52 protein-coding genes and 1 pseudogene (2 of these 53 cut by a window edge) are annotated in these 55,832 nt (G+C 69.1%); 37 read left to right on the top strand and 16 right to left on the bottom strand.

All coding sequences use genetic code 11. The features are described 5' to 3' along the window. From H6900_16605 to lpdA, 5 genes and pseudogenes are all read left to right on the top strand, one after another. Positions 1-2,313, top strand: partial view of a 2-oxoglutarate dehydrogenase E1 component gene (locus tag H6900_16605; GenBank protein ID MCC0074900.1) — the 3' portion only. The gene continues 660 nt to the left of window position 1, outside the view; only the last 2,313 of its 2,973 coding nucleotides appear in the window; its start codon lies beyond the left edge, outside the window; it ends in the stop codon at positions 2,311-2,313. A gap of 9 nt (positions 2,314-2,322) precedes the next feature. After that, a pseudogene (odhB, locus tag H6900_16600) lies at positions 2,323-3,528 on the top strand (2-oxoglutarate dehydrogenase complex dihydrolipoyllysine-residue succinyltransferase). Positions 3,529-3,577: 49 nt separating this feature from the next. Beyond that, positions 3,578-4,441 carry a sulfotransferase family 2 domain-containing protein gene (locus H6900_16595; protein MCC0074899.1) on the top strand — a complete coding sequence of 288 codons (864 nt, stop codon included), beginning with the start codon at positions 3,578-3,580 and terminating at the stop codon, positions 4,439-4,441. Further along, a complete protein-coding gene (locus H6900_16590) occupies positions 4,431-4,820 on the top strand; it encodes an MAPEG family protein (GenBank protein ID MCC0074898.1) in 390 nt (129 codons plus the stop codon). The genes H6900_16595 and H6900_16590 overlap by 11 nt, the downstream gene beginning before the upstream one ends. An 83-nt stretch (positions 4,821-4,903) precedes the next feature. Beyond that, positions 4,904-6,292, top strand: a complete 1,389-nt coding sequence (lpdA, locus tag H6900_16585) for a dihydrolipoyl dehydrogenase (GenBank protein MCC0074897.1) — start codon at positions 4,904-4,906, stop codon at positions 6,290-6,292. A gap of 112 nt (positions 6,293-6,404) precedes the next feature. Here lpdA and H6900_16580 read toward each other — a convergent pair whose 3' ends face one another. Further along, entirely contained in the window at positions 6,405-7,355 is a 951-nt protein-coding gene (locus H6900_16580; protein MCC0074896.1) for an ABC transporter ATP-binding protein, read from the bottom strand. Between the two features lie 80 nt (positions 7,356-7,435). Between H6900_16580 and H6900_16575 the strand changes: the two genes are divergently transcribed. The 5 genes from H6900_16575 (at position 7,436) to H6900_16555 (ending at position 13,530) form a co-directional block, all read left to right on the top strand. Next, positions 7,436-7,630, top strand: coding sequence for a zinc-finger domain-containing protein (locus H6900_16575; GenBank protein MCC0074895.1), 195 nt, complete (start codon positions 7,436-7,438; stop codon positions 7,628-7,630). Between the two features lie 92 nt (positions 7,631-7,722). Then, positions 7,723-8,625 carry a pirin family protein gene (locus tag H6900_16570; GenBank protein ID MCC0074894.1) on the top strand — a complete coding sequence of 301 codons (903 nt, stop codon included), beginning with the start codon at positions 7,723-7,725 and terminating at the stop codon, positions 8,623-8,625. Between the two features lie 527 nt (positions 8,626-9,152). Then, entirely contained in the window at positions 9,153-11,996 is a 2,844-nt protein-coding gene (gene polA / locus H6900_16565; GenBank protein MCC0074893.1) for a DNA polymerase I, read from the top strand. Further along, positions 11,996-12,883, top strand: a complete 888-nt coding sequence (locus tag H6900_16560; GenBank protein MCC0074892.1) for an alpha/beta hydrolase — start codon at positions 11,996-11,998, stop codon at positions 12,881-12,883. The genes polA and H6900_16560 overlap by 1 nt, the downstream gene beginning before the upstream one ends. A 74-nt stretch (positions 12,884-12,957) precedes the next feature. Then, positions 12,958-13,530, top strand: coding sequence for a pseudouridine synthase (locus H6900_16555; GenBank protein ID MCC0074891.1), 573 nt, complete (start codon positions 12,958-12,960; stop codon positions 13,528-13,530). Positions 13,531-13,600: 70 nt separating this feature from the next. Here H6900_16555 and mtaB read toward each other — a convergent pair whose 3' ends face one another. Together mtaB and H6900_16545 are read right to left on the bottom strand one after the other, a co-directional pair. Then, the gene (gene mtaB / locus H6900_16550) at positions 13,601-14,857 is read right to left on the bottom strand and encodes a tRNA (N(6)-L-threonylcarbamoyladenosine(37)-C(2))-methylthiotransferase MtaB (protein ID MCC0074890.1); all 1,257 of its coding nucleotides are present in this window, start codon (positions 14,855-14,857) and stop codon (positions 13,601-13,603) included. Continuing rightward, positions 14,854-15,717 carry a diaminopimelate epimerase gene (locus H6900_16545; protein ID MCC0074889.1) on the bottom strand — a complete coding sequence of 288 codons (864 nt, stop codon included), beginning with the start codon at positions 15,715-15,717 and terminating at the stop codon, positions 14,854-14,856. The genes mtaB and H6900_16545 overlap by 4 nt, the downstream gene beginning before the upstream one ends. A 55-nt stretch (positions 15,718-15,772) precedes the next feature. Between H6900_16545 and H6900_16540 the strand changes: the two genes are divergently transcribed. Then, a complete protein-coding gene (locus H6900_16540) occupies positions 15,773-16,771 on the top strand; it encodes a 2-dehydropantoate 2-reductase (GenBank protein MCC0074888.1) in 999 nt (332 codons plus the stop codon). Here H6900_16540 and H6900_16535 read toward each other — a convergent pair. Next, positions 16,734-17,675: a threonylcarbamoyl-AMP synthase gene (locus tag H6900_16535; protein MCC0074887.1), complete on the bottom strand. Its 942-nt coding sequence runs from the start codon at positions 17,673-17,675 to the stop codon at positions 16,734-16,736. The two genes, H6900_16540 and H6900_16535, sit on opposite strands and share 38 nt — an antisense overlap. 116 nt (positions 17,676-17,791) lie before the next feature. On the opposite strand from H6900_16535, the gene H6900_16530 reads away from it, so the two are divergent. From H6900_16530 to H6900_16515, 4 genes are all read left to right on the top strand, one after another. Beyond that, positions 17,792-19,501: an acyl-CoA dehydrogenase gene (locus H6900_16530; protein ID MCC0074886.1), complete on the top strand. Its 1,710-nt coding sequence runs from the start codon at positions 17,792-17,794 to the stop codon at positions 19,499-19,501. Continuing rightward, a complete protein-coding gene (locus H6900_16525) occupies positions 19,498-20,577 on the top strand; it encodes an MBL fold metallo-hydrolase (GenBank protein MCC0074885.1) in 1,080 nt (359 codons plus the stop codon). The genes H6900_16530 and H6900_16525 overlap by 4 nt, the downstream gene beginning before the upstream one ends. Before the next feature lie 64 nt (positions 20,578-20,641). Then, positions 20,642-20,809, top strand: coding sequence for an aa3-type cytochrome c oxidase subunit IV (locus H6900_16520; protein MCC0074884.1), 168 nt, complete (start codon positions 20,642-20,644; stop codon positions 20,807-20,809). A gap of 77 nt (positions 20,810-20,886) precedes the next feature. Then, a complete protein-coding gene (locus tag H6900_16515; GenBank protein ID MCC0074883.1) occupies positions 20,887-21,483 on the top strand; it encodes a hypothetical protein in 597 nt (198 codons plus the stop codon). Between the two features lie 31 nt (positions 21,484-21,514). Here the strand turns inward: H6900_16515 and H6900_16510 are convergent, their stop codons facing one another. From H6900_16510 to greA, 4 genes are read right to left on the bottom strand one after another with little or no spacing between them, the layout of a single operon-like run. After that, positions 21,515-21,856, bottom strand: a complete 342-nt coding sequence (locus tag H6900_16510) for an AzlD domain-containing protein (protein ID MCC0074882.1) — start codon at positions 21,854-21,856, stop codon at positions 21,515-21,517. Beyond that, complete coding sequence (locus H6900_16505; protein ID MCC0074881.1) at positions 21,853-22,575, bottom strand: AzlC family ABC transporter permease; 723 nt, start codon at positions 22,573-22,575, stop codon at positions 21,853-21,855. The genes H6900_16510 and H6900_16505 overlap by 4 nt, the downstream gene beginning before the upstream one ends. A 4-nt stretch (positions 22,576-22,579) precedes the next feature. After that, on the bottom strand, positions 22,580-23,560 hold the full coding sequence (locus H6900_16500) for a hypothetical protein (GenBank protein MCC0074880.1): 981 nt from the start codon (positions 23,558-23,560) through the stop codon (positions 22,580-22,582). Then, the gene (gene greA / locus H6900_16495) at positions 23,560-24,030 is read right to left on the bottom strand and encodes a transcription elongation factor GreA (GenBank protein MCC0074879.1); all 471 of its coding nucleotides are present in this window, start codon (positions 24,028-24,030) and stop codon (positions 23,560-23,562) included. The genes H6900_16500 and greA overlap by 1 nt, the downstream gene beginning before the upstream one ends. A gap of 293 nt (positions 24,031-24,323) precedes the next feature. On the opposite strand from greA, the gene H6900_16490 reads away from it, so the two are divergent. The 3 genes from H6900_16490 (at position 24,324) to H6900_16480 (ending at position 28,651) form a co-directional block, all read left to right on the top strand. Beyond that, entirely contained in the window at positions 24,324-25,967 is a 1,644-nt protein-coding gene (locus H6900_16490; protein MCC0074878.1) for an electron transfer flavoprotein-ubiquinone oxidoreductase, read from the top strand. A 141-nt stretch (positions 25,968-26,108) separates the two neighbouring features. After that, complete coding sequence (locus tag H6900_16485) at positions 26,109-27,824, top strand: tetratricopeptide repeat protein (protein ID MCC0074877.1); 1,716 nt, start codon at positions 26,109-26,111, stop codon at positions 27,822-27,824. Beyond that, positions 27,824-28,651: a 4-(cytidine 5'-diphospho)-2-C-methyl-D-erythritol kinase gene (locus H6900_16480; GenBank protein ID MCC0074876.1), complete on the top strand. Its 828-nt coding sequence runs from the start codon at positions 27,824-27,826 to the stop codon at positions 28,649-28,651. Before H6900_16485 ends, H6900_16480 begins: the two co-directional genes overlap by 1 nt. A gap of 18 nt (positions 28,652-28,669) precedes the next feature. Here the strand turns inward: H6900_16480 and H6900_16475 are convergent, their stop codons facing one another. Continuing rightward, positions 28,670-29,818, bottom strand: coding sequence for a polyprenyl synthetase family protein (locus H6900_16475; GenBank protein ID MCC0074875.1), 1,149 nt, complete (start codon positions 29,816-29,818; stop codon positions 28,670-28,672). On the opposite strand from H6900_16475, the gene H6900_16470 reads away from it, so the two are divergent. From H6900_16470 to H6900_16460, 3 genes are all read left to right on the top strand, one after another. Then, positions 29,720-29,923, top strand: a complete 204-nt coding sequence (locus tag H6900_16470) for a DUF2007 domain-containing protein (GenBank protein ID MCC0074874.1) — start codon at positions 29,720-29,722, stop codon at positions 29,921-29,923. The two genes, H6900_16475 and H6900_16470, sit on opposite strands and share 99 nt — an antisense overlap. Further along, entirely contained in the window at positions 29,916-30,662 is a 747-nt protein-coding gene (locus H6900_16465; protein MCC0074873.1) for a methyltransferase, read from the top strand. The genes H6900_16470 and H6900_16465 overlap by 8 nt, the downstream gene beginning before the upstream one ends. 118 nt (positions 30,663-30,780) lie before the next feature. Beyond that, positions 30,781-30,948, top strand: a complete 168-nt coding sequence (locus H6900_16460) for a DUF465 domain-containing protein (GenBank protein MCC0074872.1) — start codon at positions 30,781-30,783, stop codon at positions 30,946-30,948. Here H6900_16460 and H6900_16455 read toward each other — a convergent pair. From H6900_16455 to H6900_16440, 4 genes are all read right to left on the bottom strand, one after another. Then, positions 30,926-31,804: a DMT family transporter gene (locus H6900_16455; GenBank protein ID MCC0074871.1), complete on the bottom strand. Its 879-nt coding sequence runs from the start codon at positions 31,802-31,804 to the stop codon at positions 30,926-30,928. The two genes, H6900_16460 and H6900_16455, sit on opposite strands and share 23 nt — an antisense overlap. Positions 31,805-31,888: 84 nt before the next feature. After that, positions 31,889-32,611 (bottom strand): acetoacetyl-CoA reductase, encoded by a 723-nt coding sequence (gene phbB, locus H6900_16450; protein ID MCC0074870.1) that lies wholly within the window; start codon positions 32,609-32,611, stop codon positions 31,889-31,891. Positions 32,612-32,730: 119 nt separating this feature from the next. After that, a complete protein-coding gene (locus H6900_16445) occupies positions 32,731-33,903 on the bottom strand; it encodes an acetyl-CoA C-acetyltransferase (GenBank protein MCC0074869.1) in 1,173 nt (390 codons plus the stop codon). 146 nt (positions 33,904-34,049) lie between these two features. Then, the gene (locus tag H6900_16440; protein ID MCC0074868.1) at positions 34,050-34,859 is read right to left on the bottom strand and encodes an EAL domain-containing protein; all 810 of its coding nucleotides are present in this window, start codon (positions 34,857-34,859) and stop codon (positions 34,050-34,052) included. Positions 34,860-35,007: 148 nt separating this feature from the next. Between H6900_16440 and argH the strand changes: the two genes are divergently transcribed. The 4 genes from argH to H6900_16420 all read left to right on the top strand — a co-directional run bounded on the left by argH (position 35,008) and on the right by H6900_16420 (position 40,645). Next, on the top strand, positions 35,008-36,396 hold the full coding sequence (argH, locus tag H6900_16435; protein MCC0074867.1) for an argininosuccinate lyase: 1,389 nt from the start codon (positions 35,008-35,010) through the stop codon (positions 36,394-36,396). Positions 36,397-36,511: 115 nt separating this feature from the next. Further along, the gene (locus tag H6900_16430; protein MCC0074866.1) at positions 36,512-36,817 is read left to right on the top strand and encodes a DUF2834 domain-containing protein; all 306 of its coding nucleotides are present in this window, start codon (positions 36,512-36,514) and stop codon (positions 36,815-36,817) included. Between the two features lie 55 nt (positions 36,818-36,872). Beyond that, positions 36,873-38,138, top strand: a complete 1,266-nt coding sequence (gene lysA, locus H6900_16425; GenBank protein ID MCC0074865.1) for a diaminopimelate decarboxylase — start codon at positions 36,873-36,875, stop codon at positions 38,136-38,138. Positions 38,139-38,164: 26 nt separating this feature from the next. Continuing rightward, complete coding sequence (locus H6900_16420; protein ID MCC0074864.1) at positions 38,165-40,645, top strand: DUF4175 domain-containing protein; 2,481 nt, start codon at positions 38,165-38,167, stop codon at positions 40,643-40,645. 14 nt (positions 40,646-40,659) lie between these two features. Here the strand turns inward: H6900_16420 and H6900_16415 are convergent, their stop codons facing one another. After that, a complete protein-coding gene (locus tag H6900_16415; GenBank protein ID MCC0074863.1) occupies positions 40,660-41,655 on the bottom strand; it encodes a LacI family DNA-binding transcriptional regulator in 996 nt (331 codons plus the stop codon). Between the two features lie 199 nt (positions 41,656-41,854). On the opposite strand from H6900_16415, the gene H6900_16410 reads away from it, so the two are divergent. The 3 genes from H6900_16410 to H6900_16400 are packed head-to-tail and all read left to right on the top strand — an operon-like array spanning position 41,855 to position 45,302. Then, entirely contained in the window at positions 41,855-43,204 is a 1,350-nt protein-coding gene (locus H6900_16410) for a uracil-xanthine permease (protein ID MCC0074862.1), read from the top strand. After that, entirely contained in the window at positions 43,201-44,598 is a 1,398-nt protein-coding gene (locus tag H6900_16405) for an amidohydrolase family protein (GenBank protein MCC0074861.1), read from the top strand. Before H6900_16410 ends, H6900_16405 begins: the two co-directional genes overlap by 4 nt. After that, positions 44,595-45,302, top strand: coding sequence for a sulfite exporter TauE/SafE family protein (locus H6900_16400; protein ID MCC0074860.1), 708 nt, complete (start codon positions 44,595-44,597; stop codon positions 45,300-45,302). Before H6900_16405 ends, H6900_16400 begins: the two co-directional genes overlap by 4 nt. Here H6900_16400 and H6900_16395 read toward each other — a convergent pair. Further along, a complete protein-coding gene (locus H6900_16395; GenBank protein ID MCC0074859.1) occupies positions 45,299-45,628 on the bottom strand; it encodes an iron-sulfur cluster assembly accessory protein in 330 nt (109 codons plus the stop codon). The two genes, H6900_16400 and H6900_16395, sit on opposite strands and share 4 nt — an antisense overlap. Before the next feature lie 84 nt (positions 45,629-45,712). Here H6900_16395 and H6900_16390 point away from each other — a divergent pair, with 84 nt between their 5' ends. The 8 genes from H6900_16390 (at position 45,713) to H6900_16355 (ending at position 54,461) form a co-directional block, all read left to right on the top strand. Then, the gene (locus H6900_16390; GenBank protein MCC0074858.1) at positions 45,713-46,915 is read left to right on the top strand and encodes a deoxyguanosinetriphosphate triphosphohydrolase; all 1,203 of its coding nucleotides are present in this window, start codon (positions 45,713-45,715) and stop codon (positions 46,913-46,915) included. After that, positions 46,888-48,735: a cation:proton antiporter gene (locus H6900_16385; protein ID MCC0074857.1), complete on the top strand. Its 1,848-nt coding sequence runs from the start codon at positions 46,888-46,890 to the stop codon at positions 48,733-48,735. The genes H6900_16390 and H6900_16385 overlap by 28 nt, the downstream gene beginning before the upstream one ends. Positions 48,736-48,782: 47 nt before the next feature. Then, positions 48,783-50,525, top strand: a complete 1,743-nt coding sequence (locus H6900_16380) for an arginine--tRNA ligase (GenBank protein ID MCC0074856.1) — start codon at positions 48,783-48,785, stop codon at positions 50,523-50,525. Between the two features lie 101 nt (positions 50,526-50,626). Further along, positions 50,627-51,595: an SPOR domain-containing protein gene (locus H6900_16375; protein ID MCC0074855.1), complete on the top strand. Its 969-nt coding sequence runs from the start codon at positions 50,627-50,629 to the stop codon at positions 51,593-51,595. A gap of 7 nt (positions 51,596-51,602) precedes the next feature. Beyond that, complete coding sequence (locus tag H6900_16370) at positions 51,603-52,580, top strand: glycoside hydrolase family 3 protein (protein ID MCC0074854.1); 978 nt, start codon at positions 51,603-51,605, stop codon at positions 52,578-52,580. A 6-nt stretch (positions 52,581-52,586) separates the two neighbouring features. Continuing rightward, entirely contained in the window at positions 52,587-53,378 is a 792-nt protein-coding gene (locus H6900_16365; protein MCC0074853.1) for a segregation/condensation protein A, read from the top strand. Then, positions 53,375-54,046, top strand: coding sequence for an SMC-Scp complex subunit ScpB (scpB, locus tag H6900_16360; GenBank protein ID MCC0074852.1), 672 nt, complete (start codon positions 53,375-53,377; stop codon positions 54,044-54,046). Before H6900_16365 ends, scpB begins: the two co-directional genes overlap by 4 nt. 145 nt (positions 54,047-54,191) lie before the next feature. Beyond that, entirely contained in the window at positions 54,192-54,461 is a 270-nt protein-coding gene (locus H6900_16355) for a glucose-6-phosphate isomerase (protein MCC0074851.1), read from the top strand. A gap of 48 nt (positions 54,462-54,509) precedes the next feature. Here H6900_16355 and H6900_16350 read toward each other — a convergent pair whose 3' ends face one another. Continuing rightward, positions 54,510-55,598, bottom strand: coding sequence for a PA0069 family radical SAM protein (locus H6900_16350; GenBank protein MCC0074850.1), 1,089 nt, complete (start codon positions 55,596-55,598; stop codon positions 54,510-54,512). A 158-nt stretch (positions 55,599-55,756) separates the two neighbouring features. Here H6900_16350 and H6900_16345 point away from each other — a divergent pair, with 158 nt between their 5' ends. Then, positions 55,757-55,832 carry the start of a cobalamin B12-binding domain-containing protein gene (locus tag H6900_16345; GenBank protein MCC0074849.1) on the top strand. Its footprint extends 629 nt past the window's final position, so 76 of the gene's 705 nt are visible here — the first part of the coding sequence; its start codon is at positions 55,757-55,759; its stop codon lies off the right edge, out of view.

The following is a 55,832-nucleotide window of genomic DNA, read 5'->3' as shown; positions in this document are numbered from 1 at the left end:
CGGATCGAAGGGTATGGCAAGGAGATCACCTTTACCAAGATGGGCCGCCGCGCCATCCTGAACAAGCTGGTCGAGGCCGAGGGGTTCGAGAAGTTCTGCCATGTGAAATTCATGGGCACCAAGCGGTTCGGCCTGGACGGGGCCGAGGCCCTGATCCCGGCGATGGAACAGATCATCAAGCGCGGCGGCGCGCTGGGTGTGAAAGAGATCGTCATGGGGATGCCGCACCGTGGGCGCCTGTCCGTTCTGGCCAACGTGCTGTCGAAACCCTATCGCGCGATCTTCAACGAATTTCAGGGCGGTAGTTTCAAACCGGACGAAGTCGATGGGTCGGGGGATGTGAAATACCACCTCGGTGCCTCGTCCGACCGCGAGTTCGACGGAAATCTCGTGCACCTCAGCCTGACTGCGAACCCGTCGCACCTCGAGGCGGTGAACCCCGTTGTCCTGGGCAAGGTCCGGGCCAAGCAGGATCAGCTCAACGATACCGAACGCCGCGCGGTTCTGCCGATCCTGCTGCACGGGGACGCGGCCTTTGCGGGGCAGGGAATCGTCGCCGAATGCCTGCAACTTTCGGGCATCAAGGGGCACCGGACGGGCGGCACGATCCATATCATCGTGAACAACCAGATCGGCTTTACCACGGCGCCCCATTTCAGCCGGACCTCGCCCTATCCGACCGACATCGCGCTGATGGTCGAGGCGCCGATCTTCCACGTCAACGGCGATGACCCCGAGGCCGTGGTGCACGCCGCCAGGGTCGCGACCGAGTTCCGCCAGCAGTTCGGCAAGGACGTGGTCATCGACATGTTCTGCTATCGCCGCTTTGGTCACAACGAGGGCGACGAGCCCATGTTCACCAACCCGGCGATGTACAACCGCATCAAGCGGCACAAGACCACGCTGCAACTTTATACCGAGCGTCTGGTCGCCGACGGGCTGATCCCCGAGGGCGAGATCGACGACATGAAGGCTGCCTTCCAGTCGCATTTGAACAACGAGTTCGAGATCGCCAAGGAATACCGCCCGAACAAGGCCGACTGGCTGGACGGGCGCTGGAAGCAGTTGAAGGCCAAGGACCTCATCAACTATCAGGCCGGCCAGACGGCCGTCAGCTCGGCGCTGTTCGCCCAGGTCGGCACGGCGATTTCGTCGTATCCCGCGGATTTCGACATTCACCGCACCGTTGCGCGCCAGCTCGACGCCAAGGCGAAGATGTTCGAAACCGGCGAGGGGTTCGACTGGGCCACGGCCGAGGCCCTGGCCTTTGGCACGCTTCTGACCGAGGGGTATCCCGTGCGCCTGGCCGGTCAGGACTGCACGCGCGGCACCTTCTCGCAGCGGCATTCGGGCTTCATCGACCAGACGACCGAGGAACGCTACTATCCGCTGAACCACATCAAGGCCGGGCAGGCGCGGTACGAAGTCATCGATTCGATGCTGTCGGAATACGCGGTGCTGGGCTTCGAATATGGCTTTTCGCTGGCCGAACCCAACGCGCTGACCCTGTGGGAGGCGCAGTTCGGCGACTTTGCCAACGGCGCGCAGATCATGTTCGACCAGTTCATCAACTCGGGTGAATCCAAGTGGTTGCGCATGTCGGGGCTGGTGGTGCTGCTGCCGCACGGCTTCGAAGGGCAGGGCCCCGAGCATTCCTCGGCCCGTCTGGAACGCTATTTGCAGAACTCGGCCGAGGATAACTGGATCGTCGCCAACTGTTCGACCCCGGCGAACTATTTCCACATCCTGCGCCGCCAGTTGCACCGCGACTTCCGCAAGCCGCTGATCCTGATGACGCCCAAGTCGCTGCTGCGTCATCCGATGTGCACCTCGAAAGCCGAGGATTTCACCGAGGGCTCGACCTTCCACCGGCTGCTGTGGGACGACGCCGAGCGCGGCGGTCATTCGACCATCACGCTGAAGCCCGACGCCGAGATCAAGCGCGTGGTGATGTGCTCGGGCAAGGTCTACTACGACCTGCTCGCGGAACGCGACGCGCGCGGGCTGGATGACGTGTATCTGCTGCGGGTGGAACAGCTCTATCCGACGCCGACGCAGTCGCTGCGCCGGGAATTGCAACGCTTCAATCAGGCCGAGATGATCTGGTGCCAGGAAGAGCCCAAGAACCAGGGCGCGTGGTCCTTCATCGAACCCAATCTGGAATGGGTGCTGACCCAGGTCGGCGCCAAACATACCCGTGCGCGCTATGCCGGCCGCCCGGCCTCGGCCTCGCCGGCCACGGGCCTGGCCAGCAAGCACAAGGCTCAACAAGAGGCGCTGGTGAACGAAGCGCTGTCGTCTGAAGGAAACTGATCCATGAGCATCGAAGTCCGTGTTCCCACCCTGGGCGAAAGCGTCTCCGAGGCGACCATCGCCACCTGGTTCAAAAAGCCCGGCGATGCCGTGCAGGCCGATGAAATGCTGTGCGAACTGGAAACCGACAAGGTGACAGTCGAGGTTCCGGCCCCCGCCGCGGGCGTTCTCAGCGAGATCATCGCCAAGGAGGGCGAGACCGTCGGCGTCAACGCGCTGCTGGCGATGATCGGCGAAGGTTCGGGCGCCGCCCCGGCCCCCAAGGCCGAAGCCGCGCCGGCCCCCGCCGCTGCCGCCCCCGCCGCCGCGCCCGCCAAATCGGTCGAGGACGCGCCCTCTGCGAAAAAGGCGATGGCCGAGGCCGGCCTCTCGTCCGAGCAGGTGCAGGGCACCGGCCGCGACGGCCGCGTGATGAAGGACGACGTGCAGCGCGCCGTGGCCGCCGCCGCCGTCGCCCCGGCCGCGGCCGAGGCGCCGGTATCGGTGCCGCGCGGCCCGGTGCACGCCGACGACGCTTCGCGCGAGGAACGGGTGCGCATGACGCGCCTGCGCGCGACGATCGCCCGGCGCCTGAAGGACGCGCAGAACACCGCCGCGATGCTGACCACCTACAACGAGGTGGACATGTCCGGCATCATGGCGCTGCGCGACGAATACAAGACCCAGTTCGAAAAGAAGCATGGCGTCAAGCTGGGCTTCATGTCGTTCTTCGTGAAGGCCTGCTGCCACGCCCTGAAGGAAGTGCCCGAGGTCAACGCCGAGATCGACGGCCAGGACATCATCTACAAAAACTATGTCCACATGGGCGTGGCGGTGGGCACCCCCAGCGGGCTGGTGGTGCCGGTGGTGCGCGACGCCGACCAGATGGGCTTTGCCGCGATCGAGAAAAAGATCGGCGAACTGGGCCTGCGCGCCCGAGACGGCAAGCTCAGCATGGCCGAAATGGCGGGCGGGTCCTTCACCATCTCGAACGGTGGGGTCTATGGCTCGCTGATGTCCTCGCCGATCCTGAACCCGCCGCAGTCGGGGATCCTGGGGATGCACAAGATCCAGGACCGCCCGGTGGTGGTGAACGGTCAGATCGTCATCCGGCCGATGATGTATCTGGCGCTCAGCTATGACCACCGGATCGTGGACGGCAAGGGCGCCGTGACCTTCCTGGTGCGCGTGAAAGAGGCGCTGGAAGATCCCCGCCGGCTGCTGATGGATCTGTGACGCACGCGGGCGCGGGCCTCGGCCCGCGCCGGCCTGTGCAGGGTGAAGCATGGCCTCGGTGTTCCTCAGCAAGCCGGCGACCTGGCAGCAATCGAAGCGCCTGCTCGATGCCTCGTGGACGGCCGAGGGCGCGCGGTTCGGCAGTCGCGCGCGCCACGATGCGTTCTACACCTATCTGCTGACACCGCACAGCGGGCGCTGGGCCTATGTCTCGTCGGGCAAGACGGGCACGACCTCGACCCTGGCCTTGCTGTTCCGGCTGGAGTTCGGCCACGAGAATACCGCGCTTGTGGACGACCCGTCGGACATGAACCGCGACGCGGCCATGCACCGGGCGGTGGACGCCGGCGTGTTCCGCAGCGTGCACGCGCGCGACGATATCGACAGCCTGTCGGGCTTTCTGGCGCGGACGCTGCGCATCGCCACCGTGCGCCACCCCACGCCGCGCGCCTGGTCGGCGTTTCGCTATCTGTGCCGGTCGCAGGACCTGCGGCACAGGCAGTTCGCCGCCGCGCGGATCCGTCTGTGCGCGCTGACCGGGTTCGACTGGACCCGGCACGCCCGCACCCGCGCCGGGTTCGAGCGGTTCCTCGATTTCATCGCCATCGAGATGGGCGAGGACAGTGCGCTGCTGCCGGACAATCACTGGCGGCCGCAATGGCTGGACATCCGGCCGGACGTGTTTCGCCCGGATGTTCTGGGCCGGCTGGAAACCCCCGATGCGCTGACCGAGGCCCTGATCGCGCGGCTGGGGCGGGCGCCGGGCGACCAGGCCCCGTTGCGGCGCGGCGATCTGAACCACGACGCAACCACGGCGCCGGATCTTCCGGCGTGGATCACCGCGCCTTCGGTCCGCCAGCGTCTGGCGCAGGTCTACGGCGCCGATTACGAGGCTTTCGACTATGACCTCTGAACTGATGGCCCTGACCCTGGCCGCCCTGTTGCAAGGCCTGCAATTCGCCCTGTATTCGGTCCTGGCACAGAGGCAGGTGGGCACCCGCTACGCTGCCAGCCCGCGCGACGTGGCCCGTCAGCTCACCGGACAGGCCGGCCGGGCGCAGCGCGCGCTGGCCAACCATTTCGAAGGCTTGATCCTGTTCACCATCGCCGTTCTGGTGGTCACCCTGGCCGACCAGTCCGGCCCCGTCACCCGATACGCCGCCTGGACCTATCTCGGCGCGCGTGTCCTTTACATTCCCGGCTACCTGCTGGGCTGGGCGCCCGGGCGCTCGCTCATCTGGTTTGTCGGGTTCGGTGCCACGATGACGATGCTCGTCGCGGCGCTGATCTGATCGTGCAAACGCCTGTCCGGGGTGCCCGGGGCGCGACATCCGCGACGCGGCCGCCCCGACCCCGACCCTGAAAGGAGACCCCCATGGCTGACTTCGACCTCATCGTCATCGGCGCCGGACCCGGCGGCTATGTCTGCGCCATCCGCGCCGCGCAACTGGGCCTGAAGGTGGCCTGCGTCGAAGGGCGCGAGACGCTGGGCGGCACCTGCCTGAACGTGGGCTGCATCCCCTCGAAGGCGCTGCTCAACGCGACGCATCAGCTGCACGAGGTGCACGAGAATTTCGAGACCATGGGCCTGATGGGCGCCAAGCCCAAGGTCGATTGGGACCGGATGAAGGGCTACAAGCAGGACGTGGTCAACGGCAACACCAAGGGCATCGAGTTCCTGTTCAAGAAGAACAAGGTGACCTGGCTCAAGGGCTGGGCCTCGATCCCGCAGGCGGGTCAGGTCAAGGTCGGCGACGAGGTGCACGGCGCGCGGGCCATTGTCATCGCCTCGGGCTCGGTTCCGACCTCGCTGCCCGGCGTCACCGTTGACGAAGAGGCGATCGTCACCTCGACCGGGGCGCTGAGCCTGCCGAAGATCCCCAAATCGATGGTGGTCATCGGCGCGGGCGTGATCGGGCTGGAGATGGGCTCGGTCTATGCGCGGCTCGGAACCGAGGTGACGGTGGTCGAATACCTCGATGCGATCACCCCCGGCATGGACGGCGAAGTCGCCAAGCTGTTGCAGCGGATCCTGAAGAAGCAGGGGCTGAACTTCATCCTGGGCGCCGCCGTGCAAAAAGCCGAACGCACGAAGAAGGGCGTCACGCTGGGCTATGCGCTGCGCAAGGACGACAGCGCGCACGAGATCGAAGCCGAGGTGGTGCTGGTCGCCACCGGCCGCAAGCCGTTCACCGACGGGTTGGGGCTGGAGGCCCTGGGGGTCGAGATGCTGCCGCGCGGCCAGATCAGGACCGACGCCCATTGGGCGACCTCGGTCAAGGGGATCTACGCGATCGGGGACGCGGTGACGGGCCCGATGCTGGCCCACAAGGCCGAAGACGAGGGCATGGCCGTGGCCGAGGTCATCGCCGGCAAGCACGGGCACGTCAATTACGACGTCATCCCCGGCGTGATCTACACCACGCCCGAGGTCGCCTCGGTCGGCAAGACCGAGGAACAGCTGAAAGAGGCGGGCGTGGCCTACAAGGTCGGCAAGTTCCCCTTCATGGGCAACGCGCGCGCCAAGGCGGTGTTCCAGGCGGACGGGTTCGTGAAGCTGCTGGCCGACAAGACGACCGACCGCATCCTGGGCTGCCATATCGTCGGGCCTGGCGCGGGCGATCTGATCCACGAGGTGTGCGTTGCGATGGAATTCGGGGCGGCGGCCCAGGACTTGGCGCTGACCTGTCACGCGCATCCGACCTATTCGGAGGCGGTGCGCGAGGCGGCGCTGGCCTGCGGCGACGGCGCGATTCACGCCTGAGCGGGCGCCAGGGGCTGGACGGGCGTTCGGGGGGCGGCCGCCCCCCGCCCCCCCCGCTTCAAGGGGGGCACGCCCCCCTTGAAAATCCCCGTGCGTATTTCGGACAAGATGATCAGCGCGCGGGGTCTTCGGCGCGGGCCTGGCGGGTGAGGGCGAGGAAGGCATCCTCGAGGTCGGGTTCGGCGGTGGACAGATCGCGGATCTCGGCCCCGGCATCGCCAAGCGCGTGCAGGACCGCGCCCGCGTTGACCCGGCTTTGCGGGTAGGACAGGGCCAGCCAGCCATCGGCGCGATCCTCGCGCGTGACGCCCGCGGGCAGGGTCAGCGGGCCGACCGGGGCGGTCGTGCGCACCAGCAGCGTCTTGGCGTCGATGCGCCCGACGATCGCCTGGGTGGTGTCGCGCACGATCAGGCGGCCCTTGTCGATGATGGCGATTTCGTCGCACATCTGCTGCGCCTCTTCGAGGTAGTGGGTGGTCAGGATGATGGTCATGCCCTGGCGGTTCAGCATCCGCACATTGGCCCACAGCATCTGGCGCAGTTCGATATCGACGCCGGCCGTGGGTTCGTCGAGCACCAGCACCTGCGGCGCGTGGACCAGCGCCTTGCCCAGCAGCAGCCGTCGGCGCATCCCGCCTGACAGGGTGCGGGCATAGGCGTCGGCCTTGTCCGTCAGGCCGATCAGGCCCAGGATCTCGTCGGTGCGGCGCTGGCGGGCCGGCACGCCGTAGAGGCCGGCCTGCACCTCGAGCGCCTCGCGCGGGGAAAAGAACGGGTCCACGTTCAGTTCCTGCGGCATCACGCCGATCGCGGCGCGCGACTGGCGCGGGTTCTGATCCTGGTCGAACCCCCAGATGCGCACGCGCCCCTCGGTCTTTCGCACCAGGCCCGCCAGGATGTTGATCAGCGTCGATTTGCCTGCGCCATTGGGGCCCAGGAGGCCAAAGACGGAACCCTGGGGGATCGTCAGGTCGATGCCGGCCAGGGCCTCCTTGGTGGCGGATTTTCCGCTGGCGGCGTAGACCTTGCGCAGGCCTTCGATCTGGATTGCGTGTTCGGTCATCTTGCTCCTGCCGGGAAACGGGGTATTGTCGGGGCCCATCACGCATAGGCCGTTCCGACCGCCGAGACAAGGAAGCCCCGATGTCAGCCAGCCCCGCGCACGACGCCCCCGCCACCCATGTCGTCAACGCCCGCCGCTTTTCGTGCGATGGCGGCGAGGGCGCGCTGGGCCATCCGCGCGTGTGGCTGACGATCCCGCACGAGACCGGCTTCATCGACTGCCCCTATTGCGACGCGCGCTATACCCTGGCCGAGGGGGCCGGCGACGCGCACTGAACAGGACCTGTGCGCCGGCGCGCAGCCGGCGGGCTGGAACAGGGGCCGGGCGCACGCCATATCGGGGGCAACCTGAACCACAGGAGGCTCTCATGACGTTCCGACCCGTGACCGCGACCCGTCTGGCGCAACCGACGCTGGAAGGGGCAGGGGTGCACCTGCACCGTGTCTTCGGCTTTGGCGACCCGGCCGAGGCCGATCCGTTCCTGCTGCTCGACGATTTCCGCAACGACGATCCGGCGCTGTATCGCAAGGGGTTTCCCTGGCACCCGCACCGCGGGATCGAGACGATCACCTATGTGCTGGAAGGCTCGGTCGAGCACAGCGATTCGCTGGGCAACAAGGGGCGCTTGGGGCCCGGGTCCGTGCAGTGGATGACGGCGGGCTCGGGCATCCTGCATCAGGAGATGCCGCTGGGCAACGCGCGGGGGCAGATGCACGGGTTCCAGCTGTGGGCCAATCTGCCACGCGACCTGAAAATGACCGCGCCGCGGTATCAGGACGTGCAGGCCGGCGACATCGAGACGGTGGTCGATGACGACGGCACGGCGGTGCGCATCATCACCGGCCGGTTCTGGGGCCGGCGGGGGCCGGTGGACGGTATCGCGGCCGACCCGCTCTATCTGGACGTGTCGGTGCCGCCGAACACCCGCAAGGTGCTGCCGGTCGATACCCATGCGAACACCTTTGCCTATATCTTTGCGGGTGCGGGCACGTTCCGGGATGCGTCTGGCCCGCAAGGGGTGCGGGTGGAAAAGGAATTCGCGGGGCAGGAGCTGGCGATCCGCGACCTCAGCGGCAACCGCACGCTGGTGCGCTTCGGCACCGGCGACGAGATCGTGGTGACGGCCGGGCCCGAGGGGGTGCGCTTCCTGCTGGTGTCCGGCCAGCCGATCCAGGAGCCGGTCGCCTGGCACGGGCCGATCGTCATGAACACCCGCGAGGAATTGCGCCGGGCGTTTCAGGAGTTGAACAACGGCACCTTCATCCGCTGACCGGGCGGCTGGCGGCAGTTCTGACGGAAAGGGCGGGGATCAACCCCGCCCTTCTTGCATTGCGCGGCGCCGTCTCAGGCGGTCCGTTTCGCGCGGTAGGCCAGTTCGCGTTGCAGCGCCCTGGCGGCTTGCGTCATGCCCGCCTTGCTCAATTCCTCGATGCGCTCAAGCAGTTCGTCGTTGCTCAGATCGTTCGACATGTCATCTCCTTCACGTCTGGGCCCAAAGCCGAAAACCGGCCCGTCCCGGCGCTTGGCGGGAGCAGGTCAGGCAAAGCCCGGGCGGGACTGCTTCCGGGGGGAATGCGCCGAACGCGCCGGGTCACGGGGACCCACATGGCCATCACAGGCCGACCGGAAGACGCCCCCTATATGGCAAGGCCGCCGGCAAAGATCAACCTGGGGCGCGTGCCAGGGCAGGACGGTCGAAAGCGTCCGGCCCCCGGCGCACCGGGTTCGGCTGGACGGCCCGGCCCGGGGCGGCTACCAAGGTCGGGCAAGGAACGGGGCGCGAACGGAGGCGGCAGCATGGCATTCGGCAAGGATTCTCACCTGCATCTGATCGACGGATCGGCCTATATCTTTCGCGCCTATCACGCCCTGCCGCCACTCACCCGCAAATCCGACGGCCTGCCGGTGGGCGCCGTCGCGGGCTTTTGCAACCTGATCTGGAACGAGGTTGCCAACGGGTCGGCCAACAAGGCCCGCGCCACCCACATCGCGGTGATCTTCGATGCGTCCTCGCGCACCTTCCGCAACGAGATCTACCCCGAATACAAGGCCAACCGCCCGGACCTGCCCGAGGACCTGCGCCCGCAGTTCCCCTTTACCCGCGAGGCCACGCGCGCCTTCAACATCGCCTGCATCGAGATGGAGGGATTCGAGGCCGACGACATCATCGCCACGCTTGCGCGGCAGGCCGCCGAGGCGGGGGGCTCGTGCACCATCATTTCCTCGGACAAGGATCTGATGCAACTGGTCGGGCCCGGCATCGACATGTTCGATCCGATGAAAAACAAGACCATCGGCCCGGCCGAGGTGTTCGAAAAGTTCGGTGTCGGCCCGGAACGGGTGGTGGACGTGCAGTCGCTGGCTGGCGATCCCACCGACAACGTGCCCGGCGCGCCCGGGATCGGTCTGAAGACCGCGGCCCTGCTCATCAACGAATTCGGCGATCTGGACACGCTGCTGTCGCGCGCCGCCGAGATCAAGCAACCCAAGCGGCGCGAGACGCTGCTGGAAAAGGCCGACCAGATCCGCATCTCGCGCGAACTGGTCACGCTCAAGCGCGACACGCCGGTCGCGGTCGGGCTGGATACGCTGGCGGTGACCGCCCCCGATCCCGCGACCTTGCTGGATTTCCTTGGCCGGATGGAATTCCGCACCCTGACGCGGCGCATCGCCGACAAGCTGGGCGTGGCCCCGCCGGCGGTGTCCGAGGCCCCCGGATCGAAACCCGCGGACCCGTCTGCGCAGGACGCGTCCGCCCTGTCCGGCGCCACCACCCCGGTTCCGACCCCGCCCGCGCAGGCGTTCGACGCCGATGCCTATGTGTGCGTGCGCGATCTCGATACGCTGAACGACTGGGTCGCGCGCATCCGCGAGCAGGGTTATGTCGCGGTGGACACCGAGACCACCTCGCTCGATGAAATGCGCGCCGAGCTGGTCGGCGTCTCGCTGGCGCTGGCGCCCGGCGAGGCCTGCTACATCCCGCTCACGCACACCGAGGGCGCCGATGACCTCTTTGGTTCGGCCACGCGCCTGCCCGGCCAGATCGACCCCGAGGCCGCGCTGGCCGCGCTGAAACCCGTGCTCGAGGATCCCGCCATCCTGAAGATCGGGCAGAACATCAAGTATGACGCCAAGATCCTTGCCCGCCGGGGGATCGCCGTCGCGCCCTTCGACGACACCATGCTGATGAGCTACGCGCTGTTTTCCGGCCTGCACAATCACGGCATGGACGTGCTGTCGGAAACCTATCTGAACCATGTGCCGATCCCGATCAAACCTCTGCTCGGATCGGGCAAGTCCCAGCGCACCTTTGACAAGGTCGGGATCGACGAGGCGACGAAATACGCCGCCGAGGATGCCGATATCACGCTGCGCCTGTGGCAGACCCTGCGCCCGCGCCTGCACGTCGCCCAGGTCACGACGGTCTACGAAACGCTCGAACGACCGCTGGTTCCCGTCCTGGCCGAAATGGAGATGCACGGCATCACCGTCGATCGCGATACCCTGAGCCGCATGTCCAACGCCTTTGCCCAGTCGATGGCCGGGCTCGAGGCCGAGATCCACGAGATGGCCGGCGCGCCCTTCAATGTCGGCTCGCCCAAGCAACTGGGCGAGGTGCTGTTCGACAAGCTGGGCCTGCCCGGCGGGCAAAAGGGCCGCAACGGCGCCTATTCGACCGGCGCCGACATTCTGGAAGACCTGGCAACCGAACACGAACTGCCCGGAAAGGTGCTGGACTGGCGGCAGCTGTCGAAACTGAAATCGACCTATACCGATGCGCTGCAAAATCACATCAACCCGGAAACCGGGCGTGTGCACACCTCGTATGCGCAGACCGGGGCGAACACCGGGCGGCTGGCCTCGACCGATCCCAACCTGCAAAACATCCCCGTCCGCACCGAGGAAGGCCGCCGCATTCGCGAGGCCTTTGTCGCCGGGCCGGGGATGAAACTGGTCAGCCTGGACTACAGCCAGATCGAGCTGCGCATCCTGGCCCACACCGCCGACATCCCGGCGCTGAAACAGGCGTTCCATGACGGGTTGGACATTCACGCGATGACCGCCAGCCAGATGTTCAATGTGCCGCTAGACGAGATGACGCCCGAGATCCGCCGCCGCGCCAAGGCGATCAACTTCGGCGTGATCTACGGCATCTCGGGCTTTGGCCTGGCGCGCAACCTGCGCATCCCCCGGGCCGAGGCGCAGGACTTCATCGACACGTATTTCCAGCGTTTCCCGGGCATCCGGGACTATATGGACGCCACCATCGCCTTCGCGCGCGAGCATCTCTACGTGGAAACCCTGTTCGGCCGGCGCATCCACACGCCCGAGATCAACGCCAAGGGCCCGGCCGCCGGTTTTGCCCGGCGCGGGGCCATCAACGCGCCGATCCAGGGCACGGCCGCCGACATCATCCGCCGCGCGATGATCCGCATCCCCCAGGCGATTCGCGATCTGCCGGCCAAGATGCTGCTGCAAGTCCACGACGAACTGGTGTTCGAGGTCGAGGACGCCGCCGTGGACGAGACCATCGCCCGCGTCAAGGCGATCATGGAAGGCGCCGCCGCCCCGGCCGTGGACATCGCCGTGCCGCTGATCGTGGACGCGGGCGTCGGCCAGAACTGGGCGCAGGCGCATTGATGTTCCAGGGGTTTTCCAGCGCGCGGGTCGATCTGGACGAGGTCTCGCTACACGTCCGCCGGGGCGGGCGGGGCGTGCCGCTGATCCTGTTGCACGGCTTTCCGCAAAACCATCGCGCCTGGGGGCCGGTCGCGCAGGGGTTCGCGCGGCATTTCGACGTGATCGTGCCGGATCTGCGCGGCTATGGCGCCTCGGACGCGCCGGCTGACGACGCCGGGCATACGGTCTATTCCAAACGCCGCATGGCGCGCGACATCGTGGCCTTGATGGACCACCACGGGTTGGAAAAGGCCCATGTCCTCGGCCACGATCGGGGCGCGCGGGTGGCCTATCGCCTGGCGCTGGACCACCCGGGCCGCGTGGATCGGTTGGGGGTGATCGAAATCCTGCCCACCGCCGATTACTGGCGGGCGATGGATGCGGGTCTTGCCATGGCGATCTGGCACTGGCCCTTCCTGGCCCAGCCTGCGCCGCTGCCCGAAACGCTGATCGGCGCCCGCCCCGGCTGGTTCATCGAGACGCTGATGACCTCGTGGACGCGCGCGAAATCGCTGGCCGGCTTCGATCCGCAGGCGCTGGACAGCTACCGTGCCCAGGCCGCCGATCCCGCGCATCTGGCGGCCATGTGCGCCGATTACCGCGCCGGCGCCTCCACCGACCGCGACCATGACGAAGCCGACCGCGCGGCTGGCCGCCGCCTGTCGGCGCCCCTGCATGTCCTGTGGGCGCGCGGGGGCTTTCCGGCCCGCGCCGGCACCCCCCGCGCAGCCTGGAGCGCCTGGGCCGAGCAGGTGACCGACAGCCCCTGCGACAGCGGCCATTTCGTGATGGAGGAAGCGCCCGCCGCCGTGCTCGATGCCTTTTTGCCGCATTTTCGCGCCGGGTGACGCGACCCGGCGCGCCGCGATGTCCGATCCGATCCGGCCCGCCCGACCCTCCCTCCACCGCAAGGTGCCGATTGATGAGCCGCCCGCGCCCCCGCGCCCGTTCCACCGAACAGCCCCGCCTCGTCGCCTTCAACAAGCCGGCCGGCGTGCTCAGCCAGTGGACCGACGATCCCCACTGGCCCGGCCTCGCGCGGCTCCTGGCGCTGCCGGGCCTGGTGCCCGCGGGGCGGCTCGACGCCGACAGCGAGGGGCTGCTGCTGCTCACTAACGACGGCGCGTTGCAGGCCCGACTGACCGGGGGCGGCACAGAAAAGACCTATGCGGTTCTTGTCGCGGGCACCCCCTCGGCGCCGACGCTCGACCGGCTGCGCGCGGGGGTCTTGCTGGGTGACGGCCCAACCCGGCCGGCCCGGGTCACGGTCATCGCGCGTCCCTCGTGGCTGTGGCCACGCGAGCGGCCCGACCCGCCCGGAACCTGGCTCGACATCACCCTGACCGAGGGCCGCAATCGCCAGATCCGCCGCATGGCCAACGCCGTCGGCCACCCGGTCCTGCGACTCGTGCGGCACCGTGTCGGCGACAATGGTCTGGACGGCCTCGCGCCGGGGGCCTGGCAGGACCGGCCCCTTGCGTTCTTTGTGCCGTAAATATCCTCGGGGGTTTCCCAAGGGGGCAGACAGCCCCCTTGGGCGGGGGGTGCGGGGGGCTGGCCCCCCGCTACGCCCGCAACTGGCGCCCGTCCTGACCCTGGATGCGCGCCGCCACGATCTGCCCCACCGGCTGGTCCGCGGCAAAGCGCACCTCGGTGAACTGCTCGGTCCGGCCCATGCGCGGGCTCTCCATCAACACGCGATGGTCGCGCCCGACCTGCGCGGCCAGATGTTCGGCCGCCAGCACCGCGCCCAGGTCCCGCAACCGCGCCGCGCGGGCCCTGACCTCGGCCACGGGAACCTGCGGCATCCGCGCCGCGGGCGTGCCCTGGCGGGGCGAATAGGGAAAGACGTGCAGCCAGGTCAGCCCGCATTCGCGCGCCAGGGCCAGCGAGTTCTCGAACATCGCCTCGGTTTCCGTGGGAAAGCCTGCGATGATATCCGCGCCGTAGACAAGGTCGGGTCGCGCCGCGCGCATCGCGTGGCAAAAGCGGATGGCGTCGTCGCGCAGGTGGCGCCGCTTCATCCGTTTCAGGATCATGTCGTCGCCCGCCTGCAACGACAGGTGCAAATGCGGCATCAGGCGCGGTTCGCCGGCGATGGCGTCGATCAGGGCCGGGTCGGCCTCGATCGAATCGATGGACGAGATGCGCAGCCGTGCCAGATCGGGCACCAGCCGCAGGATCTTCTGCACCAGGTCGCCCAGCGCCGGCTGGCCGGGCAGGTCGGGCCCCCACGAGGTCAGATCGACCCCGGTCAGCACCACCTCGTGATAGCCCGCGCCGACCAGCCGCTTGATCTGTTCCACCACCACGCCCGCCGGCACCGAGCGCGAATTGCCCCGGCCGTAAGGAATGATGCAGAAGGTGCAGCGGTGGTCGCAGCCGTTTTGCACCTGCACATAGGCCCGCGCGCGGCTGCCGAACCCGTCGATCAGATGCCCCGCCGTTTCGCGCACGCTCAGGATGTCGTCCACCTGCACGCGTTCGGTCCGGCCGATCAGATCGGGCGTCAGCGCCGCCCAGGTCCCGGGCAGCATCTTTTCGTGATTGCCGATGACGCGCGTCACCTCGGGCATCGCGGCAAAGGTTTCGGGTTCGGTCTGCGCTGCGCAGCCGGTGACGATGATCGTCGCGCCGGGGGTTTCGCGGGCGATCCGGCGGATTTCCTGGCGGGCCTTGCGCACCGCCTCGGCGGTGACCGCGCAGGTGTTCACGACATGCGCGCCGCTGACCCCGGCCTCGCGGGCCAGGTCCTTCATCGCCTCGGTCTCATAGGCATTGAGCCGGCAGCCGAGCGTGGTGAACACGGGCGGCGCGCTCATGGTGTGGCCAGGGCCTCGGCGCTGAGCGTGCCGGTAAAGACCTCGGCCACGGGGCCGGTCAGCCAGACGCCATCGTCGCGCCAGTCGGCTTCCAGCGTGCCGCCGTCCAGGTCCATCACGACGCGCCGCCCGGTCAGGCCGCGCTGGGCCGTCGCCACCGCCACCGCGCAGGCGCCCGAGCCGCAGGCCAGCGTCACCCCCGCACCGCGTTCCCAGACCCGCATCCTGAGCCGGTCCTGCCCGGTCAGGCTGACGAATTCCACATTCGTGCGCTGGGGGAACAGCGGGTCGTGTTCGTAGCGCGGCCCCAGTGTGTCCAGCGCCACGGCCTCGGCATCCGCGACGATGAAGACGCAATGCGGGTTGCCCATGCCGACGGCGACGGGATCGCCGGGCAGGGGCAGGTGCTGGCTGTCCCCGGGACCGGCCAGAGGGATCGCCTGCCAGTCCAGCAGCGGCGCGCCCATGTTCACCCAGACCCGCCCGTCCTGCCGCACCGCCGTCAGCAGGCCGCGTTCGGTGCGGATGGTCAGTCGGTCGCGCCCGGTTTCGCGCATCACCAGCCAGGCGACGCAGCGGGTGGCGTTGCCGCAGGCCCCGGCCATGCTGCCGTCGGCGTTCCAGAAATCCAGCGCCAGGTCGGCGGCGTCGGCGTCGTCGTCGGCGGCATCGTCGCGCATCTCGGCCAGTTGGTCGAACCCCACGCCCCGGTGGCGGTCCCCCAACGCGCGCGCCAGCTCGGGCGTCGTCCGTGCCCCCAGTCCCCGCGCGGTTTGCCCGCGCGAGTCGAGGATCACGAAATCGTTGCCCGCTCCGTGCATCTTGCGGAAGGTCAGGCTCTGGGGGACGATGGTGCTCATACGCGCGGATATAGGCCAAAGCGCGCGCCGCCGCCAGTGTCAGGAGGGTTCAGGGATGCGCATCGCGATCTTCGGCGCCGGCGCAGTCGGCTGCTATCTCGGGGGGCGGCTTGCGGCGGCGGGGGGCGACGTGGTCCTGATCGGCCGCGCCCGGGTCGGCGCCGAGGTCGCGCGTGGGCTGGTGCTGACGGATTACCGGGGCGGGCGGGTCGAGACGGCGCCCCTGCCGTTCACCGAAGGGCCCGAGGGCGCGCGGGACGCCGCTCTGGTGCTGGTCTGCGTGAAAAGCGCCGCCAGCGCCGAGGCTGCCCGCGCGCTGCGCCCGCATCTGGCGCCCGATGCGGTTGTGGTCAGCTTTCAGAACGGGCTCGACAACGCGCAGGTGCTGGCCGAGGGGCTGGGTCGCCCGGTCCTGCGCGGGATGGTCGGCTTCAACGTTGCGGCGCAGGGGGCGGGCGGGTTCCACCAGGGCACGCAGGGCGGCTTGCATGTCGCCGATGACCCGCGCCTGCCGGTGGCCTTGTTCCGGCGCGCCGGGTTGGCCTTGACGCGGCACGCCGACATGGCGCCGGTGCTGCGCGCGAAGCTGATGCTGAACCTCAACAACGCGGTCAACGCGCTGTCCGGACTGCCCCTGCGCGCGGAACTGTCGCAGCGCGATTTCCGCCGCTGCCTGGCGCTGGCGCAAGAGGAATGGCTGGGCCTGTGTGCCCGGGCGGGGATGCCGCTGGCCCGGCTCACGCCCTTGCCCGCGCGGATGCTGCCCGGCGTGCTGCGCCTGCCCGATCCGCTGTTCCGCGCGCTGGCGGGCGGGATGCTCAGGATCGACCCGCTGGCGCGCTCGTCCATGGCCGACGACCTGGCGCAGGGCCGCGCGACGGAAATCGACTGGATCAACGGCGAGGTTCTGCGCCTGGCCCGCGCGCAGTCGCTCGAGGCCCCGGTAAACCGCCGCCTGGTCGCCCTGATCGGCGCGGGGCGTCGCGACTGGAGCGCGCCGGCGCTGCTGGGCGAACTCAGCGCGGCGCTGCGGCGCGGGACAGACGGTCGTTGATGGCGCGACCCAGCCCGCTGTGCGGAACGGGGGCAAAGGCGATGCGGCCCCCGGCGCCGGCCAGCGCGTCGGCCTCGTGCAATATGTGGAACAGGCGGGCGGCGGCCTCGGTCGTGTCGCCGGATTCGCTGAGGGTCAGCGCCGCGCCGGGGCAGGGGCCAAAGCCGACCCAGACCTCGCCCGGCTGCGGTGTCCCGGCCTCCAGCCGCACCCGCCCGCGCGGCGCATAATGCGAGGCCAACTGCCCGGGCGCGGTGATCGCGCCGCCCCGGGGCCGGCCGACGGTGAGGCCCAGCGCCTCGATCGCCTCGACCGCCAGACCGCCCGCGCGCAGCAGCGCGGGCTGGTGCCCGGTCGCATCCAGGATCGTCGATTCCAGCCCGACCGCGCAGGGCCCCGCGTCCACCACCGCGTCGATCCGCCCGTCCAGCCCCGCCAGCACATGCGCCGCGCTGACCGGGCTGATCCGCCCCGAGGGATTGGCCGAAGGCGCGGCCAACGGCCCGCCAAAGGCGGCCAGCAGCGCGCGCGCCACGGGATGCGCCGGCAGCCGGATCGCAACGGTATCGAGCCCGGCGGTGACCAGCGGCGACAGCCCGCCCTTGAGCGGCAGCACCAGCGTCAGCGGCCCGGGCCAGAACGCCGTCGCCAGCCGCCGCGCCAGCGGTGTCATCCGGGCGAAGACCTCGACCTGGGCCAGGTCGGCCAGATGCACGATCAGCGGGTTGAACCGGGGTCGGCCCTTGGCGGCAAAGATCGCCGCGACGGCGCGGTCGTTCGTGGCGTCGGCGGCCAGCCCGTAGACCGTTTCCGTCGGCATCGCCACCAGCCCGCCCGCGCGCAGCATCGCGGCGGCACGGCGCAGGTCGTCGGGCGCGGGGGAAAGGCGGCGCGTGTCGGGCATCGGGCGGTGACGTTGCGTTCTGGTTTCTCGGGGTGTCGGCTTGTGCGATCTTGCGGCAATACAGCCGTCAGCCGGGCTTGCCAAGCGGCTCGCCCTTTCGTTTCCGGAGCTCTGCCATGTCCTTCACCGCGCCCGTTGCCGATATCCGTTTCCTGCTGGACCAGGTGCTGGGGTATGATCGGCTGTCCGAAACCGAGACCTTCGCCGAGGCCGGCGCCGACGTGACCGAGGCCATCCTGGGCGAGTTGGGGCGGCTGTGCGACGGTGTGCTGGCGCCGCTCAATCGCCACGGCGACCTGACGCCGGCCAAGCTGGAAAACGGCGTGGTGCGCACCTCGCCCGGGTTCAAGGACGGCTACAAGGCGATTGCCGAGGGCGGCTGGCTGGGCATTGCCGCGACGCCCGAGTTCGGCGGAATGGGCCTGCCGCAGACCCTGAACACCGCCATGAACGAGATGATGTCGGGCGCGTGCCTGGCGCTGCAACTCTGCCCGCTGCTGAGCCAGGGCCAGATCGAGGCGCTGGAACACCACGCCAGCGACACGCTCAAGGACCTGTATCTGCCCAAACTCATCAGCGGCGAGTGGACCGGCACGATGAACCTGACCGAACCGCAGGCCGGCTCGGACGTGGGCGCGCTGCGCACCAGGGCGGTGGACAATGGCGACGGCACCTATGCCATCACCGGGCAGAAGATCTTCATCACCTGGGGCGATCACGATGTCGCCGAGAACGTCTGCCACCTGGTGCTGGCGCGTCTGCCCGACGGCGCGCCGGGCACCCGCGGCATCAGCCTGTTCATGGTGCCCAAGCTGATCCCCGACGCCGCCGGCAATCCCGGCGCGCGCAACGCCCTGCGCGTGGTCTCGCTTGAACACAAGCTGGGCATTCACGGCTCGCCGACCTGCGTGATGGCCTTCGAAGGGGCGACCGGCTGGCTGGTCGGCAAGCCGAACGGCGGTATGGCCGCGATGTTCACCATGATGAACAACGCCCGGCTGGGCGTCGGTGCGCAGGGCATCGGCGTGGCCGAGGCCGCCTATCAGCACGCGCTGGCCTATGCGCAGGACCGCAAGCAGGGGCGCACGCCCCTGGGCGAGGGCGCGATCATCGACCACGCCGACGTGCGCCGGATGCTGGCCGTGATGAAGGCCGAGATCTTCGCCGCCCGCGCCATCGCGCTGGATTGCGGTCTGGCGATCGACATGGGCAAGGCCACGGGCAAGGAAAGCTGGAAAGCCCGCGCCGCGCTGCTCACCCCGATCGCCAAGGCCCACGGCACGGACATCGGCTGCGAGGTGTCGTCGATGGGCGTGCAGATTCACGGCGGCATGGGGTTCATCGAGGAAACCGGCGCCGCGCAATATTTCCGCGATGCGCGCATCACACCGATCTACGAGGGGACCAACGGCATCCAGGCCATGGACCTTGTCGGGCGCAAGCTGATGGACGGCGGCGAGGCCGCCTGCCGCCTGCTGCAAGAGATCGAGGATACCGCCGAAGCGGCCCGGGGCCGGATGCCCGAACTGGCCGAAAAGGTCTGGAGCGCCGCGGAAACCCTGCGCGAGGCAACCGAATGGATGGTCGCGCAAGAGGCCAACGACCGCAACGCCGGCGCCGTGGCCTATCTGCGGGCCTTTGCCCGGGTTCTGGGCGGCGCCTACCACCTGAAGGCGGCGCTGGCCGATCCGCAGGGGCCGCGCTGTCGGCTTGCACATGTGTTCATGGATCGTATTCTGCCCGAGCACGAATCGCTGCTGGTGCAGGCCCGCGCCGGGGCTGCGCAGCTTTACGCCCTCTCGGCCGAGGACCTGATCTCCGCATGACCTCTCCCTCTACCGCGCGCCCCCCGTCGCGCCCCGCCGACCCCGGTATCCGGTATCCGTTCGAGGAACCGCCGGGGCCGGGCCAGGCGATCCAGGTCGCCCCGGGCGTGTTGTGGATGCGGCTGCCGCTGCCGATGGCGCTGGACCATGTGAATGTCTACGCGCTGGACGACGGCGCGCGGGGCTGGACGGTTATCGACACCGGCTTTGCCAGCCGATCCGCCCGCGCGGCGTGGCAGGATCTGATGGCCGGCCCCCTGAACGGCCGGCCGGTGCACCGCGTGGTGGTCACGCATCACCACCCCGACCACATCGGCCTGGCCGGCTGGTTCCAGGCGCAGCACGGCGCCGATCTGGTCACCACCCGCACCGCCTGGCTGTTCGCACGGATGCTGCTGCTGGACCGCCAGGACCAACCCGTCGCGGAAACCGTCGCGTATTGGCGCGGCGCCGGCGTGGACGAGGCCGAGATCGCCCGCCGGATGGGCGAGCGCCCCTTCAACTTCGCCGATGTGGTCGATCCCCTGCCGCTGGGTTTCACCCGCGTGGCCGAGGGCGACGAGATCGAGATCGGCGGCCGTCGCTGGCGGGTGCGCGTGGGACATGGCCACGCCCCCGAACACGCGACCTTCTGGAGCCTCGACGATGACCTGGTGATCGGCGGCGACCAGTTGTTGCCCGGGATCAGCGCCAATCTCGGCGTCTATGCGACCGAGCCCGACGCCGATCCGGTGGGCGAATGGATGACGAGTTGCCGCGCCCTGTCCGCCTTTGCCGAGGATCGCCACTTTGTGCTGCCCGGCCACAAGCTGCCCTTTACCGGCCTGCCGCTGCGCCTGACGCAGATGATCGACAACCACGTCGGCGCGCTGGGCCGGCTGGAACGCCACCTGACGACGCCGCACACCGCGATGCAATGCTTCGTGCCGATCTTCAAGCGCGAGATCACTGGCACGCAGGCCGGCATGGCCCTGGTCGAGGCCGTCGGGCATCTGAACCACCTGCTGCGCACCGGCCGGGCCCGGCGCTGGCGCGACGACCGCGGCGCGTGGTTGTGGCAGGCCACCGGCGTCTGAAGGGCCGCCTCGGACCCGGCCGGGACCCGCGCAAAGGCGGGTGACAGCCGCGGCGCCATCCGGTATGGAAGAAAAAAACTCTGGGAACGGGAGAAGACCCTTGGACTACGAACACGGCTCGATGGATGTGACCACGCAAGAGCACACCTTCCACGGTTTCCTCAAACTCGCGGTCTGGGTTGCGGCGATCGCGCTCGGCGTGCTGGTCTTCCTGGCGCTGGCCAACGCCTGAACGGCGCGCGTGCCCTGGCGGGGCGCGCGGCGACCTGGCGGCGCGGCCCCTTCCTGCCCGATCCAAAGGACCCTGTCATGCGTATCGTGACCCGGCTTCTGGCGCTCGTCGGCCTTGTGTTGCTGGCGGCGTGCACCAAACCCGTCCACAACGCGGCCGAGTCCGAGGTCGCCGCCGCCCGCTATCAGGCGGGCGAACCCTATGAGATCGTGCTGTTCAACGTGGTGAACAACGAACGAGGCTCGGGCGAGCATTCGGCCCTGATGATCAACGCGCCCAGTCAGCGCGTGCTGTTCGACCCGGCCGGAAGCTGGACCCATCCGCTGTCGCCCGAGGTGAACGACGTTCACTATGGCTTCGACGACAACCAGTTGTTCCGCTACACCTATTATCACGCGCGGCGCACCCATCACGTGCGCATCCAGCATTTGCAGGTCGCGCCCGAGACCGCCGAATACATCCTGCGCCTGGCCCAGCAGGAAGGGCCGGTGCCCGATGCCTTCTGCGCCAAGTCGATCGCCCATATCCTGCAACAGGTGCCCGAATTCGCCTGGATCGAAAGCTCGTTCTATCCGAACGCGCTGTCGGACCAGTTCGCCACCATCCCCGGCGTGGTCGAGGAAAACGTCTATTCCGACGCCGAACCCACCGAACGCCAGCAATACACGCAGTGATCCGGCAGGGGCCCCACGGGGCCCCTTTGCGTCAGGGCGCCAGCGCCACCCGCAACAGCGTCAGGGCGCCCAACACCAGCGCGCCTGACAGCATCGCCCAGATCGCGTTCCGGCGCCAGATCCCCACCAGCAGCGTCACCGCCACGGCGCCGAGCAGCGTGGGGTCGGGCAGGCCGGTTTCGGCCATCGGGCGGGCGATCTGCGGTGCCATGAGGCCCGGGATCACCGCAACCGGGGTGTAGCGCAACAGGCGCAGGGCCCAGCCCGGGATCTGCCGGCCGCCGATCATGCCCAGGAAGGAAAAGCGCAACGCAAAGGTTCCCGCGGCCAGCACCACGATCACCATCCAGACGGTCGTCGAAGACAGGGTCATGCGCCGCGTCCTTGTTGCCAGGTTTCGATCAGCGCGCCCGCGGCCATCGCCGCCAGCGCCGCCACCAGCAGGCCCAGGTTGTAGGGTATCCACGCCAGGGCCAGCGCCAGCACGACCGACACCAGCGCCGCACCGACATGCGCCAGCGTGCGCAGCATCGGCCCGATCAGCGCGATGAAGGCGATCGGCACGGCGGCGCCGATCGGCACGCTTTCGGGGATCTGGTTCCCCACCAGCGCGCCTGCCAGGGTGCCCAGATACCAGACCGGGCAGATCAGCGACACGACGCCAAAGTAATAGGCCACCTTGGCCGGCAAGCTCAGGCCCGGCTGCTGCTCGTAGCGCAGGATCGAGGTGGCATAGGCCTGATCGACCATCAGATAGGCGATCAGCGCACGCTGCCACAGCGGGGCCGCGCCGATATGCGGCGCCAGGCTGGCCGAATACATCGCCATGCGCAGGTTCACCGCCAACGCCGTGACCAGCACGATCACGGTGGGCGCGTGTTCGGTCATCAACTGCACCGCGGTCAGTTGCGCGGCACCGGCGATCACGGCAATGGTGAAACCCATGGTTTGCGCCAGGGTCAGCCCCGCATCCGTCGCGACCACGCCGAACACGATTCCGAACGGGCCCACGATCAGCACGAAGGGCCCGCCGTGGCGCAGGCCTTGCCAGAAGCTCTGGCGCGGGGTGATCGAGGCGGCGTCGAGGGTCATGGCGTCATCCGAATATGCCGGTCACGCGACCCAGCAGCATGAAGGCCCGGGCCGAGCGGGTCTCGGCGAATTGTGCGATCTCGCCGTCCGAGGCCTGCCCCTCGAACACGCTGAACCGGCGGTCGAAGGTGCGCAGGAATCGATGCGCGGATTCGCGGAACCCGGGGTCCGAGCGCATCCGCGCATAGGTCAGCGCCAGGCACGAACGGTCGCGGATTCCGCCCAGCGCCGCCACCTCGGGGCCGCGGGCGCCCTGGGCAAAGGCGCGCCAGACCTCGGGGCGGGCGCGGTCGGGGCGCAGGTCGTCCATGTAGATGCCTTCCTGCGACAGGGTGGTCAGAACATCCTGCGCGGCGCGCACCAGTTCGGCGGTCGCATGGTCGCTCAACGCCCGGCGCAGCGCGGCAAAGCCGGCCTGGTCGGTTTCCGTTTCGGGGAAATTCAGGGCGCGGATGAAATCCTGCGCGGGCAGGGGGTCGGCGGCGGGCAGCGGATTTTCCAGCGCCAGAACGTCCTGGTCCCCGCCGTCCGCGACCGGCGTGGCGGATGGCGTGCGCCGGGTTGCCGGGTCGCGGCGCGAGACGAACATCGCCAGGCGGTCCTCGGTGTGTTTCTGCGCGGCGGCGATCTGATCCAGCTTTTCCTCGACCGTGGGTTTCAGCGCCAGGCCCGCAGCCTGCTGTTCACGGATCCAGCCCCGGCGCATCCCCTCGACCGTGGCGTGCAGCCTGAGCGATTCGTCGCGCATCTCGCGTGCGGCGCGCAGCACCAGAACCGCCAGCCAGATCAGCGCGACCGGCAGGAACACCGCCAGGGCGACCACGACCAGCCCCAGCGTTTGCGCGATCTCGGCCCCGCGAAGGCCCAGCACGCGAAACGCCGCCACCAGCATCGCCAGCCAGATCAGCGACAGCACGAAGGCCAGCATCTCGCCCGACAGGCGCAGTTTGCCGCGGTGGGGCCGGGGCGGAGGGGCGTCCGACATTAGCGGTATTCGACCGCGAGCACCTCGTAGCTGCGCTCGCCGCCCGGGGTGCGGACCTCGACCGAATCGCCGGGTTCCTTGCCGATCAGGGCGCGCGCCAGCGGGGACCGGACGTTGAGCAGACCGTTCTCGATGTCGGCCTCGGATTCACCGACGATCTGATAGGTGCGCTCTTCGTCGGTGTCCTCATCGACGATGGTCACCGTCGCACCGAACTTGATCGAGCCCGACATCTTCGTCGGATCGATCACCTCGGCACGGCCCAGGATCCCCTCGAGTTCCTTGATACGGCCCTCGATGAAGCTCTGCTTCTCGCGCGCGGCGTGGTATTCCGCGTTTTCCGACAGATCGCCATGCTCGCGCGCCTCGGCAATGGCGCGGATCACGGCCGGCCGTTCCGTCGATTTCAGCGTGCGCAGTTCCTCGTCCAGGGCATCGAAGCCGCGGCGGGTCATGGGGATCTTTTCCATCGTGCTCACCAAACAAAAGAAAACGCCCACGGCCGGGGCCGGGGCAGCGCGGATCAACGCCCCTACCTGACCGCATGAACGGGCGAATTGCAAGCCCCGCGCGGCGGGCTTGTTGCCGCTGCGCGGGGCCTTGCCGCGCGGGTATCGCGCCAGCCTGTGGCGGTGATCGCCGCCACGCAGCGCCACAGGGCGATTCTGACGCGCGGTTCGCATTGACCAGATGCATCGGCAGAGGGTATTCCCCACGAAACAATATTGCGCCAGACGGCAGCCCCAGGGACCGAGGAGCCACCATGTCCGAGATCGAACGCGAAGCGATGGAATACGATGTCGTCATCGTCGGCGCGGGGCCGGCCGGCCTTTCGGCGGCGATCCGTTTGAAGCAGCTCGACGCCGACCTGAACGTTGTGGTGCTGGAAAAGGGGTCCGAGGTCGGTGCGCATATCCTGTCGGGCGCGGTGCTGGACCCCTCGGGGCTGACCCGGCTGATGCCCGACTGGAAGGACCGCGGCGCGCCGCTGAACGTGCCCGTCAAGGAGGACAACTTCCTCATGCTGGGCGAGGGTGGCAAGATCCGCGTGCCGAACTGGCCGATGCCGCCGCTGATGAACAACCACGGCAATTACATCGTCTCGATGGGCAATGTGTGCCGCTGGATGGCCGAGCAGGCCGAGGCAATGGGCGTCGAGATCTTCCCCGGCATGGCCGCCAGCGAACTGGTCTATGACGGCGACCGGGTCAAGGGCGTCGTCGCCGGCGAGTTCGGCAAGAACGCCGACGGCACCCCCGGCCCGGGCTACGAGCCGGGGATGGAACTGCACGGCAAATATGTCTTCATCGCCGAAGGTGTGCGCGGGTCGCTGGCCAAGCAACTGATCGCGAAATACGACCTGTCGAAGGGCAAATGCCCGCAGAAATTCGGCATCGGCATGAAAGAGATCTGGGAGATCGACCCGGCCAAGCACCGCGAGGGCACGGTCACCCACACCATGGGTTGGCCGCTGGGCGGGAACGCGGGCGGCGGGTCCTTTGTCTACCACTTTGAAAACAACCAGGTGCTGATCGGTTTCGTGGTGCACCTGAACTATGCCAATCCGCACCTCTATCCCTATATGGAATTCCAGCGGTTCAAGCATCACCCCGTGATCGCGGACCTGCTGGCGGGGGGCAAGCGGGTGGCCTATGGCGCCCGTGCGATCAGCGAGGGCGGCTGGCAGTCGATCCCCAAGTTGACGATGCCGGGCGCGGTGCTGTTGGGGTGCTCGGCCGGGCTGGTCAACGTGCCGCGGATCAAGGGCAACCATAACGCCATGCATTCCGGCATCGAGGCCGCCGAAGCCGCCCATGCGGCGATGCAGGCCGGCCGCGAGGGCGACGAATTGACCACCTACGAACAGACGCTGCGCAGCGGCGTGATCGGCAAGGACCTGAAAAAGGTCCGCAACGTCAAGCCGATGTGGTCCAAGTGGGGGCTGATGCCGTCGCTGGCGCTGGGCGGGCTGGACATGTGGACGAACACGCTGGGCTTCTCGCTGTTCGGCACGCTGCGGCACGGCAAGAACGACGCCAAGGCGACGGGCGAAGCCGCGCGGTTCAAGCGCATCGACTACCCGCGCCCGGATGGCGTGCTGTCCTTTGACCGGCTGACCAACGTGTCCTTCAGCGCCACGAATCACGAGGAAAGCCAGCCCTGCCACCTGAAGCTGGCCGATCCGTCGATCCCGATCGCGGTGAACCTGCCGAAATTCGACGAGCCCGCGCAACGCTATTGCCCGGCCGGCGTCTACGAGGTCGTGGAAAAGGACGGCAAACCGGAATTCGTCATCAATTTCCAGAATTGCGTGCACTGCAAGACCTGCGACATCAAGGACCCGTCGCAGAACATCACCTGGACCACGCCGCAGGGCGGCGACGGCCCGAACTATCCCAACATGTGACGGCGGGCGGGGCCGGTTTCCGGCCCCGAAACCGCTCGCGGTGGCGTGAACACGGCCCGGGCGCGGCGCATTGCCCTTCACTGGCGTGGCGGCTACATCTTGGAAACCCCCGCGACCGGAGACCTGCCCTTGCCTCTGCCCATGCCCCCGACCCTGTCGTCCCTGCGCGCGGCGCTGACCGCGATGTCCCTTCTGGCGGTCGCGGTGCCGGGTCTCGCCCAGGCTCAGGGCCTTGCCGGGGCCTATCTGGCGGCGCGCGAGGCCGGGGTGCAGAACGATTTCGCCGCCTCGATCACCTATCTCGAACGGCTGCACGCCGCCGATCCGCAGAATGCCGCGGCGCTGGAAACCCTGGTCGTGTCGGCCTTTTCCATCGGTGCGGTCGATACCGCCGCGCGCAATGCACAGGACCTGCGCGCGCTGGCCCCGGGCAACCGCGCCGCCGCCATGGTGCTGCTGGCCGGCGCCTTTCACGACCAGGACTATGCCGCGGCGCTGGGCTATGTCGATGCGACCCGCCCGGTCGTGCACCCGCTGATCGACGGGCTGGCGCAGGCCTGGGCCCAACTGGGTGCCGGCCGCATGTCCGAGGCGCAAGAGTCGCTGGACCGGGTCGCCGGAATCGACGGAATGCGGTCCTTTGCGCTCTATTGCCGGGCGTTGGCGCTGGCGCTGGTCGGCGATGTCGAAGGCGCCGTCGCGGTGATCGAGGACCCGCGCGACGGCGTGGCCGACTCGTTGAACCGGCGCGGCTATATCGCCTATGCGCAACTCTTGGGACTGACCGAACGCTACGACGACGCGGTCGCGCTGATCGACCGGGTCTTTGCCTCGGGGATGGACCCGGCGATCACGCGGATGCGCGCGGCCTACGCCGACCACCACGCGCTGCCGTTCGACTTGATCTCGACCCCGGCGCAGGGCATGGCCGAGGTTTTCGCCGTCATGGCCAGCGCGATGAGCGCGACACAGAACACGCATGAGGCGCTTATCTATGCCCAGGCGGCAGTCTGGATCAACCCGGACCTGACCGACGCGCAGATTCTGATCGGCCAGATCCTCGAGGATCTGGACCAGCCCGAGGCCGCCGCCGCCGCCTATGCCCGCATTCCTCAGGGCAGCGTTTTCGACATGGCGGCGCGCATGGGGCGCGCGCAGGTCCTCGAGGCGCAGGGCCAGGCCGGCGCGGCGCTGGACGAATTGCTGCAACTGGCCGCCGACAACCCCGACAGCTTTGCCGCCCAGACCGTGCTGGGCGATGCGCTGCGCCGCGACGCGCAATTCCCGCAGGCGGTCGCCGCCTATACCCGGGCGATCGACATCCTGCGCGCGAACGGGTTGGAACCCGAGTGGCAGACCTGGTTCGCCCGCGCGGTCGCCTATTCGCGCACCGACGACTGGGCCGCCGCCGAGTCTGATTTCCGCGCCGCGCTGGCGGTCGAACCGGATCAGCCGACCGTGCTGAACTATCTGGGCTATTCGCTGATCGAACGCGGCGAAAAGCTGGTCGAGGCGCTGGACATGATCCGCCGCGCCGTCGCCGCCGAGCCCGACAGCGGCTACATCGTGGACAGTCTGGCCTGGGCGCAGTTTCGGCTGGGGCATTACGAGGATGCCGTGCCCAACATGGAGCGCGCGGTCGAACTGCAACCGACGGATGCGATCCTCAACGACCATCTGGGCGATGTGTATTGGGCCGTCGGCCGCCACCGCGAGGCGCGGTTCCAATGGCGCCGGGCGCTGTCCTTTGCGCCGGCCGACGATCTGGACGAGGACCGCCTGCGCCGCAAGCTTGAGGTCGGTCTGGACGCCGTGCGCGCCGAGGCCGGGGAGCCGCCGCTGCATCCGGATCAGTGATGCGGGCCACCGCACCGGCAAAGATCAACCTGACATTGCACGTCACCGGCCAACGTGCGGATGGCTATCACCTGCTGGATTCGCTGGTGATCTTCACCGAATTCGGCGACGAGGTCGCGCTGCACGCCGGCACGGGTCTGTCGTTGGCGGTGACGGGGCCGCAGGCGGCCGGCCTGCTGGGCGAGGGGGACAACCTGATCCTGCGCGCGGCCCGCCTGATCGGCGCCCGCGACGCGGCGCTGTCCTTGGAAAAACACTTGCCCGTGGCCTCGGGGATGGGGGGCGGGTCCTCGGATGCGGCGACCGCGCTGCGGCTCGTGGCGCGCGCGCAGGGGCTGACGCTGCCGGGGACCGCGGCGCTGATGCGCCTGGGGGCCGACCTGCCGGTCTGTCTGGCCGCGCCTCGGCCGACGCGGATGCGCGGCCTGGGCGAGCACCTCGAGCCGGTCCTGGGGGTGCCGCCGCTGTGGCTGCTGTTGGTCAACCCCGGCGTCGGCCTGTCCACGCCCGCGGTTTTCAAGGCTCTGACGAAAAAGCACAATCCCCCGATGCCCGCAGCCCTGCCGCGATGGCGCGACGCCGCCGACCTGGCCGTCTGGCTGAGCGGGATGCGCAACGACCTCGAGGCTCCGGCGCGCGCACTTCTGCCGCCGGTGGCGGCGCTGCTGGACGAACTCGGCACGCAGCCCGGGTGCCTTTTGGCGCGGATGACCGGATCGGGGGCGACCTGCGTCGGGATCTTTGCGGACGAGCGCACCTGCCGCGCGGCGGAACGCCGCCTGAGCGTGCCGGGGCGCTTCGTTCAGGCCACGCGCAGCCTGGCCTGACGCCAATGTCCGGCCGGGTCAGCTAACCCGCTTCACCACGAAATCGGCCAGATCGGCCAGCATGTCCTTGAGCGGGTGCGCCGGCAGCGGGGCCAGCGCGGACCTTGCCCGATCCGCCCAGTCGAGGGCCGTCCGGCGCGTGCTTTCCAGCGTGCCATGGCGGGCCAGCAGCGTCATCGCGTGATCCAGATCGCCCTCGGCCTGCTGGCCCTTGCCGATGGTCCGGTCCCAGAACGCGCGTTCGTCGGCATCGGCGGCGGCGATCGCGCGGATCACCGGCAGGGTCAGCTTGCCCTCGCGGAAATCGTCGCCCAGGTTTTTGCCCAGCCCGTCGCCCGCGCCTCCGTAATCCAGAAAATCGTCCACAATCTGGAAACAGATCCCCAGCGCATCGCCATAGTCATAGAGCGCCTGCACCTGGGCCTCGTCCGAGCCGGCGATGACCGGGCCGACCTGCGTCGCGGCGGAAAACAGCGCGGCGGTCTTGCCGCGAATCACCTTGAAATAGGTCGCCTCCGTGGTGGCGGTGTTCTGCGCCGCGGTCAGTTGCAGCACCTCGCCCTCGGCGATCACGGCGGCAGCGTTCGACAGGATCGTCAGCGCGCGCAGGTTTCCCGGTTCGACCATCAACTGGAACGCCCGGGCAAAGAGATAGTCCCCGACCAGCACGCTCGACTTGTTGTCCCAAAGCAGGTTCGCCGTCGGACGGCCCCGGCGCTGGGCGCTTTCGTCCACCACGTCGTCATGCAGCAGCGTCGCCGTGTGGATGAATTCGACCGTCGCCGCCAGCTTGACATGCGCGTCGCCATCGTAGCCGCAGAGACGCGCCGCCGCCAGCGTCATCATCGGCCGGATGCGCTTGCCGCCGGCCTCGATCAGATGCGCGGTGACCTCGGGGATGCGCGGCGCATTCTCGGACGCCATTCGCTGCCGGATCAAGGTGTTGACCGCTGCCATGTCCAGCGACAAGGCCTGCGACAGGGCCTCGAGCGGGTTGATCTGGGTGGTGCTCATCCTCGGCCGCTTCCCCGCTTTGACAAGCGCGGGCGCTTGCCGTTTAGTGACGGGATGAAAGAACTCTTGCGCACCTCGAACCCCACGATCATCCCCTTCGCGACGGCCCTTCTCGGCGCCGAAGGTATAGAGGCGTTTGCAGTGGACGTCCATATGAGCGCGCTGGCCATCGTGCCGCAGCGCCTGATGGTGCGCGAGCGCGATCTGTTCCTGGCCCGGGCCATCCTGCGCGACAACAACGTGCCCCTGGATGACTGACGACACCACGCTCGACGTCTTTCTGGGCGGCCGGTTGCGCATTCGTCAGCCGCGCACGGGCTACCGCGCGGCGACCGATCCGATTCTGCTGGCCGCCGCGGTCGGCGCGCGGGCGGGGGATTCGATCCTGGAACTGGGTTGCGGCGTGGGCGTGGCGCTGCTGGCGCTGGCCACGCGCGTTCCGGACCTGCGGCTTTGCGCGGTCGAACGGCAGGCAGCCTATGCCGATCTCGCCCGGTTGAACGCGCGCGAGAACGGGATTGTTGCCGAAATCGAAACAGCCGATCTGATGGCCTTGCCCAGTGGGCTGCGCGTGGGGTTCGACCATGTGCTGGCGAACCCGCCCTATTACCGCGCCGGCTCGCCGGCGGCGCAGGACGCCGGCCGCGACGCCGCCCTGCGCGAGGAGACGCCCCTGTCCGACTGGGTGGGGCAGGGGCTGAAACGCGTCAAACCCGGCGGATATCTGACCCTCATTCACCTGGCCGAGCGACTGCCCGCGTTGCTGGCGGCCCTCGACGGTCCGGCGGGCGCCATCGCGGTGCGCCCGCTGGCGCCACGCGCGGAACGGCAGGCGGGGCGCGTTCTGATCCAGGCCCGCAAGGGGGCGAAGGGTCCCTTCCGCCTGTTGCCGCCCCTGGTGCTGCACCTGGGCGCCGCGCATCGCGCCGACGGCGACGATTTCTCGCCCGCCGCGCAGGCCCTGTTGCGGGACGCCCGGGGGCTGGACTGGGGCTGATCGGCGGTGCCTGGCCGGCCCGTCAAAATCGACGCAAATCGGCTTCGGGTTTTGTGTGACAAATGGATGAAACTGTGGTGCACTGAGGTCACGGACACCCGGAAACAGGAGGATACTCATGTCCTTGACTTCGCATCTTCAGGAACTGCGCCGCCGCCATCAGGCCCTCGCCGAAAAGGTCGAGGCTGCGCAACGGGCGCCCGGCGCGGATGATCTGGCGATCGCCGAATTGAAGAAGCAGAAGTTGCGTCTGAAGGAGGAGATCACGCGCCTCGCGGCTGAGTGATCCTGCGCCCGGCGCGCGCCGCAATCAGTGCGCCGCCGGCTATGAGACCTGCGGCCAGGGCCAGCGACAGGCTGGCCGTGGCCAGCCCGCTGAGAACCAGCACCAGGGTGGACAAGAGCGGCGCCGCGTATGAGGCCGTGCCAAGCAGTTGTATGTCGCCGCGCTTGACGCCGACATCCCACGTATAGAACGCCAGGCCGACCGGGCCCAGGCCCAGGGCCAGCACCGCCATCCAGCCGCGGATTCCCTGCGGCCAGACCGTCTGTTCCAGCACCAGATGCGCCAGCAGCGACAGGCCGGCCGTCGCCAGGCAGGTCACCGCGACCGCGGCCGTGGGCACGCCTGCCAGCCGACGCGAGCCCAGCGAATACCCCGCCCAGGTCAGCGCCGCGACAAAGGCCACCGCATAGCCCCCCGCCGCGCCCGAGACCCCGCCAATCCCGCCCGCGACGATCAGCGCGGCGCCCGCAAAGGCCAGCAGCGCGCCGGCGATATGGCCGCGCGTCAGCACCTCGCCGGGCAACAGCCCCGAGAACAGCACAATCAGCAGCGGCCAGAGGTAGCAGATCAGGCCGGCCTCGGCCGGGGGGGCCAATCGGAGGGCCGTGAAATAGAGAAAATGGTAGCCGAAAAGCCCAGCGGTGCCAAAGGCATAGGCCTTGATCGGGACCCTGCGCAGAACCGCCGTGCCGCCCGTTGCGCGCAGCCACACCAGCCCCACCGCGCCGCCGATGGCAAAGGTCATCGCCGACAGCAGAAACGGGGGCACCGGCGCACTGGCTACGGTGAAGACCGCCAGCAGGGACCAGAGCGCCACCGCCGAAAACCCGATGCCTGTGGCCTTGCCGCGCGTCATGTCCGCCCCCGTTTTCGACCGCGCCTTGTCGCAAAAGCAAAAAGAGGGGGCAAGGCCCCCTCTTGCGCCCGGATTTCGGGGCGATCAGACGAAGAACTGTCCGCCGTTCGCACTGATGGTCGAACCGTTGACAAAGCCCGCGTCGTCGGACACCAGGAACGCCACGCAGCGCGCGATTTCCGCGGGCTCGCCCAGGCGGCCGGTGGGGATCTGGGCGATGATCGATTCGCGCACTTTCTCGGGCACGGCCATGACCATCTCCGTCGCGATATAGCCGGGGCAGATCGCGTTGGCGGTGATGCCGAAGCGCGCGCCTTCCTGCGCCAGCGACTTGACGATGCCCAGGTCGCCGGCCTTGGTCGCGGCATAGTTCACCTGCCCGAACTGGCCCTTCTGTCCGTTGATCGAACTGATGACCACGACGCGGCCGAACTTGCGCTCGCGCATGCCGGGCCAGACGGGGTGCACGGTGTTGAACACGCCGGTCAGGTTGGTGTCGATCACCTGCTTCCACTGATCGGGTGTCATCTTGTGGAAGGGGGCGTCGCGGGTGATGCCGGCGTTGGCCACGACCACGTCAATGGGGCCCAGATCGGCTTCGACCGCGGCGATGCCGGCCTTCGATGCCTCGTAATCCGCGACATTCCACTTGTAGGTCTTGATGCCGGTTTCGGCGGTGAAGGCCGAGGCGGCCTCGTCATTGCCGGCGTAGTTCGCCGCGACCGTGTAGCCGGCGGCCTTCAACGCCTGTGAAATCGCCGCGCCAATGCCGCGCGACCCGCCGGTAACCAGTGCAACCCGTCCCATACTGTCCTCCTGAGGATAACCGTTCTTGAAATTCTGTTACCGAATATAAGAGGGGGGCGCAACATTGTTGCGCCCCCGATTGTGCATTCGCAGCAAGAATTTTCGCGCGCAGGGCGATCTCAGCGTTCCAGGCACATGGCGACGCCCATGCCGCCGCCGATGCACAGGGTCGCCAGGCCCTTTTTCGCGTTGCGGCGCTTCATCTCGAACAGCAGCGTGTTGAGGATGCGCGCGCCCGAGGCACCGATCGGGTGGCCGATGGCGATGGCGCCGCCGTTGACGTTCACCCGGGCGGGATCCCAGCCCATCTCCTGGTTCACGGCGCAGGCCTGCGCGGCGAAGGCTTCGTTCGCCTCGACCAGGTCCAGATCGGTCGCGGCCCAGCCGGCCTTGGTCAGTGCCTTGCGCGAGGCATGAATCGGGCCGACACCCATGATCGACGGGTCCAGACCCGCCGTCGCATACGAGGCGATGCGGGCCAGGATCGGCAGGCCGCGACGCTGGGCTTCGGCCTCGCTCATGAGCAGGACCGCGGCCGCGCCGTCGTTGATGCCCGAGGCATTGGCCGCCGTCACCGAGCCGTCCTTGGTGAAGGCGGGCTTGAGCTTCTGCATCGCGTCGATTGTGGCGCCATGACGGACGTATTCGTCGGAATCGACGGTGATGTCGCCCTTGCGGGTCTTCAGCACGAAGGGCGTGATCTCCTCTGCGAACCGGCCGGCTTTCTGGGCGGCCTCGGCCTTGTTCTGGCTGGCGACGGCGAACACGTCCTGCATCTCGCGGCTGATCTGCCACTGCTGGGCGACGTTCTCGGCGGTCTGGCCCATGTGATAGCCGTTGAACGCGTCCCAAAGCCCGTCCTTGATCATCGAATCGATGAACTTGACGTCGCCCATCTTGTAGCCCGCGCGCAGATGCGCGACGTGGGGCGACAGCGACATGTTTTCCTGCCCGCCGGCGACGACGATGGCCGCGTCACCCAGTTGCACGTGCTGCGCCCCCAGCGCGACCGCGCGCAGGCCCGAGCCGCAGACCTGGTTGATGCCCCAGGCCGAGGCCTCGACCGGCAGGCCGGCGCGGATCGCGGCCTGGCGGGCGGGGTTCTGGCCCTGACCGCCGGTCAGCACCTGCCCGAGGATGGTTTCCGACACCTCGGCCTTGTCGATCCCGGCGCGCGCAACCACCGCCTCGATCACCGCGGCGCCCAGCTCGTGGGCCGGGGTGTTGGCAAAGCTGCCATTGAACGAGCCCACGGCGGTGCGTGCGGCGGAAACGATCACGACATTGGTCATAGGGGATCCTCTCGCATAGGGCGCGACCGATGCGGCGCGCGGATGCCCGAAGGTTTACGCAGCCCCCCGAGTCGAATCAATGCCGCAGTGCGGAAAACGCGGGCAACGCGCCCGAATTCGCGCCGTTAGCGGAACCGGACCGGAATTCAGGCCAGTTTCGCCAGCTTCGAGGTGAGCCAGGGGGCCTCGGTCGAGGGGATGCCATAGAAATACCCCTGAAGGCAGTCGAATCCGATGTCGATCAGGTAGCGCGCGTCCTCGGCGGTTTCGACCGATTCGGCGACGGTGAACATGTCGAAATGGCGCGCGATGGAGACCAGCGCCTGGGCCAGCACCTGGTTGTCCGGGTCGCCTGCCACGCCGCGGATGAACTGGCCGTCGATCTTGATGATGTCGAAATAGAAATCCTTGAGATACCGGAACGCCGTATAGCCCGCGCCGAAATCGTCCAGCGCAAAGCAGATGCCGCGCGCCTGCATGTCGGCCATGAAAACCGTTACCAGATCGGGCATGACCATAGCCGAACTCTCGGTGATTTCCAGAATCAGCCGCTCGGCGATCGTCGGGTCCGACCTGAGCCCGCGTTCCAGCGCCGCCAGCCAGGACGGGTAGCCGATCGAGCGCGCGGACATGTTCACACTGAGCCGGATCGAGGGTTCGCGCGCCAGCGCGGCCAGCCCCATCTCGAGCGCCAGGCAATCGATGCGCCGGCCCAGTTCGCTGGTTTCCACCGCGCCCATGAAATCGCGCGCGGGGATCACCCGCCCGCGGTCGTCGAGGATGCGGATGAACGCCTCGTAGAACGCGGCGCGGTTGGTCATGCGCGCCTGCACCACCGGCTGATAGGCCAGCAGGGCGCGCCGTTCGTCCAGGGCACGGCGCACCATGTCGATGGTTTCGTTCTGTCGCATCCTGTCCGCGACGGACAGGGGGCTTTCGAGCCCGTCCTCGGGCATGGGGTCTGGGGTCGGCATCGCTGGCACCTTTGTTCCGTCTGCCGCCAGAATGCCCGCCAGCCGTTAACAGGCGGTGAACCGCTGCCCGCCGATTGCGCCGAACCCGCCCTGCGCGTATACCGGCGCCGCGACAATCGGGGGATTTGCGATGAGCGACGGCGCGAACAGCATGTGGGGCGGGCGGTTTGCCGGCGGGGTCGATGCCATCATGGAGGCGATCAATGCCTCGATCGGGTTCGACCGGCGTCTCTTTGCCCAGGACATCGCCGGATCGCGCGCCCACGCCGCCATGCTGGCCGCCCAGGGCATCGTGACCCCGGCCGACCAGCAGGCCATCGACGCGGGCCTGGCGCAGGTCAAGGCCGAGATCGAGGCCGGCAGCTTCCCGTTCCGCACGGCGCTGGAAGACATTCACATGAACGTCGAGTCCCGTCTGAAGGAGATCATCGGCGAACCGGCGGGGCGGCTGCACACCGCGCGCTCGCGCAACGACCAGGTGGCGGTCGATTTCCGCCTTTGGGTGCGCGACCAGGCCGACGCCGCGATCGACGGAATCGACGCGCTGATGCGCGCCTTTCTGGCCCAGGCCGAGGCCGGCGCCGACTGGGTGATGCCGGGCTTTACCCATCTTCAGACCGCGCAACCCGTGACCTGGGGCCACCACATGCTGGCCTATGTCGAGATGCTGGCCCGCGACAAGAGCCGCTTTCACGATGCCCGCCGCCGGATGAACGAATGCCCGCTGGGGGCCGCGGCGCTGGCCGGGACCTCGTTCCCGATCGACCGCTTCGCCACGGCCGCGGCGCTGGGTTTCGACCGACCGACGGCAAACAGCCTGGACAGCGTGTCGGACCGCGATTTCGCGCTGGAATTCCTGTCGGCCGCGTCGATTTGCGCGATGCATCTGAGCCGCTTCGCCGAAGAGCTGGTGATCTGGTCGTCGGCGCAGTTCCGCTTTGTGCGGCTGTCGGATGCCTTTACCACCGGCTCGTCGATCATGCCGCAAAAGAAGAACCCCGACGCGGCCGAGCTGCTGCGCGCGAAGCTGGGGCGCATCCTGGGCGCGACGGTGGCGCTGTTCACGGTGATGAAGGGGCTGGCGCTGACCTATTCCAAGGACATGCAGGAAGACAAGGAGCAGGTCTTCGATGCCGCCGACAGCCTGATGCTGGGGCTGGCCGCGATGACCGGCATGGTCAAGGACATGACGGCCAACCGCGCCGCACTGACCGCCGCCGCCGCCAGCGGTTTCTCGACCGCGACGGACCTGGCCGACTGGCTGGTGCGCGCGCTGAACCTGCCGTTCCGCGATGCGCATCACGTCACCGGCACGCTGGTCGCGCTGGCCGAGGGCAAGGGCTGTGATCTGCCGGACCTGAGCCTGGACGCGATGCAATCGGTCCACCCCGGCATCACCGCCGAGGTCTATTCCGTTCTGGGGGTGGACAACTCGGTGCGCTCTCGTGTCTCGTATGGCGGGACGGCGCCCGATCAGGTGCGGGCGCAGATCGCACGATGGAAGGAGGTCCTGGGATGAGACGGACACTCTGGGCGGCGCTGGCGGGGCTGGTGTTGCTGTCGGCCTGCGGTGCGGGCGAGCCGCCCACCGCAGCGGGCGGCATGGACCTGAGCGGTTTCTGGCGGGGTCAGTGATGCGGCTGGTCTGGCTGGCGCTGGCGCTCTGGGGGGCGATCCACCCGATGCGCTGGTTCCTGGCGTGGTTCGCCGAGAACGGCGTGTCGCTGTCGGGGCTGGTCGCGGCCTGGCATGTCAACGCGGCGACCTCGGGGCTGGTGTGGGACCTGACCATCGCGGCGGCGACACTGACGGTCTGGGTGGTCGTCGAAAGCCGGCGCACCGGCAACTGGCGCGGCCTGCTGGCGATCCCGGCCACGTTTCTCATCGGCGTCAGCTGCGGGCTGCCGCTTTACCTGTTCTTGCGGCGCGTGGATGTCTGACCAATCCGCAAGATCGCGAAACTGACATCAACGCTGCATCGGCCGGGGGCCTGACTTGGACCATTTTCTCTATCGAAACGGGCACCTCCATGCCGAAGACGTCGCGGTGTCAGACATTGCCGCCGCCGTGGGCACGCCGTTTTACTGCTATTCGCAGGCGACCCTGACGCGCCATTTCCAGCTGTTCCAGGAGGCGCTGGACCCGCTGCCCTCGCTGGTCTGCTTCGCGGTCAAATCGAACGCCAACGTGGCCGTGCTGAAGGTTCTGGGCGACCTGGGGGCGGGGATGGACGTGGTGTCGATCGGCGAATACCTGCGGGCCCGGGCTGCCGGGGTTCCGGGCGAGCGGATCGTGTTCTCGGGGGTCGGCAAGACCCCGGCGGAAATGCGGCAGGCGCTGGAGGGCGGCATCCGCCAGTTCAATGTCGAAAGCGAGCCCGAGCTCGAGGCGCTCTCGGCCGTTGCCAGCGCGCTGGGGCTTGAGGCGCCGATCACGCTGCGGGTCAATCCCGACGTGGACGCCGGCACCCACGAAAAGATCGCGACCGGGCGCAAGGAAGACAAGTTCGGCGTGCCGATCAGCCGCGCGCGCGCGATCTACGCCCGGGCCGCCGGCCTGCCGGGGATCCGGGTGGTCGGGATCGACATGCATATCGGAAGCCAGTTGACCGACCTCGCCCCGTTCGAGGCCGCCTATCGCAAGATGGCGGACCTGACGCGCGCGCTCAGGGCCGACGGCCACACCATCGACCGGCTGGACCTGGGCGGCGGTCTGGGCATTCCCTATACCCGTGGCAACGAGGCGCCGCCCCTGCCGACCGATTACGGCGCGATGGTCAAGCGCGTGCTGGGCGACCTGGGCTGCGAGATCGAGATCGAGCCCGGGCGCCTGATCTCGGGGAACGCCGGGATCCTGGTGGCGCAGGTCATCTACCGCAAGAAGGCCGAGGACCGCGAGTTCCTGATCCTGGACGCGGCGATGAATGACCTGGTGCGCCCGGCCATGTATGGCGCCCACCACGACATCCTGCCGGTGCTCGAATCGCCGCCGGGCGCGCCGCTGGTGCCGGTCGATATCGTCGGGCCGGTCTGCGAATCCGGTGACACCTTTGCCAGGCAGCGCGCGATGCCGCTGGTGCAGGCGGGCGAACTGGTCGCCTTCCGCTCGGCGGGGGCCTATGGGGCGGTCATGGCGTCCGAATACAACGCCCGCCCCCTGGTGCCCGAGGTGCTGGTCTCGGGCGATCATTTCGCCGTTATCCGGCCCCGCCCCAGCTATGAGGCGATGATCGCCCGCGATACGATACCGGCCTGGCTGTAAGCCCGGCCCGCCTGCGAGAGGTCTTCATGGCGCCAACCGATCCGCTCGTTCCCGCTGCTCGCGCGATTGCCCTCACGCGCGCGGCGATGGTGGTCGAACGGGTGCTGCGGGCGCTGTGGCTGGCCGGGTCGCTGGCGTTGATCGCCGGGACAGCCTGGGCCTTTGACCTGCACACCCGCATGCCGGGCGATCTGGCGATCTGGGCCGCCGGGGCGCTGGTCGTGGCGATCGCGGTGGCGCTGGCGCTGGGCCTGTGGCGGTTCCGCTGGCCGAACCGGGCCGAGGCCGTCACGCGGCTGGACCGGACGTTGCCGGGGCGCCCTCTGGCCGCGCTGGCCGACCGGCAGGCGATCAACGCGGGCGATCCGGCCTCGGCCGCGCTGTGGGCCGCCCACCGCCAGAGGATGCAGCAGGCCGCCGCGCGCGCCCGTCCGGTGCGCCCCCGGCCCGACCTGGTGCATCGCGATCCCTACGGCCTCAGGCTGATGGCGCTGACGGCGGGGCTGATGGCGCTGCTCTTTGCCGCGCCGGGCGGGCAGGGGCCGCTGGCCGGACTGCCGGGCAGCGCGGGCGCCGTGGTCGGCCCGAGCTGGGAGGGCTGGATCGTGCCCCCCGCCTATACCGGCCGGCCGGGCCTGTATCTGAACGAGATCGACCGCGACGCGTTCGAGGTGCCGCAGGGCAGCCGCGTGGTGCTGCGCTTCTATGGTCGCGTCGGCGCGTTGACGCTGGACCAGTCGCTCGATGCGGGCGTGACGGCCGACGAAACCGGGCAGGCGCTGGAATTCGACGCGCGCCATTCGGGGCGGCTGGCCATCGACGGCCCCGGCGGACGGACGTGGGAGGTGACGGTCGCGCCCGATTCCGTGCCGGCGATCCAGCCCTCGGGGCCCGTCACCCGGGCGCGCGGCGGGGTGATGGAGCAGGGCTTCACCGCCTCGGACGATTTCGGCGTGACCGCCGGTCAGGCGGACATAACGCTGGACCTGGCCGCCGTGGACCGCCGTTTCGGCCTGTCGCGCGACCCCGAGCCGCGCGCGCCGCTGCACCTGGCCCTGCCGTTGCCGATGACGGGCGCCCGCACGCAGGTCAGCGACACCCTGCGCGAGGACCTCTCGCTGCACCCCTGGGCCAATCTGCCAGTGCGCATCGCGCTCAGCGCGACCGATGCCGCCGGGCAGACGGGCACCAGCGCCGCGCAATCGGTGATCCTGCCGGGCCGGCGCTTTTTCGAGCCGGCGGCCAAGGCCCTGGCCGAGATCCGCCGCGATCTGCTGTGGACCACAGCCAACGCCCGCGACGCGGCGCAACTGCTGCGCGGGATGCTGCACCGGCCCGAGGGGGCGTTCCGCTTCGACGGGGCGCCGGTGCTGATCCGGGGGGCCGTGGACTTCCTCGAAACGCGGCTGGATGCCGGGACCTTCACCCCCGAGGCGCGCGACGACCTGGCGCAACAGCTCTGGGACCTGGCGCTGCTGATCGACGAGGGGGAACTGGCCAATGCCCGTGAACGCCTGCAACGCGCCCGCGATCGGCTGGACGAGGCGATGCGCAATGGCGCCGACCCCAGCGAAATCGCAGGGTTGATGGACGAATTGCGCGAAGCGACCGACGATTACATGCGGATGCTGGCCGAACAGGCCCCGCCCGAGGATCAGAGCGGCGACCAGCGCGACCAGGGCGATCCGCAGGGCCAGACGATCACGCAAAGCCAGATCCAGCAGATGATGGACGCGATCCAGCAGATGATGGAAGAGGGCCGCATGGACGAGGCCGCGCAGGCCATGGCCGAACTGAACGCGCTGCTCGACAATCTTCAGATGCAACGCGGCCAGGGCGGTGAGCCGATGCCGGGCGATCAGGCGATGCAGGGGTTGGGCGACACGCTGGGCGACCAGCAGGGTCTGGCCGACGAGACCTTCCAGCAATTGCAGGACCAGTTCGGTCCCGAGGGGCAGGACCCCGGGCAACAGGGTGAGCCGGGCAAGGGCGACTCGCAGGCGATGCAGGATCTGGCCGACCGCCAGCGCCAGCTGCGCGAGGATCTGCACCAGCAGCAACTGGGCGAATTGCCCGGCGAAGGGACCGAGGAAGGCAACGCCGGTCTCGATGCGCTGGAGCAGGCCGACCGCGCCATGGACGAGGCCGCGCAGGCGCTCGAGCAGGGGGACCTGCGCGGCGCGCTGGAACGCCAGGCGCAGGCGCTGGACGCGCTGCGCGAGGGGCTGCGGTCGTTCCGAGATGCCCAGCTTGCGGACCGGCGGGAACGGCAGGGCGTGGACGGGCAGACGCAGCAGCAGGCGCAGGGGCAGGGCGCGGGGCGCGACCCCTTGGGCCGCGACCTGGGCAGCAGCCCGCAGGGCGGCGAGTTCGGATCGGTCCTGCCCGGCACCGACCCCCGCGAACGCGCGCGCGAGTTGATGGACGAGATCCGCCGCCGGCAAGCCGAGCGCGAACGCCCCGAGGACGAGCGCGACTACCTGAACCGGCTGATCGAGCAGTTCTGAAACCGCACCCGCGTTCAGGCGGTGGAGCGGCGCGGCACCAGGTCGGGTTCGGGGGCAAGCACGCTGTCGGCCGCACCGCTGTCGAGCTGCGTCAGCAGCAGTCCGACCGCCAGATCCGCCAGCGTGTCCAGGTGCAGGTCCAGCGCCGTCAGCGGCGGATCGGCCAGCCGCGCGCGCAGCCCGTTGTAACGGGTCGCCAGCCGCAGGTCCTGCGGCACCCGGCGGCGCAGCGCGGCGGCGGCCCGCGTCGCGCCGGTGGCAAAGGCATCGACCGGCACGAACAGCGCATCCAGATCGGGCTCATGCTGCAACAGGCGCACGATGGCGGCCTCGGCAAGGTCCTCGCCCCCGGCCTCGTCCAGTTGGATCTGCACGGCGCGCAGCCCGCGCGCCTGGCAGAACGCGGCGTGCACGGCCTCGCTTTCCAGATACGACCAGCGCCGCTGCGCGCCGGTCACCAGCCCGATCCGTCGCGCGCCCTGTGCCGCCAGATGGTCCAGCACCCGCTGCGCCCCCACGGCCGAGCGCAGATCGACGCAGGGCAGGTCGGGTTGCCCGGGCGCCCGGCCGATCGCCACCACCGGCACCCCGTCGGTCAGGAATTGCGCCAGCAACGGGTCGCCATCGCGCGGTTCGACCAGGATCGCGCCATCGGGCACCACGGCGTCGAACCGGGCGCCCTCGGCCAGGGGGGGCACCAGGCACAGCGCCATGTTGCGGGTCAGCGAGGCGACGGCGGCGCTGGCCGCGATCTCCATCAGGAAACCCAGCCGCGACGGTCCGGCGGCAACCGCAAAGGGCATCGACGACGCCAGCGCGATGATCCCCGTGCGGCCGGTCCTGAGGTGCTGCGCGGCGCGGTTCGGGCGATAGCCGATCTCCTCGGCTATGGCGAAAATGCGTTTGCGCGTTTCGGGATCGACGTGGCGCCGTTCGCTGTAGGCATGGGACACGGTGGTCTTGGACACACCGGCCACCCGTGCCAGGTCGCTGATCGTGGGTTTGCGCATCGCGGCGGTTTCCGTCCTTTTGGGGGTCCGGTCTAGCAAAACGGTTTGCAAGAGGCAATTTCCATGCTATCGATCCGAGTCATGCAAACCGATTTGCGCAAATCGGTTTGCGATCCAGATCCCCGGGTCGACACACCGCCGACCGGGTCCCCAACCCACCAAGCCCCGCCAAGAGGGCCCTCAACATGGAGAGACGATCATGACACCGACCGAAACGCGCGATCCGACGGACGAGGTTCCGCCCCCGCGCAACCTCATCCTGTTCGGCCTGCAACATGTGCTGGTCATGGCGGCGTCGCCGATCACGGCCGTGTTCCTGGTCGCCGGGGCGCTGCATTTCGACGACGCGCTGACCGCCGCCCTCATCAGCGCGACCTTTCTGGTCTGCGGATTGGGCACTTTGCTGCAAAGCTTCGGCCCGGCGGGCTTTGGCGCGCGGCTGCCCTTCATCATGGTGCCCGGCGGCGCGCCCATCGCGATCTTCGTCGCCATCGCCACGACGGTCGATGTGCAGACCGCTGTCGGCGCGGTCATCATGACGGCGGTGTTCTACTTTCTGGCGCTGCCCGTGTTCCGCCGCCTGCTGGTGTTCTTTCCGCCGATCGTCGTGGGCACGATGCTGCTGCTGGTGTCGGTCAATCTGGTGCGGATCTATGGCGGCACCATCACCGGCCGTCCGGGAACCGACGGCTTCGCCAACCCCACCAACATCGGCCTGGCGCTGGCAACGATTGCGCTGACGGTGGTGTTTGCCCGGTTCCTCAAGGGCATGTGGCAACGCCTGGCGGTGATGCTGGGGCTGGTTGCGGGCACGCTGATCGCCTTTGTGCTGGGCGCGGCGCATCTGCCGACGCTGTTCGACGGGCCGTTGGTCGCGGTGCCGCAACTGCTGCCCTTCGGGATGCCGCGCTTCGACCTGCTTGCGGCGCTGCCGCTCATCATCTTCTCGGTGATCTCGATGGCCGAGGCGACGGGCCAGACCCTGGCAACGGTCGAGATCGTCGGCCGCAAGGGGGATGCCCAGGCGATCGTGCCGGCGACGATCCGGGGGGATGCGGTGGCGTCGCTGGTCGGCGGGCTGTTCGGAACGTCGCTCATCATCACCTCGGGCGAGAATATCGGCATCGTCCGCGCCACCGGGGTCAAGTCGCGCTTCGTTACCGCCGCGGCGGGGGGCATCCTGGTGCTGATCGCGCTGTTCGCGCCGATCTCGCGGCTGGCCTCGGCGCTGCCCGGTCCGGTGGTGGGCGGCACGGCGGTGATCGTCTTCGCGATCATCGGGGTGATTGGCATCGACCTGTTGCGCCGCGTGGACCTGCGCGCCCATGGCCACATGATCACGCTGGCCTCGGCGCTGGCGATGGGTCTGCTGCCGATCCTGGTGCCGGGTGTCTACAGCGAATTCCCGCGCTGGGCCCAGATGATCCTGGGCAACGGCCTGGCGATGGGCACCATCACCGCGGCGGTGGTCAACGCGCTGTTCATGAACGCGGTCGAACCCGACGTCGGGGACGACATCGTCGCCGCCGAACTGGAGGCGAACCAATGACCGATCTGCGCGCGACACTGGCCGGCGGGGGCGATCTGCTGCTGCTGCCCGGGCGGGTTCTGATCGACGGTCGCGTGCAGACCGGGCAGGGCGTGCTGGTGCGTGCCGGCCGCTTTGCCGGGATCGACGATGCCGGGGCGCTTTGCGCCCGGCATCCCCGGCTCGATCCGGTGCCACTGCCGGACCATCTGCTGATGCCGGGGTTCATCGACACCCACACGCATCTGACGCAGTCGCTGGGCAAGTCGCTGGTGTTCGGCGAACCGAGCGAGATCTTCCGCCGCATCTGGGTCCCGCTCGAGGCCAGCCTGACCCCGCGGCTGGTCTATCTGTCGGCCAAGCTGGCGGCGCTGGAATGCCTGCGCGGCGGGTTCACGACGGCGGTCGATGCGGGCACCCGCAGCGCGGGCTGTATCGACGCGCTGGTCGCCGCCGCGCACGAAACGGGCCTGCGCACCGTTCTGGGGCTGATCTGCAACGATCTGGGGGGCGCGGCGGACATCCCGTCCTCCGAGGCCATCCTTGACCGGGCCGAGGCGCATTTGTCCGCCTTCGAAGGCGACGCGCTGATCCACCCCTCGCTGGCGATCTCGATCCCCGAGGCCGCCAGCGACGCCATGCTGATCCGTGTGTCGCGCATGGCGGCCGAGGCACGGGCGATCTTCCAGACCCATGTGAACGAACACCTGGTGGCGGTCGAACGCTCGCTGGTGGCGCGCGGGCAGCGCCCGCTCGAGCACCTGGCGGCGATCCGCGCGCTGGGCCCGCATGTGCTGATCGCGCATTCGACGCTGGTCACGCCACACGAATTGACGCTGCTCAGGCAGACCGGCACGGCGGTGGCCTACAACCCCGTCGCCAGCCTGTGGAAGGGCAACGCCATTGCCCCGGCCCTGCAAATGGCCGAATTGGGCATCCGCCTTGGCCTGGGCACCGACGGCACCCGCGCCGATGCCTTCCGGCTGATGGACGCGGCCGAGGGGATGCAGCGCGCGGGGTTCGGGCTGGCCTCGGGGGACAGTTCCTGCGGCGGCGGGTGGCTGTGGCTCGATGCCGCGACGACCCGTGCGGCGGATGCCGCCGGGCTCAGGCGCACGGCCGGCGCCGTGGCCGAGGGGCTGGCGGCTGATTTCCTGCTGGTCGATCTGAACCGGCCCGAGTTCACGCCCTCGCACGATCTGCCCTGGGAACTGGTGCGCTATGGCAACCGGGACCAGATCGACGCGGTGTTCACGCAGGGCCAACTCAGGCTGTGGAAGGGCTGGCCCGTCGATTGGGACGCCCGCGCGCTGATGGACGAGGTCCGCGCCCTGACCGCCGAGGCGATCGCCGGCGCCGGCATCCGGCGCGTGCACCCCACCGCCACCGAGCACCGCGACCGGAGCCGGGCATGAGCCTGGTTCTGATCCTGGGGCTGTCGGTCGTGGCCTTTGGCGCGGCCTTTCTGCAAGGGGCGATCGGAATCGGCTTTGCGTTGATCCTGGCCCCCGTTCTGGGGCTGGTGGCGCCCTGGATGCTGCCGGTCACGCTGTTGGTGCTGATGCTGCCTCTGAATGGGCTGGTCGCCTGGCGCGAGCGCGCCTCGGTCGATTGGCGCGGCGCGGGCTGGATCACGCTGGGCCGCTTTGCCGGCACCTTTGCCGGGATCTGGCTGCTGGCGGTGCTCAGCGTGGGGCAACTGGACCTGGCGGTCGGCTGGTTCACCGTCGCGGCCGCGCTGGCCGCGCTGATCGCGCCGCGCTTCGATCCCGGGCGCCCGGCGGCGCTGGCGGTCGGGCTGGTGACGGGGATCACCGAAACCTCGACCGGCATCGGCGGCCCGCCGCTGGCGCTGCTCTATCAACACGCCGCCGCCCCGGTGCTGCGCGCCACGGTCGCGGTGTGCTTTCTGGCCGGCGAGGTGATCTCGCTGGTCATGCTGGTGCTGGCGGGGCAGGGCACGCGCGCGCAATGGCTGGGGGCGTTGGCGCTGATCCCGGCGGTCCTGGCGGGCACCGCGCTTTCGCGCCTGACGCATCGGCGGATCGGCGGCCAGGGGCTGCGCGTGGCGGTGCTGGTCTTTGCGCTGGTCAGCGGCGGTCTGCTGATCCTGCGTTAGCCCATCGAAAAGCTGAGCCCGCAGCCGCAACTGGATGCGGCATTCGGGTTCTCGATGACGAACCGCGCGCCGATCAGCTCGTCGGTGAAGTCGATCACCGCGTTCGACAGAAAGGGCAGCGAAACCGGGTCGATGACCACCCGCTGACCCTTGCCGCTGAGCACCAGGTCCTCGCCCTCGGCGTGGTCCAGCGTGATTTCATACTGGAACCCCGAACACCCGCCCCCCGAGACCGCGACGCGCAGCACCTGCGCCTGTCCGGCGCTTTCGGCGATCTCGGCGAGGCGGTCAAAGGCGCGGTCGGTGACTTTCGGCGGCAAGTTCATGATGGATCGTCGTTTTCCTGAGGCGTGACTCCAGATATAAGAAGGCCAAAGGCGCGCGACAAGCGCCATGGCAGAACGGACAGAATGACCCAACCGGCCCCCTTCGCCGCCGACCCCGCGCGTTCGCGCGGGCGGCTCTACCCCGAGGTGATCTCGACCTTCCGCTCGCCCTTTCAGCGCGACCGCGACCGGATCATCCATTCCTCGGCCTTTCGCCGGCTCAAGCACAAGACCCAGGTCTTCATCGAGCACGAGGGTGACTATTACCGCACCCGCTTGACGCATTCGATCGAGGTCGCGCAGGTCGCCCGCACGCTGTCGGCCGCGCTGGGCCTGAACACCGACCTGGCCGAGGCCATCGCGTTGGCGCACGACCTGGGCCACACGCCCTTTGGCCATACCGGCGAGGATGCGCTGGCGGCGCTGATGGCGCCTTATGGCGGCTTTGACCACAACGCGCAGGCGCTCAGGATCGTGACCGCGCTGGAACGCCATTACGCCGATTTCGACGGGCTCAACTTGACGTGGGAGACGCTGGAAGGCATCGCCAAGCACAACGGCCCCCTGGTGAACCCGGACGGCACGCCGCGCAAGGGTCCCCTGCCGGCCGCGCTGGTCGAATACAACGCCCGCCATGACCTGTGGCTGCACACCCACGCCAGCGCCGAGGCCCAGGTCGCGGCGATTGCCGACGACGTGGCCTACAACCACCACGACCTGCACGACGGGCTGCGGTCTGGCCTGTTCACCGAACAGGACCTGATGGCGCTGCCCATCACCGGGCCCGCCTTTGCCGAGGTGGACCGCCTGTATCCCGGCCTCGACAGGATGCGGCGGCGGCACGAGGCGCTGCGCCGGGTGTTCGGCGTCATGGTCGAGGACGTGATCCTGGTCGCCCAGACCCGCCTGCAAGCGGCGCAGCCCGCCGACGCCGACGCGGTGCGCCATCTGGGCACCACGATCATCCGCTTTTCCGACCGGCTGTTCCGCGAATTGAAGGTGATCCGCCAGTTCCTGTTCACCCGCATGTATCGCGCCCCCTCGGTGGTGCGGATGCGCGCCGAGGTGACCGAGGTGGTGCGCGATCTCTTCACGCTGTTCCTGGCCGCGCCCGCGCACCTGCCCGAGGAATGGCGCGACGATGTCGCCCGCGCTGGCGACGACAGCGCGCTGGCGCGCATCGTCGCCGATTATGTCGCCGGCATGACCGACCGTTTCGCGCTGCAAGAACACGCCCGCCTGATCGAAGGAAGCACCGCATGGCCGCAGGCACCGTATCGGGACTGAACCCCATCGAGGCCTTCGCGCTGATCGGCGCGTTGGGCGTGGGCGCGCAATGGCTGGCCTGGCGCCTGCACCTGCCGGCGATCGTGCTGATGCTGGCCGCCGGGCTGTTCGTCGGCCCGGTGCTGGGCGTGCTGGACCCGGCGCGCGAATTCGGCCCGTTGCTGGCGCCGATGATCTCGGTCGCGGTCGCCATCATCCTGTTCGAAGGCGGCATGACGCTGAACATCCGGTCGGTGCTGGACGCGGCGCAGGGGGTGCGGCGGCTGGTCTATGTCGGTGCGCCGCTGGGCTGGCTGCTGTCGACGCTTGCCGTTCACTACGCGGCCGGGCTGGGCTGGGAGGCCGCGGCCGTGTTCGGCGGCATCATGATCGTGACGGGCCCCACGGTGATCGCACCGCTGCTCAGACAGGCGAGGCTGTCGCGCCGCCCCGCGGTGCTGCTGCAATGGGAGGCCATCGTCAACGATCCGATCGGGGCCCTGGCCGCGGTCCTGGCCTTTGGCATCGTGCTGGTGCGCCACGAACAGGCCAATGTCACTCTGGCCGCGCTGACCTATGCGCTGGGCATCGGCACCGCGACCTTGGTCGGCCTGATCGGCGGGCGCGCCATCGCCAGCAGTTTCCGGCGCGGCGTCGTGCCCGAATACATGAAGGTGCCGGTGCTGTTCGCCGGGGTGCTGATCGTCTTTGCCCTGGCCGACCATGTGCTGCACGAAAGCGGGTTGCTGGCGGTCACGGTGATGGGGCTGGTGATCGCCAATTCGCAATTGCCCAGCTTCGAGGAACTGCGCCGGTTCAAGGAACACGCGACGGTGCTTCTGGTCTCGGGCGTGTTCATCCTGTTGGCGGCGGGGCTGGACCCCGCGGACCTGGCCGCGCTGGATTGGCGGGCGGCGGCGTTTGTCGCCTCGGTCATCCTGGTGGCACGGCCGCTGACGGTGCTGGTCGCGCTGGCGTTCTCGACCGTTCCCTGGCGCGAGCGGGCCCTGATCGCGCTGACCGGCCCGCGCGGCGTGGTGCTGGTCGCGGTGGCGGGGCTTTTCGGGGAGCGCCTGGCCGCGCTGGGCCTTGGCGCCGGCGCGCAGATGGGCACGCTGGCCTTTGTGCTGGTCGCGGTCACGGTGGTGCTGCACGGTTTCGCGCTGGCGCCGCTGGCGCGGTTCCTGGGGCTGGTCGCGTCGGAAACGCCGGGCGTTCTGCTGGTCGGCGGGTCGCGCTTTTCGGTGGGGCTGGCCAGCGCGCTGGCCGCGCAGAAGGTGCCGGTCCTGATCAGCGACCAGAACCCGCGCCGCCTGCGCGGCGCGCGGTCCGAGGGCCTTGCGGTGTTCTACGGCGACATCCTGTCCGAGGCGGCGGAAACCTCGGTCGAGCTGGTGGGTTTCGGCACGCTTCTGGTGGCCACCGGCAACGATGCCTACAACACGCTGGTTGCGACCGACCTCGCGCCCGAGTTCGGCCGCGAGGCGGTGTATCAACTGGCCGGCGACAAGATCGACAGCCGCCGCCATGCCCTGCCGGTCGGTCTGGGCGGACAGCTTTTTGCCAGCGGGTTGACCTTTGACGACCTGGACCAGCGCATGATCGACGGCGAGCGGATCGGCGTCACCCGCCTGACCGAGGAATTCTCGCTGGCCGACTGGCGCGCGGCGCGACCGGGGGCGCTGCTGCTGGGCTGGATCGCGGCCGGTGGTGCGCTGACCATCGCAACGGCGGGGCGCACGCCGTCGAAGCTGGCGGCCGGCACGCGGCTGATCGCGCTGGGTCCGGCCCACGGCAATGCCGCACCCCCCGCAACCTCCCCGGCACCGTCCAGAGATTGACCTTCGCGCCCGCCATGATAGTGCAGGGCGCAGCAAAGGACGACGACATGAACCTGTTCACCGACATTCGCGCACTGGTCATCGACTGCCTGGGCGCCATGACCGCCGAGGGCGCGCTGCCCGAGGGTCTCGATACCGCCGCCGTCACCGTGGAGCCGCCGCGCGACGCCGCGCATGGCGACATGGCGACCAACGCGGCGATGGTGCTGGCCAAGCCCGCCGGCATGAAACCGCGCGACATCGCCGATGCGCTGGTGGCGAAACTGGCGGCCGACCCGCGGATCGCGGGCGCCGAGGTCGCGGGCCCCGGGTTCCTGAACCTGCGGCTGGTCCCCTCGGCCTGGCAGGACGTGGTCACCGCCGCGTTGACCCGGGGGCGGGATTTCGGCCGCGCCACGCTGGGCGCCGGGCAAAAGGTCAACGTCGAGTTCGTCTCGGCCAACCCGACGGGGCCGATGCATGTGGGCCACACGCGCGGCGCCGTGGTCGGGGATGCGCTGGCCTCGTTGCTGGCCTTTGCCGGCTGGGACGTAACGCGCGAATATTACATCAACGACGGCGGCGCGCAGGTGAACGTGCTGGCGCGCTCGGCCTATGAACGATACCGCGAGGCAAACGGCCTGACCCCCGAGATCCGCGAAGGGCTCTATCCCGGCGACTACCTGGTGCCGGTGGGCGAGGCGCTGAAGGCGCGCTACGGCGCCAGCCTGCTGGACCAGCCCGAAGAGGTCTGGCTGGACGATGTGCGCAATTTCGCGACCGAAGCGATGATGGCCATGATCCGGCAGGATCTGGCGATGCTGGGCGTCACGATGGACGTGTATTCGTCGGAAAAGGCGCTTTACGGCACCGGCCGGATCGAGGCCGCGATCGACACCCTGCGCGCCAAGGGCCTGATCTACGAGGGTGTTCTGGAACCGCCAAAGGGCAAGACCCCCGACGATTGGGAGCCGCGCGAACAGACGCTGTTCCGTTCGACCGCGCACGGCGACGACGTGGACCGCCCGGTGAAGAAATCGGATGGCTCGTGGACCTATTTCGCGCCCGACATCGCCTATCACTATGACAAGGTGAAGCGCGGTTTCGATCTGTTGATCGACATTCTGGGCGCCGACCACGGCGGCTATGTCAAGCGCATGAAGGCCGCCGTCTCGGCGCTGTCCGAGGGACGCGTGCCGCTGGACATCAAGCTGGTGCAACTGGTGAAGCTGTTCCAGAACGGTGAACCCTTCAAGATGTCGAAACGCTCGGGCAATTTCGTCACGCTGCGCGACGTGGTCGAGATGGTCGGCGCCGACGTGACTCGCTTCGTCATGCTGACCCGCAAGAACGACGCGACGCTGGATTTCGATTTCGACAAGGTGCTGGAACAGTCACGCGACAATCCGGTGTGGTATGTGCAATACGCGCACGCCCGTGTCGCCTCGGTTCTGCGCAAGGCGGCCGAGGCCGGGGTCGATACCTCGGACGCGGCGCTGGCACGCGCGGATCTTTCGACGCTGGATCACCCTGCCGAGCTGGCGCTGATGCGCAAGATGGGTGATTGGCCGCGCCAGGTCGAAATCGCCGCCCGCGCGAACGAACCGCACCGCATCGCCGGCTATCTGACCGAGCTGGCGGCCGACCTGCACGGCCACTGGAACAGGGGCAATGACGAGACCGCGCTGCGCTTCGTGCAGGACGATGTGGCTGTGATGACCCGCAAAATCGCTCTGGCGCGTGCCGTGGGCGTTGTTATTTCCGCAGGTCTTGCTATCCTCGGGGTGAAGCCCGTCGAGGAAATGCGCTGATCTCAGGCCAGCGACAGCGACGGGTGCGCCCGCGGATTTCCGCGGGCGGGCAGTGAATTAAGGCCAAGACCGGGAAAATCCGGCGGGTTTGTGAGGCGAGCATGGCACAGTGGCACTACGAGGCGTATCACGCCCCGCAGCCGGCGCCGGTCCAACAACGGGACCTTGGGCGTGGCGGCGTGGGGCGTCTGGTCAACCTGGCGGGGGCGGCATTGTCGATCACCCTCATGGTCGGCGTCGGCGTCTGGAGCTATCGGTTGATGGTGCGCGATGTCACGGGCGTGCCGGTGATCCGCGCGATGTCCGGCCCCATCCGCACCTCGCCCGAGGACCCGGGCGGCCGGCAGGCGGCCTATCAGGGGCTGGCGGTCAACTCCGTTGCGGCCGAGGGCGGCGCCGCGAGCGCCGCGCAGGTCATCGCGCTGGCCCCGCCTCCCGTGGAACTGACCGACGAGGACCGCTCGGCCGCGGTGCTGGCCTCGCGGGTGGGGGTCAACGCGATCGCCGCGCCGCAGCCGGTCCAGCCCGGGGCCGCGATCGGCGCGCCGCAAAGCGTCGAGATCGCCAGCATGCCAGCCCCGCAGGGCGCCTTGCAGATCGTCCCGGCGTCGTTGCCGGGGGTCGCGCGCTCGCCCGTGCCGCGCGCGCGCCCTGCCAGCGGCGCGTTCCAGGCGCCGGCGCAGGGCACACCGCAACAGATTGCCAGCGCCGCGACGACGGGCGCCGGCGGCGATCCGCAGGCCGAGGCGTTGCTTCAGGAACTGGTGACGCGACTGGGATCGCCGCGCGTGACGGAAATCGACCCGCGCTCGCTGACGCCGGGCACCCGGCTGGTGCAACTGGGCGCCTATGACGACGAACCTGCGGCCCGTGCCGCCTGGGACGCGCTGGCGGCCCGGTTCCCGGCCTATCTGGATGGCCGCGGCCGCATCGTCGAGGCCGCCTCGGCCGGGGGGCGCACCTTCTTCCGGCTGCGCGCGGCCGGCTTCTCGGACGAACCCGAGGCCCGGCGCTTCTGCTCGATCTTTCAGGCCGAGAACGTCGATTGCATCCCCGTCCTGATCCGCTGAGCCGGGGATGACCGGCGCGACCATCCTGGGCTGCGCGGGCCCGGTCCTGTCCCGCGACGAGGCCGCGTTCTTTCGTCAGGCAGACCCCTGGGGATTCATCCTGTTCCGCCGCAACGTCCTGGACGCCGCGCAGTTGCGCGCCCTGACCGGCGCGCTGCGCGACGCGGTCGGCCGGGATGCGCCGGTGTTCATGGATCAGGAGGGCGGCACCGTCCAGCGCCTGCGCCCGCCCCTGGCCCGCGACTGGCCCGACGCCTGCGCCCAGCGCGGCGACGCGGCGGCGATCCGCCTGCGACACCGGCTGATGGCGGCCGAATTGCGCGCCGTCGGCGTGGACGGAAACTGCGCGCCGGTGATCGACGTGGCGGGCCCCGACACGCACCCGTTTCTTCGGCGCCGCGTCTGGTCCGACGATCCGGCCGACGTCGCGGCCAAGGCCCGCGCGGCGGCCGAGGGGTTGCTGGCGGGCGGCGTGTTGCCGGTGCTCAAGCACCTGCCCGGGCACGGCGCCGCCAACGCCGACAGCCACCTGACCCTGCCGCGCTGCACGCAGCCGCTCGATGCGCTGGTTGCGCGCGACTTCGCCCCGGTGCGGGCGCTGGCGGACCTGCCGCTGGGCATGACCGGCCATATGGTGATCGAGGCCCTGGACCCTGAGACGCCGGCCACCCTGTCGCCCGTCGTGCTGCGCTACCTGCGCGAGACGCTGGGGTTCGGGGGGCTTCTGATGACGGATGACCTTTCGATGAACGCGCTGCCCGGCACCTTGCCCGACCGGGCCGCGCGGGCGATCGCGGCGGGTTGCGACCTGGTGCTGCACTGTTCGGGCGACCTGGCCGAGATGGAGGGCGTCGTCGCGGCCTCGGGGGCGCTGGGCGCCCCTTGGCGCGCCGAAACCGCGCTTGCGGCCCGTCGGGTGCCCGCGCCGATTGACATTGCCGCCGCCACCGCCGAACTTGATCGCCTGAGCAACCCGCAGGTGTGACGCCCCATGTCCGAGTTCGAGGAAGGCGCCGAATCCAGCGTCGCCGCCCGTCTCGAGGACGAGGCGCTGATCGTCGATGTGGACGGGTTCGAGGGGCCGCTTGACCTGCTGCTCACGCTGTCGCGGCGCCAGAAGGTGGACCTCAGGCGCATTTCGGTGCTGCAACTGTCGGAACAATACCTGCGTTTTGTCGAGGCCGCGCGCGCCCTCAGGATCGAGCTGGCGGCGGATTACCTGGTGATGGCGGCCTGGCTGGCGTTCCTGAAATCGCGCCTGTTGCTGCCGCCCGACCCCGGCGAAGAGGGCCCCTCGGCCGAGGATCTGGCCGCCCATCTGGCGTTCCAGCTTGAGCGGCTCGAGGCCATGCGCGAGGCGGCGGGGCGGCTCATGGGGCGCGACCGGCTGGGGCGCGAATTCTTTGCCCGCGGCGCGCCCGAAACCCAGGCCATCGAAAAGCGCACCCAGCATACGGCGAGCTTGCTGGACCTGATCCAGGCCTATGCGCGCATCCGCACCAAGGACGAATTCCGCCCCTATGCCTTTGACCGGACGGATATCTATCCGCTCGAAACCGCGCTCGAGCGGCTCAGGGGCATGATCGGCCACGCGGTGGACTGGTCCGACCTGGCCGGTTTCCTGCCGCCCGGGTGGCGCGCGGCCGGCGCGCGGCGGCGCTCGGCGCTGGCCTCGACCTTTGCCGCGTCCCTCGAACTGGCGAAACAGGGGCAACTGGACCTCCGCCAGTCGGAAACCTTTGCGCCGATCCGCCTGCGCCTGCGCCCGAACGAGGCCCGATGACCGACGACACCGACCCCACCGTCGCCCGCGATCCGAACGCCACCCCGGGCCTGTTCCCGGTGCCGCCCATGGGCGAGCAGGAACGCATGATCGAGGCGATACTCTTTGCCTCGGCCGAGCCGGTCTCGGCGGCGGAACTCGCCAAACGCCTGCCCGAGGGCTGCGACGTTGCCGAGGCGTTGGTGCATCTGCGCTCGCGCTATGCCGGGCGCGGGGTGCATCTGGTGCGCGTCGGCGACGGCTGGGCGATGCGCACCGCGCCGGATCTGGGGTGGCTGATGCGCACCGAGCAGGTCGAAACCCGCCGCCTGTCGCGCGCCGCGATCGAGACGCTGGCAATCGTCGCCTATCACGCCCCGGTAACCCGCGCCGAGATCGAGGAAATCCGCGGCGTGTCGCTGTCGCGCGGGACCATCGACCAGTTGATGGAGATGGGCTGGATCCGCTTTGGCCGTCGCCGCCTGACCCCGGGCCGCCCGCTGACCTTTGTGGTGACGGATGCGTTCCTCGATCACTTCGGGCTGGAAACCGCGCGCGACCTGCCGGGGCTGAAGGAACTGCGCGAAGCGGGCCTTCTGGACAGCCGCGGAATGCCCGGCGCGCCATTGCACGACGCGGACGAGGACGCCGACGCCCCCGACGGCCAGTCGGAACTGTTCGAGGACTGACCGCCACCCCGTTGCGCCCCCTTGCGCCCCCGAACCCCGAACGAGCCACGCGCCTGCGGCGGGTTTGTGCCGACCCGTTGCGATGGCCCTAGGCGGCGCCGATTGTGCGGGTAATGTCGAGCAGGCTCATCCCATGGAGGTTTGCATGAAATTTGTTCTCGTTGCTCTGGTCGTCGCGTCCACCGCTTTGGGTGGCTGCACGATGACCGCGAACGAACGCGACGCGGTTGGCGGTCTTGCCGGCGCGGCCGGCGGGCTGCTTCTGGCCAGCGCGTTCAACGCCAATCCGAACTGGACCATCGTCGCCGCGCTGGGTGGCGCTGCCGCCGGCGTCATGGTCGCGCGCAACGCCCGCACCGGCGAATGCGCCTATTCCAACGGTCGCGGCCAGTATTACACCCGGCGCTGCCGCTGACCCCCGCCAGACACCGGGGCCCGTTCGCGCGGGCCCTGGTCCGGTCGTTCAGAACAGGCTCAACTGGTCCCCGGCCCGCGGCGGCCTGCGGAACTGGCTGCAATCGAGCGGCGGCAGCGCGGCCTCGTAGGCCAGCCGTTTGCGCGCCACGCGGATGCGCGCCGCGACCATGTCGGCATAGGCGCCCTGGCCCCGGAACCGGCTGTGAAACGCCGGGTCGTTGTCCCGGCCGCCGCGCATTTCGCGCACCAGCTTCATGACCTTGGCCGCCTGTCCGGGCCGCACCCGTTCGAGCCAGTCGCGAAACAGCGCGCCGACCTCGCCGGGCAGGCGCACAAAGGCCCACCAGGCCACGCGCGCGCCCGCCGCGCGCCCGGCGGCGAGGATCGCCTCGGCCTCGTGGTCGCTGAGACCGGGCACCAGAGGGCCCATCATCAGCCGCACCGGGATCCCCGCGTCGCTGAGCGCACGGATGATCGCCAGCCGCCGTGCCGGGGCGGGCGCGCGGGGCTCCATCGCGCGGGCCAGGCCCGGGTCCAGCGTGGTCACGCTGACCCCGACCTCGACCAGCCCCCGGGCCGCCATCCCGGCCAGCAGATCGAGATCGCGCTCGACCAGGGCGCCGCGCGTGGTGATCGTCACCGGATGCTGCCAGTCGCGCAGCACCTCGAGCACGCTGCGGGTGATCCGGTGGTGCTGTTCGATGGGCTGCCAGGGATCGGTGTTCGATCCCAGCGCCAGCGGCGCGACTCGGTAGCCGGGCTTGGCCAGTTCGCGTTCGAGCACCCGCGCCGCATCCGGTCGTGCGATCAGCCGGGTTTCGAAATCCAGCCCCGGCGAAAGGCCCAGATAGGCGTGCGACGGGCGCGCATAGCAATAGATGCACCCGTGTTCGCAACCGCGATAGGGGTTGAGGGCACGGTCGAACCCCAGGTCCGGCGACTGATTCCAGGAAATCACGCTGCGCGGCCGCTCGATCGCCACCTCGCGCGTCACCAGGCGGTCGTCCTCGGGCAGGTCCCAGCCGTCATGCGCCCATTCGCGCCGCTCTGACTCAAAGCGTGGCGCCGGCTGCGCGGTCGTGCCACGGGCGCGGGCACGGAGCGTCGGATCTTTGGGGGGCAGGGGTGTCACCATGAGTCGAATGATGAACATATGATGAACATTTTTCAAGTCCGCGACGCAAACAAGACCTTGTGGTCGTCTTTCATCCGGCGCATGTCGGGAATGGATCAGTGAAACTGGCGCATCTGCCGCATTGACGAAACAAGACACGCTTTTCAGGGAACCGCGCCATGTCCGACGACGACGACATCATCCTGTCCGAACTGAACGACGAGGAACTTGTGTCGCAGATGATGGACGACCTTT

This window comes from Rhodobacter sp., assembly GCA_020637515.1.
Taxonomy (GTDB): Bacteria; Pseudomonadota; Alphaproteobacteria; order Rhodobacterales; family Rhodobacteraceae; genus Pararhodobacter.
This window is presented reverse-complemented; position numbering and strand designations above follow the sequence as displayed.

Excerpts from the sequence above, each read along its gene's own strand:
- H6900_16595 (MCC0074899.1), top strand. The coding sequence starts at position 3,578 with ATGGCCTCGGTGTTCCTCAGCAAGCCGGCGACCTGGCAGCAATCGAAG.
- H6900_16590 (MCC0074898.1), top strand. The coding sequence starts at position 4,431 with ATGACCTCTGAACTGATGGCCCTGACCCTGGCCGCCCTGTTGCAAGGC.
- lpdA (MCC0074897.1), top strand. The coding sequence starts at position 4,904 with ATGGCTGACTTCGACCTCATCGTCATCGGCGCCGGACCCGGCGGCTAT.
- H6900_16580 (MCC0074896.1), bottom strand. The coding sequence starts at position 7,355 with ATGACCGAACACGCAATCCAGATCGAAGGCCTGCGCAAGGTCTACGCC.
- H6900_16575 (MCC0074895.1), top strand. The coding sequence starts at position 7,436 with ATGTCAGCCAGCCCCGCGCACGACGCCCCCGCCACCCATGTCGTCAAC.
- H6900_16570 (MCC0074894.1), top strand. The coding sequence starts at position 7,723 with ATGACGTTCCGACCCGTGACCGCGACCCGTCTGGCGCAACCGACGCTG.
- polA (MCC0074893.1), top strand. The coding sequence starts at position 9,153 with ATGGCATTCGGCAAGGATTCTCACCTGCATCTGATCGACGGATCGGCC.
- H6900_16560 (MCC0074892.1), top strand. The coding sequence starts at position 11,996 with ATGTTCCAGGGGTTTTCCAGCGCGCGGGTCGATCTGGACGAGGTCTCG.
- H6900_16555 (MCC0074891.1), top strand. The coding sequence starts at position 12,958 with ATGAGCCGCCCGCGCCCCCGCGCCCGTTCCACCGAACAGCCCCGCCTC.
- mtaB (MCC0074890.1), bottom strand. The coding sequence starts at position 14,857 with ATGAGCGCGCCGCCCGTGTTCACCACGCTCGGCTGCCGGCTCAATGCC.
- H6900_16545 (MCC0074889.1), bottom strand. The coding sequence starts at position 15,717 with ATGAGCACCATCGTCCCCCAGAGCCTGACCTTCCGCAAGATGCACGGA.
- H6900_16540 (MCC0074888.1), top strand. The coding sequence starts at position 15,773 with ATGCGCATCGCGATCTTCGGCGCCGGCGCAGTCGGCTGCTATCTCGGG.
- H6900_16535 (MCC0074887.1), bottom strand. The coding sequence starts at position 17,675 with ATGCCCGACACGCGCCGCCTTTCCCCCGCGCCCGACGACCTGCGCCGT.
- H6900_16530 (MCC0074886.1), top strand. The coding sequence starts at position 17,792 with ATGTCCTTCACCGCGCCCGTTGCCGATATCCGTTTCCTGCTGGACCAG.
- H6900_16525 (MCC0074885.1), top strand. The coding sequence starts at position 19,498 with ATGACCTCTCCCTCTACCGCGCGCCCCCCGTCGCGCCCCGCCGACCCC.
- H6900_16520 (MCC0074884.1), top strand. The coding sequence starts at position 20,642 with ATGGAAGAAAAAAACTCTGGGAACGGGAGAAGACCCTTGGACTACGAA.
- H6900_16515 (MCC0074883.1), top strand. The coding sequence starts at position 20,887 with ATGCGTATCGTGACCCGGCTTCTGGCGCTCGTCGGCCTTGTGTTGCTG.
- H6900_16510 (MCC0074882.1), bottom strand. The coding sequence starts at position 21,856 with ATGACCCTGTCTTCGACGACCGTCTGGATGGTGATCGTGGTGCTGGCC.
- H6900_16505 (MCC0074881.1), bottom strand. The coding sequence starts at position 22,575 with ATGACCCTCGACGCCGCCTCGATCACCCCGCGCCAGAGCTTCTGGCAA.
- H6900_16500 (MCC0074880.1), bottom strand. The coding sequence starts at position 23,560 with ATGTCGGACGCCCCTCCGCCCCGGCCCCACCGCGGCAAACTGCGCCTG.
- greA (MCC0074879.1), bottom strand. The coding sequence starts at position 24,030 with ATGGAAAAGATCCCCATGACCCGCCGCGGCTTCGATGCCCTGGACGAG.
- H6900_16490 (MCC0074878.1), top strand. The coding sequence starts at position 24,324 with ATGTCCGAGATCGAACGCGAAGCGATGGAATACGATGTCGTCATCGTC.
- H6900_16485 (MCC0074877.1), top strand. The coding sequence starts at position 26,109 with ATGCCCCCGACCCTGTCGTCCCTGCGCGCGGCGCTGACCGCGATGTCC.
- H6900_16480 (MCC0074876.1), top strand. The coding sequence starts at position 27,824 with ATGCGGGCCACCGCACCGGCAAAGATCAACCTGACATTGCACGTCACC.
- H6900_16470 (MCC0074874.1), top strand. The coding sequence starts at position 29,720 with ATGAAAGAACTCTTGCGCACCTCGAACCCCACGATCATCCCCTTCGCG.
- H6900_16475 (MCC0074875.1), bottom strand. The coding sequence starts at position 29,818 with ATGGACGTCCACTGCAAACGCCTCTATACCTTCGGCGCCGAGAAGGGC.
- H6900_16465 (MCC0074873.1), top strand. The coding sequence starts at position 29,916 with ATGACTGACGACACCACGCTCGACGTCTTTCTGGGCGGCCGGTTGCGC.
- H6900_16460 (MCC0074872.1), top strand. The coding sequence starts at position 30,781 with ATGTCCTTGACTTCGCATCTTCAGGAACTGCGCCGCCGCCATCAGGCC.
- H6900_16455 (MCC0074871.1), bottom strand. The coding sequence starts at position 31,804 with ATGACGCGCGGCAAGGCCACAGGCATCGGGTTTTCGGCGGTGGCGCTC.
- phbB (MCC0074870.1), bottom strand. The coding sequence starts at position 32,611 with ATGGGACGGGTTGCACTGGTTACCGGCGGGTCGCGCGGCATTGGCGCG.
- H6900_16445 (MCC0074869.1), bottom strand. The coding sequence starts at position 33,903 with ATGACCAATGTCGTGATCGTTTCCGCCGCACGCACCGCCGTGGGCTCG.
- H6900_16440 (MCC0074868.1), bottom strand. The coding sequence starts at position 34,859 with ATGCCCGAGGACGGGCTCGAAAGCCCCCTGTCCGTCGCGGACAGGATG.
- argH (MCC0074867.1), top strand. The coding sequence starts at position 35,008 with ATGAGCGACGGCGCGAACAGCATGTGGGGCGGGCGGTTTGCCGGCGGG.
- H6900_16430 (MCC0074866.1), top strand. The coding sequence starts at position 36,512 with ATGCGGCTGGTCTGGCTGGCGCTGGCGCTCTGGGGGGCGATCCACCCG.
- H6900_16420 (MCC0074864.1), top strand. The coding sequence starts at position 38,165 with ATGGCGCCAACCGATCCGCTCGTTCCCGCTGCTCGCGCGATTGCCCTC.
- H6900_16415 (MCC0074863.1), bottom strand. The coding sequence starts at position 41,655 with ATGCGCAAACCCACGATCAGCGACCTGGCACGGGTGGCCGGTGTGTCC.
- H6900_16410 (MCC0074862.1), top strand. The coding sequence starts at position 41,855 with ATGACACCGACCGAAACGCGCGATCCGACGGACGAGGTTCCGCCCCCG.
- H6900_16405 (MCC0074861.1), top strand. The coding sequence starts at position 43,201 with ATGACCGATCTGCGCGCGACACTGGCCGGCGGGGGCGATCTGCTGCTG.
- H6900_16400 (MCC0074860.1), top strand. The coding sequence starts at position 44,595 with ATGAGCCTGGTTCTGATCCTGGGGCTGTCGGTCGTGGCCTTTGGCGCG.
- H6900_16395 (MCC0074859.1), bottom strand. The coding sequence starts at position 45,628 with ATGAACTTGCCGCCGAAAGTCACCGACCGCGCCTTTGACCGCCTCGCC.
- H6900_16390 (MCC0074858.1), top strand. The coding sequence starts at position 45,713 with ATGACCCAACCGGCCCCCTTCGCCGCCGACCCCGCGCGTTCGCGCGGG.
- H6900_16385 (MCC0074857.1), top strand. The coding sequence starts at position 46,888 with ATGGCCGCAGGCACCGTATCGGGACTGAACCCCATCGAGGCCTTCGCG.
- H6900_16380 (MCC0074856.1), top strand. The coding sequence starts at position 48,783 with ATGAACCTGTTCACCGACATTCGCGCACTGGTCATCGACTGCCTGGGC.
- H6900_16375 (MCC0074855.1), top strand. The coding sequence starts at position 50,627 with ATGGCACAGTGGCACTACGAGGCGTATCACGCCCCGCAGCCGGCGCCG.
- H6900_16370 (MCC0074854.1), top strand. The coding sequence starts at position 51,603 with ATGACCGGCGCGACCATCCTGGGCTGCGCGGGCCCGGTCCTGTCCCGC.
- H6900_16365 (MCC0074853.1), top strand. The coding sequence starts at position 52,587 with ATGTCCGAGTTCGAGGAAGGCGCCGAATCCAGCGTCGCCGCCCGTCTC.
- scpB (MCC0074852.1), top strand. The coding sequence starts at position 53,375 with ATGACCGACGACACCGACCCCACCGTCGCCCGCGATCCGAACGCCACC.
- H6900_16355 (MCC0074851.1), top strand. The coding sequence starts at position 54,192 with ATGAAATTTGTTCTCGTTGCTCTGGTCGTCGCGTCCACCGCTTTGGGT.
- H6900_16350 (MCC0074850.1), bottom strand. The coding sequence starts at position 55,598 with ATGGTGACACCCCTGCCCCCCAAAGATCCGACGCTCCGTGCCCGCGCC.